The following is a 57,671-nucleotide window of genomic DNA, read 5'->3' on the forward strand; positions in this document are numbered from 1 at the left end:
CGCTCGACGCCGACCCGCTGCCGGTCCGCCCCGATCGGCTGCTCGCCGAGGGCGACACCGTCACCATCGGCGATCTGGTCTTCGAGGTCATTCACCTGCGCGGCCACACGCCGGGGTCGATCACCCTCGCACTCACCGACGGGGCGGGACGCACTCACCTGTTCACCGGGGACTCGCTGTTTCCCGGCGGCGTCGGGCGCACCACCTCCCCGGAGGACTTCGGCTCGCTGTTCACCGACGTCTCGGCCAAGCTCTTCGACCGCTACCCCGACGACACCGTCGTCTACCCCGGCCACGGCGACGACACCACCCTCGGCGCCGAGCGTCCCAGCCTTCCGGCTTGGCGAGACCGCGGCTGGTAACCGCCCCTGACGGTAACCGGTCCGGGGCCTGCGCGGCTTTTGGCAGACTTGGGGAGTGGATTTGCCAACGATGCGCACCCGAGCCGTCCCGGCGCCCGAACCTGCCCGCCCACAGGGCTTCGGCGCCGGGTTGCTGCGCTGGACCCGGCGGCTCGTCGTCGGCTCCGTCGTGATGGGCGCGGTGCTGGTCGGCGGGACCGCCTTCCGCGTGTGGCAGGTCGCGCGCATCGACGACTACACGAAGGCCGACGCGATCGTCGTGCTCGGCGCGGCGCAGTACTCCGGAACGCCGTCCTCGGTGTTCGAGGCGCGACTCGATCAGGCGTACAAGCTGTTCCGGGCGGGTGTCGCTCCGCGCGTCATCACCGTGGGCGGCAAGCAGGAGGGCGATCTGTTCACCGAAGCCGCCTCGGGCAAGAACTATTTGCAGGCGCGCGGCGTGCCCGCCGACAAGATCCTCGCCGTGGAAACCGGATCGGACACCCTGCGCAGCATCGAAGCGGTGGTCACGGCGATGCGGGCGCGGGACATGTCGTCGGCGGTGCTGGTCAGCGATCCCTGGCATTCGCTGCGCACCCGCACCATGGCCCGCGACGAGGGGCTGGCGGCGTGGACCGCCCCCACCAGAACCGGTCCCGCCGTCTACACGCGGGAATCCCAGGCACACGGTATCGCCAGAGAGACCGGCGCCCTGCTGTGGTACCAGCTCACCCACTTCTCGGCGGATTTCACCTACACGGCGGGACAGTGAGGCTCGATGAGCGCCCGGTACACCGATCACGACACCGAACGCCTCGTCGTCGAGGGCGCCAAGACCGCGGGGCTCGGACCGCCGCGCAGTGAGTTCGAGACCGGCCACCGGACCGAATTCGCCCGCGACCGGGCCCGCGTGCTGCACTCCGCGGCGCTGCGCAGACTGGCCGACAAAACGCAGGTCATGGGACCGCGAGAGGCGGACACCCCGCGCACTCGGCTGACCCATTCGCTGGAGGTCGCCCAGATCGGCCGCAGCATCGCCGACGGACTCGGCTGTGATCCGGACCTGGTGGACCTGGCCGGTCTGGCCCATGACATCGGCCATCCGCCCTACGGCCACAACGGCGAGAAAGCCCTCGACACTTTCGCCGACGCCTTCGGCGGGTTCGAAGGCAACGCGCAGAACCTGCGCATCCTCACTCGCCTCGAACCGAAGGTGCTCGAGGCCGACGGCGCCAGCGCGGGCCTCAACCTCACTCGCGCCGCCCTCGACGCCGCCCTCAAATACCCCTGGGGGCGAACCGGTCCCGGCACCAAATTCGGCGCCTACGAGGTCGACACCGAGCGCCTGGAGTGGATCCGCAAGGGTGCGCCGGATCGGCGCCGCAGCCTCGAATGCCAGATCATGGACTGGTCCGACGACGTCGCCTACTCGGTGCACGACGTCGAGGACGGTGTCCTCGCGGGCCGGATCGATCTGCGCGCGCTGGCCGACCCCGCCGAACAGGACGCGCTGGCCGCGCTCGGCCAGTTCCAGCACTCGCTGGCCGCCGACGATCTGATCGCCGCCGCGCAACGGCTCTCGGAACTGCCCGTGGTCGCGGCCGCGTCCGGATACGACGGCACGTTCGCCGCTTCGGTCGCGCTGAAGCGCCTCACCAGCGAGCTCGTCGGCCGCTTCGCCACCGCCGCGATCATGGCGACCCAAGAGGTGTCCGGTCCGCAACCGCTGTCCCGGTACAACGCGGATCTGGAAGTGCCGCGCATCGTCGCCGCCGAGGTGGCGCTGCTGAAGACCGTCGCGCTGCGCTATGTGATGTCCGACCCGGCACACCGGCTGCGGCAGGCCGCCCAACGCGAACGCATCCTCGCCGTGGCCGAACGCTTGCTGGGCACCGCTCCCGGCAGACTCGATCCGCTGCTGCTGCCGTTCTGGAACGCCGCCACCGATGACACCGCCCGCGTGCGCGTCGTGGTGGACCAGATCGCTTCCTACACCGAAAGCCGCCTGGAGCGAGTCGCGAGCGAGTTGAAGATTTAGGCGCCTTCGCTCCGGCCGTGCGCGGGGTCAAGGGCGATTGTCCAGGTGCGCCTTTTGGACCCGTATCGGTGGCGTCACGCCGACAGATCGTCGGAGGACTCGGCTCGGGCCATTTTCACCAGCGCGCCGTGCAATTCCTTGGCCGAGGCGCTCGCTCGTTCGCCCCGCAGAATCACCTCGGTGAAGCCGTCGATCAAGGCCCGGCCCGGATCCAGCAGGCCGAGACCACCGCCGCCGCCGCGCAGCGACTCGTTGATCAGAGTTCGCAAAGCTTCTTGCCGAGCCCGGAACCCACCGGCGACGTCCAGAGCCCCCGCGAATTCGCGCACCACCGCCGTGTACACCGGCCGCTCGGCAGGCCCGCGGCGACGAAAGATCCGGCGTGTTTCCACCGGAGCCGACCGCGGCGGATACAAGGCGGCGCGGTCCAAGAGCATCCAGATCGCGGCATCGGCCGACTGTTCCGCGGTCGGCTCGCGCTCCGGTCTCGGGCGCGATTCCGCGTCGTCGGTGAGCTCGACGCCCCGCAGCGGCATCGGGTATTTCGTGAGCAGCTCATCGATAGTGGACGCGATCTCACGGACCACCTGGACACCGACATTCGCGGTATCGAACCCGACGACTTCCAATCCATGCCGCGCCGACATCTCCCGCGCGATTCGGAGTGCTTCGGCCGGATCGTGGGTATCGGCCTGCTCGGCGACTGCGGGACGGTGTGCGGTGGCGCTGCGTTCGATGGGTGCGCGACCGGATTTCCGGGCGGATGCGGGGTCGGGTCGTCGGACGGGTACGCCTGCGCCGGCGGTCTGCGGCGATGAGGCCGAATCGCTCCGGCGAACCGAGATGTGGTTCTCCGGGCTGGCGGTGCGGGCGACGGCCTGGCGAGGGCGCGCGACGTCTGATCGTGGCGATCGTGTCGAGTTATGAGCAGTGTCGACAAGATCGGACCCGTCAACGGTGTCCGTCTGCCGAGTATGTCCGGGTCGGTGCGCGGCACCGCTGTCCTCGATCGGCGGGGGCTGGTCAGGTGCGTCGGTCTGCCGGTCGAGCGGGGCAGCCTCGGCGCGGTCGGGCGGAGGGACGAGCGCGGAATCGCCCCGGCTCGTGGGGTCTGCGGTGTGACCGGTGTTGCGACTGGGTCCGAAGTTGTCTGTGCTGCCCGGCTGCTGGGTGGAGCTGCCTGCCTTGTGGGTCCGTGGGTGAGATCCGGTGTGGCGGACCGAGATGGGGTCGGTCGTAGCAGCGCTCGGCGGAGGGGATTGCGGGCCGCCGGGCGAGGCGTCGAGCCAGGAAAAGCGCAGGGCATCGATCCACGGAAGGCCGGGCGAGCCAGGAGAGTTATCGGTTTGCCGCCGCGATATGGGTTCGTCGGTGACATCCGCCTGCCGGATGGGCGCGGAGCCTGCCCGCTGCTCGGCCGCGGAATCGGCCGTGACGTCGATCGGGGGTAGTGCGGTAGCTGCCGGGGCGGGTGCCGCCTGGTCGGTGCAGTCTGTCGATCGGTGAGGTACCGATTCGTCGGCGCCGATCGTGGGTTGGGGGAGGTTCGCGTTGCGGATCAACCGGCCGGGCGTTGAACTTGCCTGCTGCTCGGCTGCAAGGTGGTCCGTAGCGTCGTTCTGAGGATTCGGTTCGGGGTGGAGCGTGGTAGCTGCCTGCGGGGCCGGTGCCACCTGGTCGGCGGTGTCCGTCGGTGGGTGGGGCTCCGGGGCGTGGGTGCTGATTGCCGGTTGTCGGCCGGAAAGGCGCGCGCTGTCGATCGGCTGGTCGGGCGTTGAGGTTGTCTGCCGTTTGGCGGCGGGGTGCTCTGTGGCGTCGTTCTGGGTGTTCGGTTCGGGGTGGGGCGTGGTAGCTGCGGGTGCGGGTGCCGTCTCCTCGGCGGTGTCCGTCGGTGGGTGGGGCTCCAGGGCGTCGGTGCTGATTGGCGGTTGTTGGCCGGAGAGGTTTGTGTAGTCGATCGACGGTGTAGGTGCGGCGTCGGGAACCTGGAGGGATGCGGAGTCGGTGGGGCGATCGCTCTGAGGGGAGGACGCGGCGTCGGTCTTCGGAGTGGGCGTGGGTTGGCCGGTTCTTCGGCGACGTGCGAGCTCGCCTGCGCTGCCGGACTGATGGGTGGGCTCGATCCGTGCCGGAAGGGGTGGGGTATCGAACTGGAACGGAAGCGGCGAGTCGTCCGCGATACCGGACGTCGGGGTGGTTGCGGTGTCGAGGGTCGTGTCGTCTCGCGGGGTGACCGCCGGAAGATGCGGGTTGTCGGCTTCTTCGATGGGTGCGACACCGCCGGTGGCGTGGAACGGGGCCAGGTGCCCGGGGTCATCGGTGCGTTCAGGGAGCGCAGGTTCTGTCGTTTTCGGGACGGGCTTTGGACGGGATGCGGGGCCCGTCTCCGGAGCGGACGGGGTGTCGTCAGCCGTACCGATATGTCGCGGTGGTGCGATGGCTTCCGGCGAATCCGTTCGGCGGATCGGTTTCGGATGTTGCGTGCCGTTCGTCGCGCGGACGGGTTCGTGGTTGTCCTCGGCATCGGTCCGGCACGCTGAGGTTCGGTGCTCCTCAGCGGTGGTGCTCGTGGAGTCGGTCGGTGCGGAGGCGTCGGTGGAATCGGTTGGCCGGGCCGGTGCAGACCCGCCCCTGGGGCCCGGTGCGAGGGTCGGCTGTTCGTTATCCGGTCGCGGTATCGAGTCTTCGGCGATCTCGATGTCCAGACGCGGCGGAAGACCGCCGGCTCTGTCGGCCCGCGGAGCGGCTACCTCGTGGCGCGGGTCCCCGATCTGCGGGATGTCCTCGGTGCGGTGCGCTCTTTCGACCGGTGGGCTGGGTGCGGCGACGGTCGGCTGATTCGGTGGGCGGCCGTCAGGGGACCGGCGGCCGGATGCGGTATCGATCCGAGGACGGGGTGTGGCGTGCTCGCCCCGGTCCGTCCGCCGGATCGACGCCGGAGCAACGGTGACTGCGGGTGCAGGGCCCTCGGCGACAACCGAGCGCCGGACGGATGCCGGCTCGTCGAGGGCGTCGGTCCGGTGACTTGCCGGTTCGAATTGCGGGTGATGCCCTGCGGCCGGTCGGCGTACGGGTGCGGACAACTCTGCCGAGACGCCGATCTCGCGGCCCGCGGATACGCGAACCGGTGTGCCCGGCACCGCCGGGTATGGCCGGACCACCCGCTTGGACCAGGGCGTCTCCTGGGTCTTCCGAGACCATGGCGTCGGCATCGCCTTCGGCGCGGGCTCGGCCGATGACTCCGGCGGAAGCACCCGGCTCTCCGGTGCGGGCGCCAGGACAGGCAATGCTTCGGCATGATCGAGCCGGTCGCCGTCGACGAGCCCTTCCGCGGAGGCGATGGCCGCCTTCAGTTCGCCGACCGTCCGGGAAGCGTCGGCAATGAGCCGCTCCAAGGTGGATACCATCGCGCGCAGCTCGCCCGTGTCGATCCGCGACGGCTGACTCACAATGTCTCCCGCCTGTCCTCATCAGGTCTTGCCGCGGTGCGCCCGGCCCGCGCCGACACTCTGGTCCCGGGTGACCGAAAACAGACTGTGGTCGCGGCTATTGTCGCTCAAATCCGCCGGACCTCCCCGGGCTGGGAAGATCGATTGTGCGTCGCTGCGCCGAACAGCTATCGATTCGCAACCTGTTCGTCGCCCTTGTCGCTTCGCTCGTGGAGCCGAGGAATCTCCGGCCCGCCCCGCGCATCGGGCCACTTGGCGGTACCGGCTCGGCAATGCCGATGAAAAGCACTGCGCGACAGGTGAATTCACTGAAGCCACAGGTTGGCTACCATGGAAGGGTGCGGATCGGAGTAGGGCTCTCCACCGCGCCCGAAGCGCGGCGAGCGGGCATGGAGGCCGCAGCGCGCGCCCGCGACCAGATCGCGGGCGAAGCGCCGTCGCTCGCTGTGCTGCTCGCGTCCCGCGTGCATACCGACGACGCCGTCGAGGTGCTCTCCGGTGTCCACCGGACGGTCCGGGTGCCCGCCCTGATCGGATGCGTGGCGCAGGCGGTGGTGGCGGGTCGCCGTGAAATCGAGGACGAACCCGCGGTGGCGGTGTGGCTGGCCTCCGGACTGCCCGCAGCCGAAACCTTCCAATTGGACTTCCTTCGCACGGCCAGCGGCGGGCTCCTCGCCGGCTATCGCTTCGACAAGGCCGCACGTGACTTCCACCTGCTGCTGCCCGACCCTTACTCCTTTCCGGCCGATCTGCTGCTGGAGTACGTGAACACGGATCTGCCCGGCACCGTCGTGATGGGCGGGTTGGTCAGCGGCGGCCACGGCCCGGAAGGCAGCCGCCTGTTCCGCGACCACGCCGTGGTGACCTCGGGCGCGGTCGGCGTGCGTCTTCCCGGACTGCACAACGTGCCGATCGTGTCTCAGGGCTGCCGTCCGATCGGCAACCCCTACACGGTCACCGGCGCGGACGGCACGGTGATCACCGGACTCGGCGGTCTGTCCCCGATCGAGCGGTTGCGTCAGATCGTCGCCGTGCTGCCACCCGACCAGCAGGAAGAGCTCGCGCGCGGCCTGCAGATCGGGTTCGTCGTCGACGAGCACCTGGCCGAGCCCGGGCAGGGCGACTTCCTGATCCGCGGTCTGCTCGGCGCCGATCCGTCCAGCGGCGCGATCGAGGTGGGTGAGGTCGTGGAAGTCGGCACCACCGTCCAATTCCAGGTCCGCGACGCGATCGGAGCCGACCACGACCTGCGGAACGCGCTGGCGCGTGCGCGCACCGACCTTTCCGTCCGTCCGGCCGGTGCGTTGCTGTTCACGTGCAACGGACGCGGCCGCCGGATGTTCGGTGTTGCGGACCACGACGCCACGACCATCGAGGACTTGCTCGACGGCATCCCGCTCGCGGGTTTCTTCGCCGCCGGTGAGATCGGGCCCATCGCGGGCCGCAACGCGCTGCACGGATTCACCGCATCGATGGCGCTGTTCGTCGAATGAGCGTCGATCTCCGGGTCTACGCCGAGCTGAACGATTTCCTGCGGCCCGGCGAGCGATACACCGTGCTGCGTCGGCCGTGCCGCCCGCACCAGACCGTCAAGGACGTCATCGAGGCAGCGGGCATTCCGCACACCGAAGTGGACCTGGTCCTGGTCGACGGAGAACCGGTCGACTTCGATCATCACCCGCGCCTCGGCGGGCGGATCACCGCGTATCCCGTGTTCGAGACACTCGACATCGGCCGGGTGACGCTGGTCCGCCCGCATCCGCTGCGTGAGCCGCGCTTCCTCGCCGACGTGAATCTGGGCGGTCTCGCCAAGCTGATGCGGCTGCTGGGTCTCGACGTGCACTGCCGGTGGGAGGCCGAGGACGCCGAACTCGCCGAGGCGTCCGCGGCCGAGCACCGGATCCTGCTCACCCGTGACCGAGGCCTGTTGAAGCGCCGCAACGTCACACACGGCGTATACATCTGGTCGGAGCAGCCGATCGAGCAGGTCGTGGAGGTGATCCGGCGGCTCGACCTCGTCGCGTGCCTGGATCCGTTCACCCGCTGCCTGCGCTGCGGCGGCGTCGTCGCCGAGGTCGACAAAGCCGAGGTCGAGGATCGCCTCGAACCGCTCACCCGCCGCTACTACGACATTTTCCGGCAGTGCCGCGATTGCGGCCGGATCTACTGGCAGGGTTCCCACCAGTCACGTCTGGCCGAAACGGTCGCGGCGATCCGCGCGGAACTGGATCGCTCGTGATTCCCCGCGAGGGCGCCTTCGCCCGGAACTCGCGGTGCCGAGCCGCCCGGGCGCGTCGGCCCCGGCTTCGCCTAGACTCTCTGCCGTGGCCGGACGACTTCCTGATCGCGATATCGCGGCAATACGCGAGCGCGTCCGGATCGAAGACGTGGTGGGCGAGTACGTCGCGCTCAAGCGCGCCGGAGCGGACTCCATGAAGGGCCTGTGCCCGTTCCACGACGAGAAGTCGCCGTCGTTCCACGTGCGACCCAATCACGGCCTGTTCCATTGCTTCGGCTGCGGCGAGGGCGGCGACGTGTTCGCCTTCCTGCAGAAGATCGAGCACGTCGGGTTCGTCGAGTCGGTCGAGCAGTTGGCCGACCGGATCGGCTACCAGATCAACTACGAGGGCGGCGGCACCTCGGTGCAGCGCGATCGCGGCACCCGGTCCCGGCTCGTCGCGGCGAACGCGGCCGCGCACGAGTTCTACGTCGCCCAGCTGCGCGAGCCGGAAGCCGAGACCGCGCGCAAATATCTCACCGATCGCAACTTCGACGCCGCGGCCGCGCACCATTTCGGCTGCGGCTACGCCCCGGCGGGGTGGGACACGCTCACCAAACACCTGCTTCGCAAGGGGTTCGACTTCAAGGAGCTGGAGGCGGCCGGGCTGTCCCGGCAGGGTCAGCGCGGCCCGATCGACCGTTTCCACCGACGGCTGCTGTGGCCGATCCGCAACCTGTCCGGTGATGTCATCGGCTTCGGCGCCCGCAAGCTCTTCGACGACGACACCATGCCCGGTAAGTACATCAACACCCCGGAAACGTTGCTGTACAAGAAATCCCAGGTGCTCTTCGGCCTGGATCACGCCAAGCGCGAGATCGCCAAGGGGCACCAGGCGGTCGTGGTCGAGGGCTACACCGACGTCATGGCGATGCACCTGGCCGGGATAAAGACCGCCGTGGCCTCGTGCGGCACCGCATTCGGCGACGACCACCTCGCCCTGTTGCGCCGCCTGATGATGGACGACAATTTCTGGCGCGGCGAGATCATCTACACCTTCGACGGCGATGCCGCGGGCCAGGCGGCGGCCCTGAAAGCCTTCTCTGGTGATCAGAAGCTGGCCGGTCAGACCTACATCGCGATCGCGCCGGACGGGCAGGACCCGTGCGAACTGCGGCAGCACTCCGGTGACGCCGCAGTGCGCGATCTGGTCGCCCGCCGAACCCCGCTGTACGAGTTCGTGATTCGCGGTCTACTGGCCGACCACAACCTGGACACCGCGGAGGGCCAGGTGGAGGCGCTGCGCCGGGCGGTGCCGGTGGTCGCGCAGATCAAGGACAACGCCCTGCGCAAGGCCTACGCCACCAAACTGGCCGGGTGGGTCGGCTGGGACGACATCCAGACCGTGGTGCGCCGCGTCGGCGAGGAAGCCAAGCGGAACCGCAACGGCGGCGGGCAGGCGGGCGCGGGGCGTGCGCCCGCGCCGCGCCAGGTGGTCGCGGAACATCCTGCGGCACGGCCGAATCCGAACGATCCCACCCTGCTGCCGCAACGGCAGGTACTCGCCGCCGCACTCCAGTACCCGGCGATGGCCGGAGCGGGTTTCGACGCGCTCGAGGCCGAAGCCTTCACCCACCCCGCCTACTCGGTCCTTCGCGGCCTGATCGCCGAGGCGGGCGGCACGGCCGCCGGGCTCGGCGGCGCCGAATGGGTCAACGCCGTCGCCGACCGCACCGAGGATCTGACCGTGCGCGCCCTGCTGTCGGAGCTCGCCAACGAGCCGCTGCCGGTGAAATCGGAGTCCGACATCCCGCGCTTCGTCGCCGGTGTCCTTGCGCGCACCCAGGAGGCCTGGGTAGGCAGGCAGATCGCCGAACTCAAGTCCAAGCTCCAGCGGGTCTCCTCGACCGAACAGCCGGAGGCCTACTTCGCCCTCTTCGGCGACCTCGTCGCTCTCGAGCAGTACCGCAAGAGCCTGCTCACCCAGGCGATGGGCAACCACGGGGACTTCGCCACCGGGGCCTAGGGTCGATCAGATCCGTGATTCCTCGCACACAGTCCGACTGGTGCGAGGATCGGTCACAGCATGTGCGGGGTCAGCGGCGCAGCTGGTCGTGCGGTACCAGGAGGGTGGTCCGCTCATCGATCGGCTCCATCGGTTCGAGGCGGGGGCGGGTGCTGAGCTTGTCCGCCAGTTTCTGCCTGCCGACGAGCACGAGCTTGCGGGTCACCGGGCTCTCGGTCAGCGCGCGGGTAGCGGCGCTGATCTGTTCGTAGCGAGCCCGCCCGGCCTTACTGCCGAGTACGTAGCCGGCCGCCACGCCGATGATCAACCGCAGCATCTCGATGTGCTCCTCCCAGTTGCCAGTTCGCCGCCCCCATCCTGCCCGACACCCCACACGCCTGTCGATCCGGACACTCGGTAGCGACACCCCCGCTCTCAGTGACAACTCAGCAGGTAGCGCCGCGATTTGGGCCTCCGCCCAGCGATACGCTAGAGTTTCTCCTCGGCCCGCCCGATACCAACCGGACGAGCCAAGGGCAATCCCCTATAGCTCAATTGGCAGAGCAGCCGACTGTTAATCGGCAGGTTTCTGGTTCGAGTCCAGATGGGGGAGCTGTGACCAGGGCGAACGTATTAGTTCGACCCTGGTCTTGTCCGTTTCGGGGGTCGAACGACACGGAAACGACACGTTTTCATCCCGCGAGGCGTCCCAGGGCTGCGGTGAAGTCGGGTGCTTCGGTCGGTTGGTCGATGTAGTGGCGTTTGGTGACGGAGTCGTTGGCGTGGCCGAGTTGCTGGGCGGCGGCTTGGGGGCCGTATTGGTCGGCGATGAGGGATGCGACGGTCTTGCGGAAGGTTTTGGGGGTGACCCATGCGAACTTCTCTCCGCGTGCTTGACGCCACAGCCGGTTGAAATTGTGGGGGTCCCAGATGCCGCCGTCGCGGTTGGGGAAGACGAGGTCCAGTTCGTTCTCGATGGCCTCTGCTTTGACGCGGCGGAGGGTGTCGACAACGAACTGAGGTAGGACGACGGTCCGGTAGCCGGAGTCGGTCTTGGTCCATTCCTGGCGGATCAGGCCCTTGCCTTTGATGCGGACGATCGTGCCGGAGAGAGTGATTCGCGGCGGTTGGGCGTGCAGATCGACATCACACCAGCGCAGGGCGAGTGCTTCGCCGGGGCGCGGGCCGGTGCCGAGTTCGACGTCGGCGACGTCGAGGACCCGAGGGTTGCGTCTGGGGCCGTACGTGTAGCCGGGCGCTCCATCGAGGGGCTTTCCGTCCACCCAATCCTGGAGTTGGGTCCGCAGCTCGGCGAGGGTCTCCAGGTCGGCTGCGCGCGGTTTCTGGCGCTTGCGGGGCAGGTCGGCGACTTCGCGGACGGGATTGCGGTCGATGGCGTCGTGGCGGACGGCCATGCTCATCATCTCCGAGAGGATGACCCGCTGTCGGCGCGCCTTCTCGCGGTGTCCGTTGAGCACGATGCGCTTGAGGTGTGCGTCGATGCGGGAGGTCGTGGCTTCCCATACGCGCAGGCCGCCGAGCGCTGATTTGATCTTGATGGTGCCCTTGGTCGCCCGGCAGTCGGTGGAGACCTCGATCTCCATCCAGTACAGGTCGAGCGTCTGTTGGGCGATGCCTTCTTGCAGCACTTTCTCTGCGAGCCACAGGTCGGCCAGATCGGCGAGCTTCGTGTCCCGGGTGATCAGTCCTCCCCGGCTTCCGGTGCGCTGGGTGAGCGACTCGCGGAGGATTTCTTCGGCGCGGCCCTTGGTGGGGCCGAATTTGTGGACAGTACGGGTGATGCCGTCTTCGTCGCGGTAGCGCGTGGTTGCGCGCCACCTTCCGTTCGGCTGCCGCTTGGTGGTGATCCGGCCGTAGGTGCCGATCGGAAGCGATTGTCTGGGCATCACTGTCCTTTCGAGGAGTCCGTCGGATGGTCATGGGCCGCCGATCCCGCCTGGATGGTAGGGCGGTGCTCGGTCGCGGGCTGCGCGGCGAATATCGGCGGCCGACTGGGAGATTGCTGACTGGCTCGTATGGGGTGTCGACGAGCCAGAAAACTGCCCTATGGCAGTAATATGCGTCAAGATCACAGAGATTGCCAAAAAATAGCCGACTTGGCGGCTGGAGTGATGTTCGGTCAGCGGTCCCGGCTGCGGCGGCGTTGTGGTTGTGTGGGTGGCCGACGTCGAGAATCTTGGGCTGTGGTGTTCGGCTCTTCGGGTCCTGGGTGTCCGCTCTTGTCGAGTTGCTCTTGTTCCCATCGGAGTAGGTCGCTGAGTCGGTACCGTCGATACCGGCCGATCCGCGCGTATCGGGGACCTCGCTTGGTGGAGGCCCAGACTGCGAGCGTCTTCTTCGGAATTTTGAGACGTGCTGCTACTTCTTCCGTGCTGAGCCACACGTCATCGGGGTTCACGCCGGCTCCCGGGAAGAGAAGCTGTTGTTTGTGCAGCCCTGGACGTGAGGCTCTGAGCGGCTCGCTGTGGGTGGCGGTCGTCGCACCGATGCGGTGCGGGTGACTCTCCGTGAGTTGGGGAGTAGTGCACGGCCCGGGATCACGTGCACGAGGTTGCGGTGTTGGTATCGAACAGGATTCCGACTCAACGGAGTCCTCCTTCTCGGGTGGCTTTGAGCGCGTGAAAGCGCTGTGGTGGGACTGATCCGCCTCGAGAAGCTGTTTCGTTATTACCACAAGGGAATGCGTCCGGCAACGACGGTTCATCCCCCGGGTGGGACACGCTGGTGTGTATCTACGGCTGGAGTCCGGAGCGAGTTGATGGCAATGCTCGACTCGGGCGACAGCGCTGCGGTTCCGGAGACGATGCTGCGGTCGATACTTCGTAATCCTGATGCCGCATGGGGATTGGCCGTGCTCTGGCTATGGCCGACACCGGCGCGGTTACCTGATGCTCGGAGCCAGCGGCAATCGGGTTATAGCCGGAGGGATCAGCTTCGTTACGCGTTGAGCCACCGGGGGCCTGTTCTGCCGTTGACCCCCACTTCCCGACCATGCCGTGGACGGGTGTTTTGTGCACCGCCAGGTTGTCTTGCGAGCCTTCCGGGCACATGTGGCGCGTCGCCGTGCCGAACAACGGCGCCGACACCTCAAGCCCGACAAGTTCGGATAGAAGCGCAGCTGAGAAAGTTCATCCTCTAGCAGCACCTGCAGCTGCAGTGGAGACCAGAGCAGATCTTCTGGCTACGTGCTCGGTCTCCCGCTGCAGCTCGGCGGTCTATGCGATGCCTCTGCCCGAAGGCGACGTCCATCTGATGTCGGGCTCTAGCTTCACGCTCTTCAATCCACCGCGGATCAAGTCCGAATTCACCGGGTTGTGGTTGGCCTGTTATTGGCTCCTGATATTCGGCGAGCGCGCGGCAGTACCTGCCCATCCGGATACATATGCTGATAGCCTTGTGGTGCCCAGGATCGCCAGGTAGGTCGGGATTGCTGCCCTGGATGGCTTCGGCGTCAACCTCTCTATGCAACGCTGCAGCGTAGAAGTGGTTGCTCGCCTCAATGTACTGGACGGTAACCAGGTACTGCCACGCATACCGTTCCATGCCGTGATATTCGGTGTTGTTCTTGAACTGGATGCGAGTGTCCAAACTTGATAGTCCCCGACTCGTACCCGCCCACTCTCGATCGGTGTCGGCTGCGGCTGTCCAGACGCCCATGCCTCGGCCTCCCGGAAAGTTTCGGCATAAGGCTTCGTGCGCAAGCCTCCAGTCTGTATCAGTCCACTCCGGACACTTCATGTCCGCATTGTAGTGATTCGCCAGGAGAGGTACCGGGCTCTTTGCTTACGCTGGAATTTCGGCTGCCTACCGTGGCTCGCTATGGAATCGCCACGCATCGCGCACGATGTCGGTGATGGCCGGTTTTTGTGGTGTCCAGCCGAGTTCGCGTTGTGCGAGTTGGGAGGAGGCGTAGAGGGTTGCGGGGTCGCCTGGTCGTCGTGGTGCGGTCTCGATGTCGAACGAGATTCCGGTGACTTCTTGGATGGCTTGGATGACTTGGAGATTGGAGTAGCCGATGCCGTTGCCGAGGTTGTAGATCTTGTGTTCGCCGGGGTGGATGTTGTTGAGGGCGAGGAGGTGGGCGTGGGCGAGGTCGGTGATGTGGATGTAGTCGCGGATGCAGGTGCCGTCGGGGGTGGGGTAGTCGTCGCCGTAGAGGGTGAGTTTGTCGCGGTGGCCGAGGGCGGTGTCGAGGGCGAGGGGGATGAGGTGGGTTTCGGGGTTGTGGCGTTCGCCGATCATGGTGCCGTCGCCGCAGTCGTGGGCGCCTGCGACGTTGAAGTAGCGCAGGGAGATCGCGCCGAGCGTGGAGACGCGGGTGTAGGTGGTGATGGCTTTGTCGATGGCGAGTTTGGTGTCGCCGTAGGTGTTGACCGGGTTGGTGGGTGAGGTTTCGACCAGGGGCAGGTGGGTGGGTTCGCCGTAGACGGCGGCGGTGGAGGAGAAGACGAGTCGGCTGACGTGGGCGGTGTGCATGGCGTCGAGCAGGGCGAGGGAGGCGCGGGTGTTGTTGTCCCAGTGCCATTCGGGGTGGTGCATGGATTCGCCTGCGGCGATGAGGCCGGCGAAGTGCAGGACGGCGTCGTAGCCGGCTGTGGGGGTGAGGATTTGGGCGATGTCGTGGACGCGGAGTTCGATGAATTCGGCGTCGAGGGGGATTTGGCGGTCGTCGTTGCGGGAGAGGTCGTCGATGACGGTGACGTCGTGTCCGGCGTCGAGGAGCAGTCGTGTGACTGTGGCTCCGACGAATCCTGCACCCCCGGTGACCAGGATTTTCATCTGACCTGCACTTTCATGGCGAGTAGGTGGTCGTGGATGGTTTGTTTGTGCGTCCGGAAGTGGTCCTCGGGGCTTTCTCGGCGTGCGCTGCCGGTCCAGCAGGTGATCCGTTCCCAGGCGCGCTGCTTCACCGTAGTCAACGCGACCGGGTCGGGTGTTGTGTGCCATGCGTCGGCCATGGCGCGTGCGAGGGCGTGGACGGTTTGGTGGTGTCGGGCCACGATTCGGCCGCTGCTGGTCACGGCGTAACGGGTGTAGTTGACCGCGTCGGAGCGTGGTTGTCCGAACTCGGCGTCGAACCGGGTGAAGGCGTGGTGGAGGTAGGTCCAGAATCGTCCTGGGTCCATCGGCGGCTGGGTGGGGTCAGCGCGCCAGCGCAGCTCGGCGCGCATCTGTTCGGCGAGGTGCGGTGCCATGTGACCGAAGTCGTGGTGGGCGTAGGCGCCGTCGAGCATGCCGGTGGCTCGCAGGATCTTTACGCACAGTCGGCTGACGAGCAGGTGAGAGTGCGTGGAAGCCGTTCCGGCGGACCATTGGTCGTGGAGGCCGAGCCAGAAGTAGGCCTGGGTGTAGAAGAGCAGGATTTCGTAAGCGTCGCGGACGTCGAGTGTGACGGGGTGGTGGTCGGGTAGGCCGCGATCGGTGACGGGTAGGCCGAGGTTTTTGAAGTCGTGCCCGAGAGAGGTTTGGATGGCGCGGTAGTCGCCGAGCGACAACGTCATCAAATCCACTGTGGTGAAGTGTTTCTCGGCGAGGGCCACGAGTTCGTGGATCTGGGTTGAGGGATGGTCTCCGTAGTGGACGTACAGGAGGTCGACGTCGCTGATCAGCAGCGGCTTGCCGCCATGGCGGATGAAGGCGGGTTCGCCGCGGGCGAGGGAGCCGCCGACGATAAGCCAGTCGTCGGCGGGTACGCAGTGCCCGAGCGTGCGGAGGTCTTTGGCGATATCGAGGGCTTCCCGGGCGACGGCGGTGGCGTGGGGGAGTCGGGAGATGATGCGTTCGGCCAAGGCGGTGGTGTCCACTTCATGCCTCCGGTTCGATGGAAGGCGCGGGCATGGGCAGCAGAACGGGTCCGGGCTGGTAGGCGGGGACGGGTGTTTCCTCGTGCGCTTTTTTCGCGGTGATGTGTGGGCACAGTGATCCGCAGATGGTGCAGGGCGCGCCTTTGCGCAGGCCGTGGGTGATGAACGCGTTGCCCGCCAGGCCGGGGTAGAGGGCGTGACCTTGCTGGATGTCCCAGTCGTTGGCGCGGCGGGCCACGCTGATCGCGCGTTGCCGTGCGATTTCGGGTTCCCAGCCGCGTATGAGGTCGAGCGCTGTGATGGCGACACGGACCATGCGGATGGAGGTGGCGGTGTCGGGCGCGGTGGGCATGGCGTAGTGCTCGTTGTGGGTGATGGAGGCGAACATGTCGCCGCCGCACTGTCCGGCCGTCGCGACACCGAGGGCGTTGACGGTGTCGTCGAGGGTGACGCCGTTGTCGATGACCATCGGTCCGGCCAGCCACAGCGGCGCACCGCCGAGCGCTTCTTTGTAGGCGGGGATCAGGTCGGGAATGCGGTGCAGCGGCATGTGCCCGCCGCTTTCGCACAACACCTGTACTCCGGCGTTCAACGCGTCTTTGCGGAGTTCGGCCAGCAGGTGGATCTCGCGCCATTTCAGGTCGTCGCCCGCATCGGCGGTGGCGCCGGGGCGGAAGATGTCGCCGAGGTCGAGGACGACTTCGTGGCGGCGGCAGATGTCGAGGATTCCGTCGAAGTACTCGATCAGAGGGTTGTCGCAGTGGTGGATGCGCATGTAGCGGGCCAGCAACCCGCCGCCTCGTGAGGTCGTGGGCATGATTCGGTCGGATTTCTCGCTCATCTGCGCGAGGGCGGGGTTGATGCCTGCGTGGATGAGGACGAAGTCGACGCCGGCGGCCAACCCGAGCTCGAATCGGTCCAGGAATTCGTTGCGGCTCAGTTTCTTCCGCGGGTCAGCGAACAGGTCGTATGTCAGGCATGCGCCGAGCGGTACGCCCATGACTTCCTTCAGATCCGCGCGCAGCGCCACACCTTCGGGGTTGGTGGTCAGGTCCATGACAGCGTCGGGTCCAGCGGCGAGGATGACCGCCATGCTTTCCACGATGGTCTGCCTGTCGCGGTCACGCGGCCCCAGTCCGACGAGAGCGGCGACTTTCCGGCGGGTGTCCTCACCAACGAGCAGCGGTTTGAAGGCCGTCATGTGCCGGCTCGCGTGCGACCGCAGGAACACCAGGGTGCCGCTTTCGACCCGGCGGGCGGCGGTGTCAGGGTCGAGGTCTTCGGCCAGACAGGTGGCGATGAACTGGGGATCTGTTGCGAGGGTGACCATTGGCGTGTCCTTTCGATCAGGGACGTATCGGAGTAGTGGGCCCGGCAGGCCGCGGAGCGGGCGGTTGGCCGTCGACGACTTCGGTAATCAGGTCAGCCCAGTCGACGGCCAGGGCACTGACGTGGATCCATGCCTCATGCACGGCGGGTTCGAAGGCGTGCTCGGCGGCCGCCAGCGTCAGTTCGGCATCGACGTACGCGGCGGCCAGGGCATCCACTGCCGGTCCTATGCGTTCGGTGCCGCGTCGTGGCTGAATGTGGGTGCTGACCCAGTTGTCGATCAACGTGACCACATCGTCTCGGCGTCGGTCGACTTCGGCCGCGCGTTCGGGGATGACGCGGCGGGTGCGGTGCAGATGCGCCAGCGCCTGCGCCCACCGCGTGATCAGATGGTCGCCCGGGTTGTGGCCCGTCACGCCGCGGAACGCCGCGCAGAGCTGGTGCCAGTCCGGAATCCGAGGAAGCTGAGAATCCGGCCCGGAAAGCGAGACACCCTGTCGCACAGCCGCTGTCATCTGCGATGAACGCGTCAGTATGGATGTGTGGTGTTCGGTGGGCATGCTCGGGCTACGCCTCGGTTCCGAACGAGTAGGCCATCGCCGTGAGGTAGGGCAGGCATCGGCCGCCGTGGGCAGCGTGAGCGTGGAGAATGAAGCGGGCGCGGTCCAGGTCCAAATCGATAGGTTCGACCGCACAGTCGTGATACTGCACGGCCCACAGATCCCGTGTGTTCTGCGAAATTCTCACGACAGCTCCCTGACAGTCGGTGGGTGGGCACGCCGATGCCGGGCCCAGTCGCACAGCGTCCGAATCCGGCTCCGCCCGTTGCTGATTACTTACGAAGGGCGGAAGGGAGTCGACCGCATGCCCCGGCATCGGGTGCTGGTCCCAGATTCGCGGCCGCGGCTTGCCGTCCCAACGCCCGACGGGACTAGCCCCACTGGGGCTTGCGCATCGTCAATAACTGGCTGCGATCAGGCGAAAGGATCATTTGTGCACGTAGAAGCCATCCACCGCATACTGTGAGACAAACTGCGGTCAACCGACTGAGGTGAGATATGAATACTGGGGGACGTATCTGCCGCACATGCCGCACGGCACTGCCCGCAAATCACGCCGGAAACCTCTGCGCCGACTGCGCCTGCGCTGCCGGGTTCAAGCACGCACTCACCGCCGACTTCTTCGACGATCCCACGATCCGCGCGGCGCTGGCAGACCACGACTTCAGCGTCGTGTTCACCTTGATTCGCGAAGCAACCGGCCTCTCACAACTTCAGCTGGCCGCGTTGCTCGACCTCACACAGTCCAGAATCTCAGCCGTCGAACGCGGAGAACGCCGTCTCACCAGCGCCAAGCTGGTCGCCAGAATCGCCGAGACCTTCGCGATCCCCGCCTCGCTACTCGGGTTCGGCTCCGGAACTGCGAGTAATCTGGCCCGCGAGGAGGTGACGTGGGTGGAACGCAGAGACTTCATCACCCTGGCAACCGCAGCCGCCCTCGGTTCCCATCTTCACCCGCAACTCGACCGGCTGGGCAGCATCCTCCCTGACCGACTCGAGCCAGTCACTCGACCCCACATCGGATCCGCCGACATCGACGCCATCGAAGCCATCACCGAAGGATTCCGGCGATGGGACCTCGCGCACGGCGGCGGACTCTGCCGGACCGCGGCACTCACCCAACTGCACCAAGTCCGCGCCTTGGAAGGCGCCGCATGCGCCGCCGACGTTCGAACACGTCTGTGGATCGCTACTGCTGACCTGGCGAGCATGGCCGGCTGGCTGGCCTACGACATCGAAGAACACGACTCGGCCCGCAAACTTTGGACATACGCCCTGCAAACCGCGCACCGCGGCCAAGACCATCCGCGCAGCACCGACCTGACCGTCAGCATTCTGCTCGACATGGCCCACCAGTCCCTGCACCTGAAACGACCTGACGAAGCCCTGAAATTCGTGCAGCTCGCCTCATCGACCGCCGCCAGCAGGCGCAATCCGGTCAGCACCATCACCGCCGGGTACATCGCCACGGTAATGGGGTGGTGCTGGGGATCCCTGAACGACTCCGCAGCCACCCAGCGCGCCCTAGGACTGTCCGAAGACCGATACGCCGCAGCCCAACCCGATACCACTCCCTCCTGGGCATGGTTCGTGACGCCCGCGGAGATCGCCGCTCAACACGGCCATGCGATGTATTTGCTGTCGCTCTCCGACCCCAGATTCGCGCTATCGGCGGTCGAGCGTCTGTCGACCGCGATACCTGGACACGCCAGCGAACATGCGCGCAGCCGCGCCGTGGCCTTGCCCACCCTTGCCGGCGCTTGTCTGCAAGCGGGTGATTTCGAATCAGCCATCCGACACGGGCGCGAGGCGATCACGGCGATCACGGAGCTGTCGTCACCCCGCTGCTACGTCCGCCTCCGCGACCTGGACACCATCGCCACCCAGCACGACAGCAATCCGATCGTCGCTGAATTGCGCAGCGATCTGCGGGCAGTCCTCGCCTCTGCCGCCTCATGACCACCGACAGCCAGCTTCCCGGCCGCGCAGCCGTGCGCGCCGCCTGTCAGGAGTTCGGCGTCGACGACCGCGACGCGCAACTGCTGCATCATCGGTCGAACGCAGTGTGGTTGCTACCGCACGCTGACCTCGTCGTGCGCCTGGCACCCGATACCGCATACCGGCGCGAGCGCGCTCACACCACCGTCGCCGTCACCCGGTGGCTGGCAGCCGAAGCCCAACGCATCGCCCTCACTCCAGCGTCGGGAACCCAGCCAGTCACCGTCAGCGGCGCGATCGCCACGTTCTGGCCCTACCGCCCCTCACCAGGTCGGCCGGGCCCGGCCGACCTCGGCACACTTGTGCGGCGCCTGCACTCGGTGGCGCGGCCGCCGTTCCCCGTGCCGCGATACCAGCCGCTGCGGCGGCTGTTCGAAGCCCTGGCCCTTGAAGACGAGCGGACGACACCCGCACTCACCGACTCTGACCGCGCGTGGCTGCGCGCCCGCGCCGAGGCACTGGTCGGCCAGTTCACCCAGACCGAATTCCCGCTCGGGGAGGGCCTGGTGCATGTCGACGTCCACAGCGAGAACGCCGTCTGCGATCACGGTGACTGGGTACTGATCGACTGGGACCAATGCAGCATCGGACCACGCGAACTCGACCTGGTGAACGGGTTGCCCGATCACTTCCACCAACCACAACATGAGCGGGCACGCTTCGCAGCGGCTTACGGCTACGACCTTCTCGACTGGCCCGGATGGGCCCTGCTGCGCGACATCACCGAACTGCATTCCCTCGGTGCCTACATCCGTCTCGCGCCGACCAAGCCCGCGGCGGCCGAAGAACTACGACATCGCCTCCTGTCGTTGCGAGCGGACGATAGAGCCGTGGTGTGGCAGGTGGTCTCGTGATCCGGCGACCGTGTGCTCGCGATGTCACAGTCCTAGATCGGCATCGAACGGCGGATCGAAGAAGTCCAAAGATTCGTCGATGTCGAAGCCGTTTTCGCTTGGCATGACGGTGGCTTGGTGAAGTCGGTTTTGTATCGCACGCTGAGCCGGGGTCAGCGTGCTGCGGCGGTGCTGCTCGGCGCGAGATTGGTTAAGTTCATGTTGGATACAAGCGATTCGTTCGCTCGCTTCTTCGTCAGCGGAGTCTTGGATCTCCACCCTGGTGAGGGGTTGGGGTGGGATGGCGGCGGGATGGCTGGTGAGTATGTGGTCCCAGTCTTGTTCGGGTCCGGCGAGTAGCACTGCGTCGCGGTGAGTGTTGCGTGCGGTGGCGCGGGCCGAGTCGTGCTGCCGATCGCGGTTGTTGCGCTCGATGATCAGCGTGTCGATGTGCGCTTGTAGTTGGCGGCGTGGGCCACGCCGGTATCGCGGAGTTGCCGCGAGCTCGGTGAGGGTGTTGTGTAGTTCGGCGGCAGTGACCTGTGTGGCTTCGATCGCTGCTTGGAGTTGTTTGTCGGCGTGGCGGGCGTTGCGGATCGCATCCTGTGCGGCGCGATGCTGGCTGATGATGTCCTCGGGACCAGGTTCATCGTGCTGGTAGGCGCCAGGATTGAAGATGAATGTGTCGGTGTCGACCAGCGCAAGTTGTAGTTGAAGCTCGCCGATGTGCTCGTCGAGTTCCCCGTCGGTCAATAGCATCAAGGCGTTCGTTTCAGACTGCATCGTAGGCCCTGTGGACACGGGAGTTGCGGTGTCGTCGTTAAGTATCGGATGGTCGACGAGAGCTTGGTCGGGTGGGAGTTTGTGGTGTTGTACTCGCGACCACAGTGCGGCGGCGGGCATCTCGTCGGGCAGCGGTCGTTGGTTCGCCGCGTCGGTGAGTATCTGCATGATTCCGATTCCGGCGCGGTCGGCGGCCTCGATCTTGGCGGCGAGGGTGGGCCAGTATGGGTCGGCGGTTATGCGTGGGTCGAGGTGTTGGACTACCGGCGCCCATTTGTTGACCGCCAAGGCGCTGCGGTCTTTGAGCGCGTTGGTTAGTTGGTCGTCGAGTCGCTTCTGGTGCTCGCGTTCGATCGTGGTGTATCGGGGCGGTCCGGTGGGGCGTTGGTCGTGGTCGGGGATGTGGAGGCTGGCGCGCCACACCGCGAGGTCGGCCACCAGTTGCGGGTCGGACTGGAGGAGTGTGTGCGCCCAGTGTGGTGCGGTGGTGGGTGTCCAGGTGAGGGTGTCGTCGCGGATTTGTTGGGCGATATTGGTGACGATGCGGTGGCGGGCGTGCAGTTCTTCGGCGAGGGGATGGTCGTCGAGTGTGTGTGGTAGCCCGCGTGCCCAGGGGAGGGGTCCGGTGGCGGTGGAGTGTGTGTTGGTGGGGTCGAGGCGCCAGTCGAGGACGGCGGCGGGGTCATTGGCGGTGTCGAGTTCGCGTACGGCGGCCGCTGTCTGGAGGGCGGTAACGGGGTCGCGGCCGGTCATCGCGATAACTGCAAGGTGTTGACGGAGGACGGGGTAGGCGGGACTGTCGGTGAGATGCGGGCGCAGGGCTTCGGCGGCGGTATCGATGCGGTGCAGCGTGTCCGGGCCGAGCGCTTCTTCGGCCGCGACACCGATCGCGTCGAGGTAGATGTCGAGTGCGTGCCCGATACGGGCGTAGGGATCGAGCGCGTCTCGCAGTTGCGTGTGTGCGGATTTCTGTGCGCCATCGCGTTCAAGCATGGACACGAGAAACTCGATCGCGGTGCGTGGTAAGACGGCGGGTTCGCTCCAGAAGGAGGCTTCGCTGCCGTCCAGTTCGGTAGGGATATAGAGGTGGTTGCTGTGGACACCGCGCGTCATCGCGACGTACAACTGCTGGCGTGATTCGGTTCCGGTGAGAGCGACGTGGCAGGTGTCGGCGGTGATTCCTTGCACGGAATCGATCGTCGCGGCGTATCCGAGACGCACGTGTGCGCGGACATAGTCGGCTGGAAGCCGCACCGTTCCGCCACGGTTTTCGTTATCGGTGGAGTGGTGTGTGGCGGTGATGCTGCCGTCATCGTGGATGGCGGTGATGGTCCAGGTGTAGCCGTTGCGTACCCAGTCGTGCTCGCCGAGGCGTAGTCGTGGGCTGTTGCGGCGGGTACGGATAGTGTCACCCGCTGACGCGGTGAGGCCGTCGGCGAGTGCACATTCGGCGCCGACATTCGCCCCTGCGTGTGCAATTCGATCGGCGCGTGCGCGGGCGTTGAGTGCGTTCACCACGTCGTGGGTGGCCGCGAGCATGATGGTGTTGCGGCCGGCGGAATGGTCGGTCATCCATGCGGTGTAGGCGTCGTCGTGGGGCCCGGCGCGCACGCGGCCGTTGTCGAGATACCAGCCGAGCGCGGCCGGGTCGCCGTCACGTAACTGCAGACTGGCGGTCGCTTCGCCAGGGGAGGCGAACCGCACGACGTGGGCGAGGGTGAGGGTGTGGTCGGGCGCGGCTGTGTGCATGTCGGCGTCGGCGCCGCCTGCTTCGATCGCTGGCAGCTGCTGGTCGTCGCCGACGCAGCGAATCGTCGCGCCACGCTCTGTCAAGAATTCGAGCAGGTGGAGGCGTTTGAGATTACCGAGCCTGACGTGCTCATCGACAATCACCAACGTATCGCGGCCGATCACGGATACCCATTCCGGTAGTGGAAAAGGTGGCTTCTCGTGCTCGGGCGAGGAGATGTCCGCGCGCTGGGTGTGGTGGGGCAGAGTATGGAGGAGTTTGTCGACGGTTTCCACGCGCGCGCCGATCGACTCCGCGAGTACCGCGGCGGCGGACGCGGTGGGGGCGAGGCCGAGGACTTTGCCGCCGCTGGTGTGCCAGGCGGTGGTGAGCACGCGCATCGCGGTAGTCTTGCCCGATCCGGCCGCTGCGTTCGCAGTCTGCAGGCGCAATCCGGAGGTGGCGAAGCCTTCGATGACACCGACTTGTCCGGCATTCAAGGCCCGATCCGGGTGAGTGGTGTTGTAATTGAGGACCGCGGCGTGGACCGTTTCCGGTGTCAGTTGCCGTCCGCCCGGCTGGACCGACAGCTCGATCAGTCGCCGCTCCACCGACAACACGCGCGCCGAAGTGTAGAGCTGTGTTGTCGGATTCGTGTAGACGTTGGTTCCATCGCGGCGGCGTAATACATGCGGAGCCGTGCTCACTCGGGGTTCATCAATCACGTCGGGATCCCCGCGCGAGATCGACCGCGCAGGCGACAACGCCTCCGCAACGACAGCGTCGGCGACCCATTCCCAATCTGTGGGCGTGACTTTTCCGCGTAGCTGTCGCTCGGTTTCAGCACGCACGTTGGTGGCCCGCCATGTCGAGCGGTGCTCGGCCACCACTTCCAGCACCTGCTCGGCTGTGCGCGCGATCCACTGTGGCGATGGAGTAATCCGCTGTGTCTGTCTGGGATTCAGTGCTGTGGTGACCAGTCGTATCACGGCATCCCGGCCGCCGAGCAGCGCTACCGCCTCGACACGCCAGGCGGCGCGCTGTTCGGCCAGTGACCGGAGTGCGTGCTTGATGGGACGCGTTTCGAGGGTGGCCTGCTGTGCCAGGTCGTACATCTCGCCAGCGACGGGTTCGCGTCCGAAACGCTGCTGAAAGTCCGCCGCGAGCTGGCCCAATCGCAGTCGAATGTCGGCTTCCCGGCGCGACCACGCGTCGATCAACCCAGTTGAGACGCCGACGATTTCGCGCACAGGGCGTTTTGTCGCGTCGGCGGTGGGGTGTTCGGCGAATTCGACGCCCACGAGTTCGGCGAGGTGGTGCTCCAGGCGGGTGTTGTAGATCTCCGAAACGGTGACCACGGACTGATAGATCGCGCCACCGTAGAGGGTGCGCCAACGCCCATCCAGCGTGCGGACCCGGTTGGCGATCAGCACATGGGTATGCAGGTCAGGGTCGCCAGCGCGGGACTCGCGGTGAGTGAACCGGGCAGCGACGATGCCCTCGACGTCCACTTGACGCACCCCGTTGCGCCCCAGGCGGGTGAAGATCGCATGCTGCTCCAACCATGCGAGAGCGTCATCGGTCGCAGCGCGGTGGGCGGCCTCGATCTTCTCCGCGACCGGCTGGGGCGAGACCGCCCACAGCGCCGACACCGACTTCACTGGCGAGAATGTGATGTCGAAACCTGCCACGGCGGCGGTGTTCGGGCGCGAGTTCTTCGCTATCCAGCCGGACAACTCGCGCGCATCCATCGGTGCGCGTCCGTAGTCTTCGGTGAACATCTCCGTCGCCACCGCAGTTCGAGTACGCGCCCGTGCCGTGTCGGCAATAGCGTCGCGGGCGTCGAATCCGTGGGCAATATTGTGCGCCTCGAACGCGTCCGCGCATCGATTTCGGAATTCGGAATCTTCGCGATAGATGCGAAACGGGTTGCCCAGCCGTGAGGCTTTATCCGCCGCGCGTGACGCATCCTTGTGGTTGGCACCCAACCGGATCTGCTCGTCGTAGACAGCGGTTTCGACCAGATCGGCGTTCGGATGACGACCCAGTCCAAACAGGGACTTCATCTGTTCCTCGGTCACTTGATCACTGGTGGCGATGTCGAGCGCGTTCAGGCCGGAGCCGTGCCAGACTCCGGGTGCTTCACCATGCGCGGAGTAGTAGTCGGCCAGGCTGGAACGGCCACGGGAGCTGGTGTCATGGGCAGCCACACTCCGCAGGTAATACTGATAACCGTTGCCTGCCACGACTTTCTGAATCGTCGCAGTCATACCTCCATCAAGCAACGATACCGCCCGCTTCGACAAGTGGGCTCCCTACCTGAATCCGGGCAGAATTCACAGAAACACCTGATCGTTATCATATCGTTACCCTGGATGAAAGAGGTGTGGGGGCTAGAAGAAATGGAGCGAGGAAGGGATAGAGGATGATGAGAAGTGTTGTTGCGCTTCAATACAGGTTGCGGTGCTAGGGGATACTTCGCGGTAATCGTTACGGAGTCGTACGTAGTTTGCAGATTCTTCGGGGGGTCGGGTGTCCGGTGTTGATACCGGCGGGCGTTCGGCCGCCGCCCGTGCGTGGTCGGCGATCTCGCGGGCGGTTGTGGCGGCGCTGTCTTCGGTCCGGGGCCAGCAAAGTGTCGAGAGCGCGGTATGCGCGGCACAGCTCGGCGAGCGGCCTGGGTCGGCGCGCGAGTGTCAGCCTCTTGCGGAGGTACGGGGTGGAACTTGACGGATCGTCGCAAGATTTCTCTTGTGGGTCTACGGTTTGTCGGCGGAGCGCATCGGCATCCTGGTCTTGGCGCGGCGGGGTCGAACTTGTCCATGGGTGTCGGAGACCGGCAAGACCGCGGCGCTTACCCAGCTGGCGGAGACCGCGAACGCGCGGTCGGCAAACGCTGTCCTGACCAAGCGCGCTCGGTCCCGGTCGCCTATGTCACCGTCCTACCTCGCGCCATGCCGTGACCATTGATCATGGGCAGCCATGTACGAACTCACCATGGCCGATCCTTCGGAGTCGTGGTCGACCACGGTGACGAGGTCTACCCCAGGCTCTCTGAACCTCGTCGAACCAACAGCCTCCACGGGTTCGTACCCTTCGTTCATCGACGGGTCCATGGGACCGATATCGTCGGCACCTGCGACCCGCCTCGACAAGCCCAAAGGCACCGGCCTGTCACCCGCGCACCTGACCAACTCAAAACCTCCGTGGCGGGGGAGTTCCGGCCGACATACGGTGACTGTCGGGATGATTCGCTAGTTTCGCATGCGCGTGCCGCGAGTTGCAGCACAGGGTCGCGCCCGAACAAGAAGCGGTAACATCAGGGCGGCCGGGTGTGCATCCCGGAGTTCTGGCGGAGGCTCGAATGAGGATGCTTGGGGGGTACGCCAACTCGGCGAGGCAAGCTGCCATACACGCAAAGTCTTGGAATCAGCCGTTCTCTGGGGCGAGAGTCTCACTGTCACAGCGGAAAATCGTGCATGTCTTGTTCGCCACCAGCGCAGCCACCGCTCTCACTGCTGTTGGCAGGCGAGGATCGTTCAGGACGAGATGTCGACGTCGGTGTCCACCGATATACAGGACGCGATGCTGGAAGGAAGAGCACCACATGACCGCCGACTCCACAGACCTGCGCGCGCGCAGCTGGTTCGATGCCTTCCCGTGGCTGGTAAGTGCCGCAGATTCGGCTACGGCCGTTTGGTGCGCTGACGCGATCGACGACGTGGACGCGGTCATACGCTCGCAGCGACTGGCCAAGGTGTGCGAGTTGGCAATGGCGCACCTGACTATGTGCACGATCGGGGAAATCTTCCCCGGATTGCCAGCCAGCATCAATCTGCGGCGCCTTCGGTTACCAGCTCGTGCCGTCAACGCGCTCAATAATCATCAGTGCTTCCGGTCCGGTGACCTCGTGGGCCTCACGCTCGACGAGATGCTGGACTGGCGGCAGGTGGGTGTCGGCACGATTGACACCATCCTGCAGGCGCTCGCTAACGCCTCAACGGCGGTTGCATCACCTGTGGCCATTGCCGAGCATACATCCGCAGTACCAGCCCAGCTGGAACTGCAACTTGAGCAAGTACGTGTCTCCGAGCGGATGATGTCGGTAGTCGACGACCTGTCCCGAATCGCCACCTGGTACGCCGCTGTCGGATTGCCTTGTGAGCCCATGCTCAGGACAGAGGCGGCGCTCGGAACACCTGAAGAAATTGTCAAGGCCCGCCAACGGATTATGGCTCTCACAGCAGATGACGTCCTTGTCGAAGGCTGGTCGGCGATCGATGCAGCAGGTCATATCGACGAAGCTCTGCGTGCGCTTGACCCGCGTGCCGTTCAGATCTTGTCCGCACGCCTTCTTGCCGAAGATCCGATCACGCTGGACCGGGTGGGCAAGGAGTTCGGCATCAGCCGCGAGCGGGCGCGTCAGATCGAAGGCAGTGCCCGCAGCGCGGTGCTTGGTCTCCTGAGCGATGGGGGGCCGCTTGGACTCCTCGCCGAGACAGTACGAAACTTGGTCAGTAAGGTGCGCCCGCTTGACGACCTGCTCAAGCTTGTCCCAGGCTTCGGCAGGACCGTCGATTCGGCTGGAAAACCTGTTTGGCGCATCCTTGGTCGGCTTGAGGACGCATATGAAATCGAAAACGGCTGGTGTATGGCGCCGACGATGACCGCGGCGCAGACGATGACTCAAACCCTTCTGCAGGAGCACGCCGACCGATATGGTGTCGTCCGCCTAGACAACTTGGAGATCATCGAATCCAGTGAACCGGAACGTTTGCCGGAGTTGACGGCGGCGTGGCTGACCCACTGTGGCTACGTCGTCGATGGCGACTTTGTCCTCACACGTACCCAGTCCGTCGGCGACTACGGCGCGGCCATGCTCTCGATCACGGGCTCGCCGCTGAGTACCCAGGAGATCGTGGACCGCTTCGTCCTATTGCGCACCGCCGGGTCGTTGCGTAACGCCATGAGCCAAGACGATCGCTTCGAGCGCGTCGACCGCGATCGTTGGGCGCTTAGTGAGTGGGGGATGGAGGCCTACGTTGGGATCCGTTCCTTGATCCGCGAGCAGGTAGTGCGTGGCGGAGGAAGGGTGAAAATCAACGATCTTGTCGATTCGATTACCCGTACCTACAGTGTCACCGCTAGCAGCGTCATCGCATATGCCAGCTCGTTGCCGTTCGAGGCGAAGGATGGGTTCGTTCGGATGGCCGGTGCTGATCGAGAGATTCGGAAGTCGCCCGAACGAACCCGGCGCCTCTTCCGCCGTCAAGCGGCCTGGTGCCACCGCATCCGAATCACCAAGGACCATCTCCGTGGCAGTGGCTCGGTAGCCCCGATGGCGATCGCCAAGATTGTCGGTCTGCAATTTGGACAGAGCCGCCAACTCGAATCGCCGCTCGGTCCGCAGACCGTTGCTTGGAACGGGCCACAGCCGTCTTTCGGCACGATCCGTCGCTTTTTGATGGATGGTGATGTGGCGGCTGACACCGAAGCGTTCCTGATCATCGGCGACGACGGCAGCTTCGCATTCGAGCCAGTTCGAGAGCTAACCGGCGATTCAATGGCCGATGCGATGGCACTGATCGGTGCCCCGTTGGGGCTTGACGTACCCGCAGCCCTCCAAGCGCTGGCGGCTGCGATTGGCCTGCCAGATGGTTCCTCGGTGGCCACTATCATCGGCGGCTACCGAGAAAGGGATGACAGCGACATTGCCGATCTACTTACGAGCATTCGTGAGATCCTGCAGACAGGCTCTCACCCGCAACGGCAATCACACACAACCCACGTTGAAGACATCTTGGATCTACTATGATCGCAACTGAATCCGGCCTCCGTTCACTATCTCTTGGCGACCGCTTCCGCAGCGACAAAGAGGATGTTGTCGCAAGCTTCTACATGCCAGCTTTCTCTGCGGCAACAAGTTACAGCCGTGCTGTTGGTTACTTCACCTCGACGAGCATGGCGCTGTTCGCTCGAGGCATCGAGGCGTTCGCTGCCAGGGGCGGCAACATGCGACTGGTAGCGTCGCCGCAACTCAACGAGGAAGATGTCATCGATATTGAGCGCGGTTACGACGTCCGTGAGGTCGTGGAGCGGGCCACGCTGCGGGCGCTCGATCTCGAGCAACGCGAAACTGTGCTGGACGGATTGGGACTGCTCGGACGCCTTATCGCTGAGGGGCGGCTTGACATCAAGCTGGCATTCGTTGCCCAGGAAGGGCGCGTCGGCGTCTACCACGAAAAGATCGGTATCTTTCGAGATGCGTTCGGTGACCTTGTTGCTTTCACCGGCAGCAGCAACGAGACATACGGCGGACTTATGGCCAACTTCGAGTCAGTCGAGGTCTATCGCGGCTGGGTAGCTGGCGATGGCGCTAGAGCCCGGCGCCTCGAGGCTGATTTCCAGGCGCTGTGGTCCAATCAGACGCTGCACCTCAGCGTCGAGCGCTTCCCCGATGTCGCCCGGGAGCGCCTGCTTACGCTGGCAAATGACCGCCCGACCGCCTCGCTACCGGGACGGGATGACGCACTCACCCCTGCACCGGTCGTGGCCTTCGGGCCGGCACGGCTCGCCATCCCCGACTGGCTGACTATCCGTGACTACCAACGTGAAGCAGTCGAGTCTTGGCTCAGGCAGCGCGGCCGAGGCATCCTCAAGATGGCAACCGGTACAGGAAAGACCAAGACGGCCTTGATCGCGGCCGTGCAGCTTGCAGGTGTCCTGCACCACCGCGAAGAGCCACTGATACTTCTGGTCCTCGCCCCTTTACAACATCTCGTCGACCAGTGGATTGGGGAGATCGAATCTTTTGGTGTTCGGGCGGTTGCGGTCTACGAGTCGAGCCGGAAGTGGCTTCCGGTGGTCGATGATCAGCTCAATGAAGCCCGGCTTGGCCAGCGCCCAGTGGTCGCTATGGTCGCGACCAATTCCTCGTTCGCTGGTAAAAAGTTCCAGTCCGTGCTATCCCGAATCACGCAGCCTCTGCTTATCGTCGCCGATGAGGCCCACAATCTCGGCTCGTCGAATTTCCGCTTGTCGCTGCCCCAGAACGCCACTTACCGTTTAGCGCTATCTGCCACACCGGAACGATGGTTCGACGACCACGGTACAGATGCCCTCATCGATTATTTCGGCCCGATCGTGTTTGAGCTTGGCCTCGGCAGCGCTATCAAGATGGGTGCACTTTGTCGCTACACCTATGTTCCCCGCCTAGTCGAGTTGAACGAATACGAGACTAGCCTGTATGTCGACCTTACCGGTCAGATTGCCAAGCGCCTTGCTGCGGGCGACAGCCTTGACGACGACAACCCAGACTCACCTATCGGGTTCCTGTTGCGCCAGCGAGCTGGCATCCTCGGCCACGCTGAGGGCAAGCTTAGACAGCTCCGATCCGACTTAGCAGCTCGCAGCGACTCGTGGTTCCAGCTTGTCTACTGTGCAGAAGGTCGTCGCCCAACTGCCCCCGAGGATCTACGAGGGCCAAACCAGCTCAAAGATGTCTTGAATCTGGTCGGCAATCAGCTTCGCATGCCGACGCACTTATATGTCTCCGAAACGCTACGCGAGGAACGCAGAGTGCTGCTGCGTCGCTTCGGCACTGGCCACGACCTGCAAGTGTTGGTCGCCATGCGCTGCCTCGATGAAGGAGTCGATATACCAGACGCTCGTGTCGGCTACCTACTAGCGAGTAGTAGCAACCCCCGGCAGTTCATCCAACGTAGAGGGCGCTTGTTGCGCCGAGCCGAGGGCAAGGAGCAGGCAGAGATCCTCGATTACTTGGCAGTGCCTCCGTCAGGCACACCGATCAACTTCGATGTCGAACGAAGCCTCCTTGCTAGAGAGCTGGAACGCGCCAACGAGTTCAGTCGGCTCTCAGAGAATTACGAGACAACGCTGAAGATATTACGACCACTCAAAGAGCGCTATCAATTGATGGATATGTAGGAACGGAATAGGTGTGAGCGATATCGAGGATGGGCGCCAATTGGCAAGTGTGGGTCGGACGGAGACGCAGGTGATTGCAGATCTGAGTGATGAGCAGAGAGCGTTCCTAAAACGTGTGCTTGAGATCGAACGGGCGAAACTCCATCTGCGCGCCCACAGGGCGACAGACGACCTTCTTGCTGCAGTGAAGGAGATTATTCCGTGATACTTCATTCGATCACCTTGACGAACTTCCGCCAGTTTCGTGGCGTCCAATCGTTCGACCTCCGGCCCGATTCTTTCCGCACCGTTTCCATGCTTTTCGGAGCTAACGGTGCTGGCAAAACAACCTTCCTGAATGCCTTCACTTGGGCACTCTACGGCGTTATGTCTGACGATGTAGAACAGCAGGAACGCATGGTGACCGACAGTGTCTGGCAACTTCTTCCGATCGGCGATTCGGTCGAGGTCGCAGTCGAGGTGTGGTTCGATCATGAGGCGCAAAACTACCGGCTGCTTCGATCGGCGACACTGCGAAAAGAATCATACGAGCAGTCAATGCCTTCCCATGAGGTGAAGCTATGGACAACCAGAACCGACGGCTCTTCGGAAATTGTTGGCGCGCCGCAAGAGAAAATTCATACGATACTTCCGCGAGGTGTCAGCCGCTTTTTCTTTTTCAACGGTGAGCGCATAGAAAACTTAGTCAAAAAGGGTGCTTACGCGGAGGTTCAGAAGGACATTAAGGTGCTCCTGGATTGGGAGCATGTAGAACGGGCGATTGCCGACCTGCCCGCAGTCGATAGACGCTTGACACAGGACCTTAAAAACCGTGGAGGCGACAGAGCCAGCGAAATCCAGACCGCAATCGATGAGCTGCAAGAGCAAGACACGGTCGTCCGCGAGCAGCTGAGGGTGCTCGAAGGCGAGCTCGCGATTCTCAGTGAGGAGCGCGAGAGCGCCACCAATCTGCTCCGCCAGCATGCTGCCGCGGCGCCAATCCAGGAACGACGCGACGCGGTCACGAAGGAACTTGAGGAGGCTCACGCTGCTTACGAAGAGGCAGTCGCCGAGCGTGCAACGCTAGTTGCCACACAAGGTTTCTTGGCTTTCACCGGGAGCCTCGGGGAAAAGACGCAAGCCATGGCAGACAACCTGTATGAGAAGGGCGCACTGCCGGCACCGCTAAAGCGCGAGTTCGTTGACCAGCTACTTGAACAGGGCGCCTGTATCTGTGGTACACCGCTCGCTGAGCACACCGGACCGTGGGAGGAGGTCAAGGACTGGCGTCAGCGGGCAGGCCTGCAAGCTGTCGAGACCGCATGGCAAAAGCTAAGTGGGCAGCTGGCGCCGCTCACGGCCGCACGCACGAAACTGCACAACGATCTCATGACCCTCATGAAGCGTATCGGAGACCAGCGCGAGCGGGTGGCCCGTTTGGTGGAGGACAAGTCCGAACTTGATGGCAAGCTGCGTGATAGCGCCTTGGAGGATGTTCAGGCGCTTGAAACCAAACGGATGGACCTCAACAATCGCATCGACACTAAGCAGCGGCAGATTGGTTCAGTTCAAGCAGAATTGGAGCGCATCGCCAAGGATATCGAGCGGCAGACCAAGGAGCGCAGTCGTGCCGAGGTAACTGATGAGCTCGCTGCAAAAGCGCGGGCCCGCTCTGACCTTGTGCAGTCGGTCCTGCGGGCGCTTAAGGAGATTTTAGCCTTCCGAGAAGAAGACATGCGGAAGCGTCTCGATGCTGAGCTTAAGACGGTGTTTCGCAGCATCACACATCAGAACCACGTTCCGACGCTTGACAAGGGCTTCGAACTTACGCTTCATAAGGACGTGAACGGCGTGAAACTACCTGTGCCCAAGTCAACTGGAGAGAATCAGATACTGAGCCTCAGCTTTGTGGCTGCGGTATCAAAGTTGGCACGCGAGACCCGAAAGAAGCGTCGTGCCGAGGGGCGCTCCGCCGAGGACGCCGGAACCTATCCCATTGTGATGGATGCTGCATTCGGATCACTCGATCAGGACTACCAGCAGACCGTCGCCCGTGCTCTAGCGAAGATGGCGCCGCAGCTGGTGGTCTTGGTGAGTAAGAGCCAAGGGCTTGGCGATGTCGTCACTGAGCTGATGCCCTATGTCAGCCACCTCGGCGTCATCGAGACACACACCTCTGCGCCGGGTAGCGCAACCGACGACATAGAACTTGAGGGCATGTCCTACCCATATATTCGGCCAGCAGAGTCCGACCACTCAGAACTAAAGGTGATCAAGTGACAGTCACACCTGGCGACGTCCGCATTCGCCGTCCGCGGCAACACGAACCCCTCATGCTAGAACTGCAAAATGAAGCGCATTTTGCCACATTTCGAGACATTCTGCTGTTCGCGGCGGCTATCGGCTTCCATAAGCGTCGTCGGGTATCGTTCACGGCTGCTTCGGGTGACCCGATCCGCTATGAGACGCTGACATCGCCTGGTTTCAGCGAAACCCTCGTCAACATGATCGCAGCCAACGTCGTGACTGATGATCCGGAAATTATGGATGCATTGCGTATTGAGGAACGGATCACAATTTTCGAGGAGCATGCGAATGGCGGACTGGAGTTCCTCCAGGAGCAAGTCAATGTCCGTCACCAACCCGCTGCGCATGTCATCATTGACCTGGTGACGGAGGCATTCACTGAAAGCGGAGGGGCTAAGGCAGCTTCTGTCGACGAGCTACTGAGCGGTGTCACCTGGAGGTGACCCGCCTGACGCGCTAGCCCGAACCAAGCGATGGCCTCGTAGGGAGACAGCGCCAGCCGTGAGGATCGCGTGCCAGCCTTTCAATGTCCCAATCTTCTCCGGATGCTTGTATAGACCGGCACGTACTTCGGAGCGCGTCAGCCGTTCATAGAGTGGGCGCCTTGGGTGATCTGGACCGAGAAATTCCTCTTTTCGATGAAGGATCGGAGGATTGTCCGCCCGGCTGTAGTCGCGCCACTCAACGGTCAGATTGTGCAGGTTTACCGTCAATGCTGAGCGGAGCGTCGGGTGCGGATCTCGATCAAAGTGGGGGTATTCGAGATAAGATACCTGGGGCTGCGTTATAGATAGTTTGATCATGTTGGCATGCTCAACAGTGCCCGCAAGGACTCGGGCACACCCCTCATATACCTGTAGCAGTGGAGAAATGTCGGCTATCGCACTGCGATGGATATAGAGTGCGCTCGGCGTCTGCTTTCCGATACGTGAGCCTCGCGCGTTGACATAGAGCATTGCGCGGTCACCACAGGCAAGCAGCAGACGGTCGGCTTGGACACAAACTTCGCGGTATGTGCCAAATAGTGCCCGTATGTCCGCGGCAAGTAGTGCGTCGAGTTGAGAGAAGCGGGGACGCCGGCCACACCGTGACAACGCGACGTAGATCAACAGCTCAGCTCGGCGTTGGACGGTCACCTGCTCCCAGAAGCTTTCGTGTGTTACTTGGCGTATCAGGCGATGAGCCTTATCAAGGCTGCCGAGCGCCTCCTGAATAGCGGCACGAGACTCGTCTGGGAGCTCCCCTGCTCGTGGCGGACGGGCATGGTCACGCATGAAATCGAACAGTGGTGCTAGCGTCTCATGGTTCGCTTCGTACTGACTTTGAGGATCGATTGCCACTCTGGGCCGGTAGGTGTAGACCCGCGATGCTAAGAAGCGCTGAGCAGCAGCTTGTTCGCGGAAGACGTAGAAGATACCCGGTGCCGCTGCCTGGGGGTGAACACCGAGGATTTGCTCGATCCACTTGGCGAGTTCTGCCTGCTCATAGAACTTTTGAAATGTGCCTGCGCGCGTGATCAGGCCGTCTCCCAAAGGACGCCCCACTAGGCCTCGGGCATCCCAGGTCAAACGCGCCGAGACGATGAGGAGCTTGTCTGTGAGAGACCAGGCGGACCGCAGGGTGTCCGCCCGCTCTGACGGTCGCTCAATGACATTTACCACATAGCCGAGGTTTACCACGTCGGCCACGTGCTTTTCAGCTCCTGGGCGGTGAGCCGGATCCCAGCCATCGATTGCATACCCGAGCGCTCGGAGATGACGGATATCGTCGCCACGCCCGCATCCGTAGTCGAAGATTGAACTGGTCGGGGCGAGTAATCCGTCCCCTACCGCCGTTGCGATGGGACGAGACAACCCGGAGCGTGTCATCGCCGTTTTGTGGCGGGCGACGGGGTGATGACTCATGCAGCGGGAAATCCAGATAGCCCAACGCTAGCCAGGCCGGCCGCATCTGTTACTCGAGGATCGCCGACTAGGTAACCTATGCCTCGGTGCAGATGCAGGCGGAACTGCTGTGCCACTGTCTCCTCGGCCAAATCCAGACCGTCCCGATGACAGCGCAGCCGCACCAGCGACCAAAGGACATCGCCGATGTCGCCGCCGAAGGTTCGCCAGTTCATCTCGACGTTGCTGTCGAGAGTCAGCTTGACGATTGGCGGCGGACCGGGTTCTGCGAGAGAGCGGCACAAAGCCCATCGGCACAGGATGTTCCAATGTGCGATACCGGTGCGACGCTTGAGGGTGATCAGTTGGTCGCGGGCCGTCTGTGATAGACGGATGTGTTCGATAGCCATACTCACTCCCGGAAATAGCCGTCTTCAACAGCGGTAGCGTTCCTGGAAGGGTCAAACTCCAGGCGGTAAGCGCGACCGATGTATGGCGCAATGCGTTCGAAGGCATCTCGATCGATCTCGGTGTCGGTGGAGAGCAGGATGACCTGGTGACTGGCTTGCGGAAAATATCGTTCCAGCAGATGCCCGCGGTGAGAGCGATCGAGACGCCCAAGTGGGGTGTCGATTACTACTGGTAGAGGTTGACCTGATGCCCGAGCTAGCCCCCACAGCAACGCGATGGCGAGAAGCTGCCGCTCACCGGCCGACAGAGCAGTAGCTGGCAGAGGACGGCCGTCGACACCAGTTAGAGATACGGCATAGCTTTCAGGGTCGATCTGGACGTCGGTGACCAGGTGCTCTTTGCGGAAAAGCTTGCCAAGTGCTTCCAAGATCAGTTGCGAGATCCGGTTCACATGGCGGTGAGTTGCATTGACACGCAGACCTTCCAAAGTGGCACGAACCCTGTCGATGTGCTCGATGAGACGTCGGTCGTCGTCAGCGGCTAGGTTGGCATGCGCTGCTCTATCGAGGGCAGCCTCGTAGGCGGCCTGGGCCTTCGCCCGGTCGGCACGTGCCGTCCGCAACAGTTCGGTAGCAACAGCCAGCGCGGCACTCGATCGCAGGCTGGCGGCGCGGGCGTCCTCGCGCTGCTGCCGCAAATGCTCCAGCGCCTCTGGATCCGGCATGGCAGCTAAGACTCGCTCAGCTTGGTCTAACTCCGCCCGTAGACTCGCCCGCTGATCTACGAGTGCCTGAAGGCGGTTCTTGGCGTTGGGAAGCGTTGTTGCCAGCAAAGCGTCCATATTCGCCGTGTTGGCAAGCCCAGCGATTTCCTCGGTTGTTATTACTGTCTGCCGACGAGCCCGGTCTTGAGTAAGCAGTTCATTGACTACTTTGATGGTGGTTGCATCGACTTCAGCGGTTCGGAGCTGCTGGAGCAATTCACCGTCGCGAACCATAAAAGCCTCGACCAGCAGCGCTTCACGCTTGGCTACGGCTTCGAGGCGCGTCTGTTGTGAGAGCTGCGTGAGTAGGGCGCCGAGTTGCAGAAGTGGTGCACTACCGCCGAGCTCATGGCGAAGTTCCTCTTCGCAGCGGCCTAGAGTTGCCCGTACCGTGGCCGCCGTCGCTTCGGCAGCCTCGCGTTGCTCAAGTAGATCACCACCCGCAGCGCGGTATCGCTCAGTGGCTTCAAAAAGCACCTTTTGGCAAAGCTCGTCCTCGTTACGCCTTGAGGCTTCAGCCTCAATCGCCGCCTCCTCGGCCTGGCGGTAGGCAGTGACGAGCTGTCGTTGTTCCTCGACTGTGTGGCGCAGCGTGTCGGGTACCTGGAGTCCCTTCTGGCGGCGACGGAGGACCGCGAGGTCAGTTCCCAACTGCTCGACTAGATCAAGGCCAAGCAGCGCTGCCAACGCCGAGCCGAGCACCTGGCGCGAACGGTCCATGTCGGCTAGGGCTTCGATCTGCTCACCGTCGAAGAAGAAGAGTCCTGCAATGCCACGTGGAAGGAAGGTTTCGACGTGCTCACTCCACGTCGATGTTAGAGCCTCACTATGCCAATCGTCCTCTGAGACGTGCAGGCTTTCACGGATGGACGCGCCGGTGCTACGCCAGCTGCGATGCACCGAATAAGTGTGCTCGACCCCCTCTCGGTGCGACTTGAACGTCAGCTCGATGGCGGCACCTTCATTATGTGGAACGCCCCGATGAATGAGGCCGCGCAGGTAGGCCTCATAGCTTCCCTGCCTGCGGCTTGACGTGTGTGTCAGGGAGCCATAGAAAGCCAGCTGGATTGATTCAAGGATGGTCGACTTTCCTGCGCCGTTCAACCCACCCACAAGCACGATCGGTTTACTTGGCGAGGGAGGCGCCAAATTTATTGCGTGGCGGCCGGCGAAAGTTCCGACGTTGTGGAGGACGAGTTCTTTGAGGATCACTGAGCAGGTTCCGATTCCGTGGTGATCTGCACATAGCCGTCGGCGACGTCAAGTGGATCTGGCGGTGCGGTGTCTGGTTCCGGACGTTTCCGCTCCATGGCTGCCTTACGGGTCTGTGCCCGGGCGGTGGCGTCTTCCTCATCGTCGTAGAAGCCGCGCCGCAGCGCCTTCTCAAGCTGCTCGAACAGTCCGGCACGGCGAACCTGGGCTCGGTGACGCTGCTCGATATCGAGCAAATCGCGCACCAGCTCAAAATGCAACCGGTCTGCACCAGCAACCTCTTTGAGAGAGTCGATCATGTCCGATCCAAGTGGTAGATGCTCGTCGAGTGGCCGACCGGGGTACGACTGTCCGGTGGCCGCCTCATAGATAGCAGGCAGTTCGTCCTCGAACTCATGCTTGTCCACGACCCATATACGCCGAATCTCCTCCAGCTCAGCGATCGTGACAAGTTCTAGTGATCGCACATAGTCTGGGCCGTTCTGACGGACCCATGCTTGAGCATCAAGCAGCCGTTTCAGCCAGTCCTTGCGAGCTGTTTGAGTGTAAGGGCCTGGAATTGGCTTGTCGTGGAAGAGCTGAACAGAGCCGTTCATTCGCCGGAAGTCGCGTAAGTGCCGGTCGTCTGCCACATCCAGTGCATTGCGCAGCTCCAGCAGAGGCAGCATCCATTCCTTCTGCTCGTCATTTTGGATCATGGCCGCCATAGACTTGTCCTTCTCGACCAAAGTGCAAGTCCAACAACCGAAACGACTGTCCCCGCAGCTCGGCGTGCTGGCATCCACGACGAGTGGGCACTCACCATCGGCCGACGCGCCCTGATACATGGTTAATAGCTCTTTGTTGGAATAACCCCACGGGTTTGACGTCTGCATCAGAAAGGTCCAGACATCGTCGTTCGACCAGTTCTCCACAGGCGAGTAAACAAGGCAGTTCGGCAATGTCGCGTTAGGACTCAACAGGTCGCGGACACGACGAGTCTCTAGATCTGTCATTCGGCGTGATCGCCCCGAACTTTCGGCTTTGCGGGTGCCCAGTACAAGAATGGCTTCGCCGTGGGAGCGTACCACCTCGCGGATAAATGAGTTCGACGGCTTTATCTTCAATCGCTCTGTGCACCACCGGAACTTGGGCCGTGGTGCTGGGTAGCCGCGACCGATGAGATTGACCCAGAAGGTGTCGGTCACTGCGGGTGTTAGGCGATGAGGCGTGATTGGCAATCCTTGACGGTTGGCCGCTTCCTCTAGGACCTCAAGCGAATGCGTCACCCAAGCGGCCACGACAGGGTTCTCGACCAGCGTGTCGGTGCTGATGACGTGGACCGGCTTTGTTCGCTGATCGGGCTCAAGCCCTGTGAGCGCCAACCATACTAGCTGGAGGACCGCCGTCGAGTCCTTGCCGCCTGAATAGCCGACAACCCAGGGCACACTGTCCGCCAAGTACAGCTGCTGCGTCTGAGTAACGAGCGCAGCGATTGTTGCGGCGAAGCCCGTATCATCGAATGCTGAGCGTGGGCGGATCGGCAGGCTCGCTGTCATTTGTCTCCTCGCTTGAAGGCATCCTCGGCACGCTGCTCCTCTGGAGTCAGGGGGAGGCTCAAAACACTTCGGATCAGGGCAGTTGTCAGAAGGACATTGGCAGCTCCTTTGGTCACCTTGCCGCCAACGATGGCCCGTCCTTCCCAAGCGGCTGAGTTGGAACGGTGCCAGTCGATGTGTCGGAGCTTCTGCAGCTGCAACTTCCAGGCAGAAGGGTCGGTTGACTTACGTAAGAGCGTGTTGCCAACTTTACCGAGTGCATGTAACACAATTCCGTGGCTGTGGATGAAGTCTCGTCGGATCTCTCCCGCGCTCACCTCGCCCCGATATACCTGCTGCCATGAGGAAAATTGATCGGCAACGGTGTGCCAGTACGTGGTAGCGAGATCCACCCGGCGTTCCATGGACCCCGGCTCGATCTCGTCAAGCAATGCCCGGTTGGCTGTGTACAGCGCCGACAGAGTGAACAACTTGCGCGAACGAGCGGCGAGATTGCTCGTTTCCATCTCGGTTAAATCTCTGAACAACGATGACTGCATCACCACCAGCTTCGAAATCGCCGACATCGGGTCGCGGTGGTCATAGAGAACCCCGATCGATTTCGCGGGACGGATAGCGTAGCGGTTCAGATCGGCGAACATCTGCTGACAGCGGCTGAGACCAACATCAATGAACATAACGATCGCAATGCTCTCGTCGCCCAGTTCAGGATTCTCAGTAAGAGCTTGCTGGATCGCAGCCCGGCGGTGCTGCCCATCGTTGATAACGAACTTCGCAGACATTGGAATGGTCAGTGTACCGACACGTTCCGATGAGCTACTGGTGGTGACGAAGGACGTAAACCGTACCTCGGCGTTGACTGAAGCTGTCAGGGCGGAAAATATGTAGCTATCCGGATTTCCGACGATATAGCGAGCCATCTCCGGCACCCGCGCCTTGTTCAAAGTTCGCTGCGCGCGCATCTCAGGCGGCAGCTCCTCCTCGTCGAACAGGAAGAGGCGCGGAATGAGCCGGAGCGGGCACATCGTCACGTAGTACTCGCGCCCGGCTTGGACGCCGCGTATCGCGGGAAAGACATACTCGAACTCATGGGACCGCGGCGGGGCGCTTGTGCCACTCCGAGGTTCGTAGATCGTTGACTGCGCCACGCCAAGATTTCTACCACAGTTCGGATGTGTCGGTCCGAACAACACGACGCCTCGATCCGAACGATGGTCCGTATGGGCGGGTACGCTTCCGGCATGACAGTAGTGACCTCTACCGCCGGTTACCCTGGCGGGGCGCCCGACGGTCGGCGGCGACCGGTCTACCTCGACTACAACGCGACTGCTCCGGTTGATCCCCGAGTCGCCGATGAAGTGCTGACCTACATGGCCCACGAGTTCGGCAACGCCGGGAGCCGGACACATAGCTATGGACAAGTCGCCAAAGAGCGGGTCCTCCGTGCTCGTGGGGAAGTAGCGACGGTGGTTGGCGCGCAACCCGACGATGTGATCTTTACCAGCGGGGCTACTGAGAGCAACAATTTAGCGATCCTCGGTCTGGAGGCCCATGGGGTAGATGCTGGCAAGCGGCACATCATCTCGACGCAGATCGAGCACAAGGCTGTGCTGGAACCACTTGAGGCACTGGCCCAGCGAGGTTTCGAGGTCACCTTCCTTGCACCTACTGCTGGCGGCTGGGTCGAGCCTGAGGCTGTGGCTGAAGCGCTGCGTCCCGACACGCTTCTGGTGTCCGTCATGGCGGTCAACAACGAGACCGGCGTCATTCAACCTATCGAGGGCATTGCGGACACGCTCGCTCAGCACGACGCATACTTTCACGTTGACGCCGCGCAGGCTTTCGGCAAACTAATCGAACCGCTCCGTCTGCCGCGTATTGATTTGTTGTCGGTATCTGGTCACAAAATCGCGGGACCCAAAGGGGTGGGCGCGCTGATCGCGCGCCGCCGTCGCTACAAGAGGCCGCCCCTTCAGCCGCTGATGCATGGAGGTGGTCAGGAGCGCGGCCTTCGTCCTGGTACGTTGCCGGTTGCCTTGATCGCTGGCCTCGGCCTCGCTTCGGCGCTGGCTCTAGATGAGGCCGATGAGAGGAAGAAGGTCTGCGAAGCTATTAAGAACGAGTTACTGGATGCGCTTATGCCTCTGGGCATCACCATGAACGGTGATCCAGATCGAACAGTACCCAGCGTCCTGAACTTCTCCGTCCCGGGCGTCGACTCGGAGGCCGCGGTCGTTGCGCTGAAGGATTTGGTTGCAGTATCCAACGGATCAGCTTGTACTTCACAGAATTACGGACCGAGCCACGTCCTCCATGCAGCAGGAATCTCGGAGAGCCAAGTCGCCGGAGCGATACGACTGTCATGGGATGCATCGACGGGCATTGGCACCGTGCCGGCTAGCGAGATCGCAGCCAGGCTGTGCGCCTTGATGCCGCTCGAAATGTAGACGAGCGGCGTGGTTTGACGGATGATGTCGCGTAAGCATGCCATCACCGCGCTTCGAAGCTTGTGGACTTCGCGAGTCACGCGATGGTGTCGTCATGGGCGGCTGTCCGGGATCACCGTGCGACGGTGCATTGGCGATACCGCATAGATTGGGTCCGTCTGCGGCGGCTGCATCGCGCGGCGCATGACGCAGGCTGATTTGGGGTCGCCTGCGGCGTCCATACGACCCCCAAGGTTGATCGGACCAGGCCAGGCGACCGCGGCATGTGCTGGCTCGAAGGCCCACGTACTGGTCCGGCCGCGTCGGAAACCGTGGGAGCAGCGGCCCCACCAGCGAGGCCAAGGCATGGAAACCGCTCATGCAAGCAGTTCCGGCGATCGGATCGCGACGTGGTCGCGTCGATGCAAATCCGACAAGCGGCGGCACGCCGAAAAGGCCGGGTATCAATAGTCGTCGAGCTGGGGCAATAGGTGCGCGACCGCGGTGTTGCCGTCCATATCGGCCGCGAAGATGTCGAATCGTCCGAGCACCTCAGCGCGACCGTTTGACCATCGAGCACCCACAGTCGTGTGGCTGACCGGCTATCACCGGCTCAACCAAGGCGAAGGAGTGGGTTGCTTTGCGGTCGTAGCGGGATGCGCCCGCGCTACCACCCTCACCAGCGGTAAGGAACTAGTGAGCTCGACGCCGTGTGACACGGTCTCAGCCGTCGCATGTCTAACAGTCGGCGAGACTTGCTGGCACGCAGTGCCATTCAGTCACTTGGCCAGAAGTACGATGATCGCAAGTGATATGTTCACGCGAAGCGGACGATCGCGATGGTCGTCCCCGGTGAAGGAGTGGCATGGGGACCCACAGTTTTCAGTATCCGGCTTACATAACGCGTCAGACACCTGAAGGGGCACCACTAGTATTCTTCTCGTCGCCAGCAACGCAGATTGAGCGATGGTCTGGTATACCCCAACGACGACGGCTGGATGAGCGAGAGTCGATCGGGTTTCAAAGAGGAGAAGACCGCAGCAGAATACGTGAACTGACAGCATTCTACAAGGATCATAGGAACATTGTTCAGAATCCACTGCTGGCTGCTGTGCAAGACGAGGCATCAGTGAGATTTGAATCATCGCCGGAGTCTCCCGAGTTCGGTATAGTATATATCGACGCGGAGGATTATTCCGAGTTCAGTCTGGCTGACTTGATGCGTGAAGTTGCGCACAGGTTCGAGAGTAGAGTGCCAGAGTTGAAATCTGTCCTTCCTGATATTGAGCGGATAGCCGAGCTCAATAGTAGAGTAGCGGAACTCGATGGATTAGTTAGTGAAGATAGTGAGTCGAACGACAATGGCGATGCCGCCGAATTGTTGGACGATGAGGAGTCTGCGCCGGATGACGAGCCGGGGGAAGTCGCGGGTGTGGTTCTGTCCGAGGAAACGCAACTTGTGGATTTCTACAAGGAATTACAAGCACGCATAGATGTACTCGATCGTCTTGGGCCCGCCTATGATACAGAAGACTTCCTTGGATTCACCCGAGAAGTGATGATCAGCTACCTGAATCCGATAGTCCTGGTTGATGGCCAACACCGTCTCAGGGGTGCTGTGCAAGCCGCATTAGATTCGCTCGACCGCCCCGAGGGGCGACAGCGGATTATGGATCTCACTGACGCTCTAGGCGATGCGGATATGGCCACAGATCGCCTTCTGGAGGAATCGAGTCGGAAGTTGCCGGTCTCCCTACTTATGAATTCGAGTCCTAGCGAACACGTATTTCAGTTCGTCGTTGTCAATCAAAAGGCTACACCACTCAACAAGGCTCTCCTCGGTACTATTGTCGCAACCAGCTTGAGTCGCGACGAGTTGGAGCCGGTCGCCGACCGTCTTCGTCATGCCGGAATAAAGCTGGATGACTCCCGGGCGGTCGCGTATCTTACTAGGTCTGAGAAGAGCCCATTCTGTGGACTAGTTCAGCGGGGGATATCTGGCGATAAGTCCGTGCACCTCCAGTGGCCAGTGTTCAAAGGTCTCGTGACTATATTTCGTGAACTTAGAGGTGGACGTCTCTACGGTGAGAAGACTGACTGGGCTCGAGTTTGGCGAGAGCATCATCTTCTGTCGAGCGATCTTGTTGCGGGGGCGGATGAAGGCAGAGAATATGAGCTGTGGAGTCGCCCTGATGGCCCTTGGAGAGATGTCTTTATCAGCTTTTATTGGAATGTGCGTAACTATTTCGGAAATGCGACCGATATGGGCGAGTATAACGCTTGGGGAAGTACTGATAGTAGTAATCTCTTCAATAAGGTCAGTTTGACGATACTTGCTGCTGACTACTTCTCATATCTACGCTCGCAGCGTACAACGATAAATTCCACACAAGACGTTGACACAACTTTCAATGCTTGGCTTGAAGGTGTGAGTAGTAACTATTTCAACAAAAATTGGCATCTCGATGGCGTGAAGAAAGATGCCATCGCGACCAGAAAGCAATGGGCCAAGGTCTGGCGAGAATATAGGATGAATCCCGAATCGCTTCCCAAGTGGACCGAGTACAGGCCGAAGTAACATGGATGTCGACAAGTTCAGCTCTTTTCTGCGTGTCGCAGCGAGCACATGGGGCTCTGCATGGTCTGAAAGCGCATTACGTAGACTTGCTTCACATGCGCCATCGGATCACGTGCTAGGGGAAAATGGATGGTTGTTGGCCGCCGATTTCTCCGGCACGCTCGCAAGGTGGTACGTGGATGGATTAGTAGACCTGAGTCGATATTCGGAAGACTCAAACATGCGGTTCGCGCACCTCTACCGTGAAATTTCTCGAAGACTTCGCGAGGATGCGCCGCGAGCTCCTGAGGACGAATTGCGATCGGTCTCTCGAGAATTGACGAATCTTGCTTGGGGTGAGGTTAAGGGGCGAAGGGGGGTTCCGCGACCCACATTTGGGCTCCAATGGCATGAATATATATGGGCGATGAATGAGCCAGAGCCTCGTTGCTACCTTTGTGGATACTGCTTTAAAGATTCGGCCCGCGATCGATTCCTTGGTCGCCCAATCGATCGACCGGAACCGTTGGCACTGGTGGATTTCGTGAGGCCGCGTGGCCGTACATCCCGCGATCTGTGCATTGAGATCGATCATGTGACACCGCTGGCCGCAGGCGGCAACAATGAGGTGGAAAACTTGAGACTCGCATGCGGTTGGTGTAACCGAGTCAAAAGTAGTCACACTAACTTATTCGATACGACCTCATGGGCCCTTGGAAAAATCAACCATCCGACTCTTGGGGTAGTCGCTATTCCTCAGCCCTTGTGGGTGTTGAGATTTGTAGCAACGCGTGGGAGATGCGAGAGTCCCACCGGATGCTCAGCCCGACTTGCAAATTCAGAAATATTTGTGGCACCCCGTCGTCGCGGTGGTGCACTTACCCCTACAAATCTTGCCGCTTTTTGCCAAAGGCATGACCCATGGGCTACGGAGCGGTATATTGGTGTAGACCTCACCATTGGCCGGCAACAAAGGCGTACTTCTTTGGCTCGGCCACGTCGATTGCCAGTTCCAATGTAATTCATCCAGCAACAGCTATTCTTACGTTGTATCAGCAGATTTCCTTTGTGACGTATTAGCGAGCGCCTCTGGATACAGGGTTGCCGGACGTATTTTTGGGGTTCTCCAAGATATTGTGAACTTGCCGCGAGTTCCAACGTCGAGGATGGCGCCAGTCCAGATCCCGATGGGGTGCCGTGTACACGCCACGGTCGGTGCAGTTGCTGATGCGCTAGCACGTGAGGCAGGGGCCAGCACCAGTTGGTATACAACGGTGCGCTAAGGTTCCCCCCTTCCTTGAAGGGCTCTGATGTTCCGCTGGTTTCGTGCGTCCGAATACTCGATTCAGGACACGAGTCGGATGCTCGGTTGCCCACCTATCTGAGCGGGGGGCGTGTTGTGGCGCTGGCGGTTGTGGAAAATTGCGAGGTCTGGCAGGCTAGGCTGAGCCGGGATGCATGGTTGCGGGTTACCGCCAGGGTCGCCAATTACCAGGTGAGAGGTCAGTCCGTTTCAGCATGACACGTACGCCATTAGGCTGCTCACCGTCTTTAGTGGCGTGAATTTGACGCGTCAGCCGCCGGAATATCGGTCCAATACCGCGATGATTCTCTCGAGATCACGTACCGACCGGTGGCAGAAATCTGGGTCTGTCCGCACCAGTAGGTCGACAGCTTGTGCTTCGGTGGCCAGTCCGTGGCGTTCTTTCTCTGCCATCACTCGTGAAGGTACGAGTACCCAGTTTCGTCGGGTGGTGTCGAACAGCCAGTCGATCTCTCGATTCGCGGCGGAGGCGGCCTCGTGCAAGAGTTCAGCGAGGCGAGCCGGCTGAGGTTCGGGAAAGCGCCAGACAACAAGTGGTGGAGTGGGAGTACCGTCGTCGCCGGTGCCGCCCGCATGGCGGTACCACTCCAGGTCTCCGTACCGCTTCAATCGAGTGATGAAGTCGCCAGAATTCATTACCCTACCTTCTTGACTGTGGCGCCGGGGTTATCTCCCATAATAGTCTTCCGCCATTGCTCGATAGGGATGGGGTTTGGACTGTGTCTGGGATCGTACACATATTTTCCGTCGGTATAGACCTCGTGGTATAGGAATTGTTCACGTTGTCCATATTCTTCGACGGTTACCTCTTGCCCGGGAGCGGGATCCACTCTGAGTATCTCTCCTGCTCCAGCGGCAACCTTCTTCAAGTGTTCTGCGATCTCGGAACAGTCTTCGCCTGGATGGATGCCCTCTCGCAGCATTCTTGCCATCTCGTCGGTGACCGCGCTCGAAGGAGCGCCGGAGGTGTCACCTTCGCTGACGGGGTTTCCGTCGTCATCGATGTACACCTTCATGGCGATGATGGCGCCGAGTTTGACGGCGATATCGGTGAGGCTGGGGACTTTGTCGAACGCTGTGACGACGAAGGCAGCAGTGCCTGTTGCCGCGGCTGCGGCGCCAATGATCCTGATGAGTTTGCTGATGTCGTAGGTGCTTTTGAGCACTCGGGCGGTGTTGCCGGCGATCGCCAGAACGCCGACGCCCGCGGCGACGTTGCTGAGAGCGGCGGTGATCCAGGAGGCCGCGACCCCGATGACGACTGTGGCTCCGGCCGCTACCAGGGCGTTGGTGACCGCTTCTTTGAATTTGTCGCGGACATCGGCGGTGGCTTCGCTGTATTCGCCGACGGGCGCGGCGAGGTTGACGGATGCGGCGGCGAGTTGTGTGGCACCGCTGTTCAGTGTGGTGAGGTGTCCGAGGAGGGCTTCGAGGCCCTTCTTGTCCTGGATGTTGTCGAAGAGGCTGCTGATTGCGGTGATTCGGGCGGGGGCGCCGGTGATGGTGGGGTGTTCGGCGAAGGTCTTCCAGGTGGATGCGGCTTTGGCGAGCTTGTCCTTGTTGCCGTTGGGTAGCTTGCTGCCGAACTCGTCCTGGATCTTGCGGACCAGGGCGTCGTAGAAGCCTGGGATGCTGCCGTTGCCCTCGGTGACGCCGTCGCCGTTGCTTCCCACTGATGTCGGGATCGACACCTTGTATTCCGACATCGCCGTGGCGGTGGGGCGGTCGGGCATCGGGTTGGACTTGTTGGCCAGTGCCCAGTTGTATCCGGCGGCGTAGAGCATGTTGCCGAAGTTTGTGAGTGCGTCGGCCAGGTTCGTGCAGGTCTGCATCGTTTCCTGGGCGGCGCGATCGTAGGCTTTACCCCATTGCTCACAGCCCGGTGCGTCACCGGCCATGCCAGCGCACTCACCTTTGACGGCATCGTGGACCGGCTTGTCGGCGGTACGGAGGTCGGTCGCGAGACTGTGGCACTTCTTGGCGGCGTCGTAGTAGGTCTGCCAATCGATGACCAGTACGCCCATGGTGGGTTACCCCCCGTTGAACATCTTGTAATTGGTATCGACGGCACGGGTATAGCGCGTGTGTGCAGCCTTCGCTGCGTCGCTCATATCCCTGACGCCTTCAACGAATTCGCGTGCGCCGGTGACCCATTGAGTGTGGGCCTCGGCATACGCCCGAGCGGCGACGCTCTCCCAGCCAGTGCCGGTCAACGTGGCGACCCGGCCATCGATTTCATCGAGATGTTCGCCGATGAAGCCGGCGAGCCCTGACAGGCGAGCGACGACCTCCTCGAGGTGGTCGAGATCGACCGAAAATCGTGAGTTCATGGCAGATCCAAGCTCGATGTGTTCAAGGACGCGGCGTTGCTCTCATCACGTGCCCGATAGGTATCGGCGGTGACTCCGAGCTTTTCCGCCATACCTGTCAGGGCGTTCATGATCTGGGAGCCACCATCACGGACATCGGTCCAGCCCGCAGAGAACTCGTTGGCCGCATCCCCCGTCCAGCTGCCGTCGGTAAGCGAGGCGACGTCCTTCGCGGCGGAATCCAGCGCAGCGCGCAGCGCATCTGCCAACTCGTAGACGTACTTGCCGAGTTCCCACACCTCGTCGGGTACCACAGAGAGATTCGGGCCAGAGGCTGGCGTCCCCCCATCACTCATGACGCGAATCCTAGCCGGTTCCTGTCGGGGCGCGGGCATGGACAGCTCACAAGTGCTGTCGCGTCCGAGGTGAATCGACGCCGAGACGCGGATTCCCCGTCCGGATCAAACCTATTGTCTCGCAGTGGTTCAGACTGTCACGACAGCCGAGCGTGCCTGGTCGATCTCTTTGATGAACCAGTCGAGCACCACATGGACGTCGGTCCGTAGCTGGTTTGGTGGACGCGGTGGAAAGGTGGGTGGCGTCGCTGGTTTCCCGCGCGGTCAGCACTGCACTGTCTACGCCAGTGCGCTGAGCGCATGCGAGCTCGGCCCGGATCCTGCAACCGGTATTGATTGCCAATGAGTAGCTGACCGGGAAGATTGTCGGCGCGCCGCCTTGCGACACGCCGACTTGCTCGTTGCTGCCTGACCTCTTTCTCGCCTGAGTGGGGCATCTGTGTCGACCGCTGCGCTCATTCGACGAACGACACGGAAACGACACGGATTCACTACGAACTGTCGGGATTCAGTGAGAAGTGTCGGGGGATCGAACTCGAGTATCTGCGCAGCTCATGGGGAGTTTTGAGAAGTGTCGGGAAGTATCATCGAACGCTCGTTCGGTCACGGCAGGTTTCTGGTTCGAGTCCAGATGGGGGAGCAAGAATAGGCCTCTGACCAGGAAATATGGTCAGGGGCTTCATTCGTTTGGTCCACTGATCGGACCTCACCAAGAAAACGCCAAGATTCGCCACCGAACGTTTCGTCGACCGGTCGTGTCGAAACCTGACCGAGTCGTCCAACGGCGTCACCATGATGATTCCGAACAGTGAGCCTCGGTGTGAGATCGATGCTGTCTACGCCGAGTGTGATGGGCCGAGGTTCCGGTACGAAAATCAACGCTCATGCCGAATCCGTGCGAATGCGCCGCGCCGCCAGGCCGCCAATAGCGCACCGACAGTGACGCCAGGCTCGGCGTATCGAATTGTCGAACATATGTTCGACACTGAGGTAGGCTGGTTCGGGTGAACAAACATTCGATCGCGGCGGCGCCGGATGCTCCAGCACCGGGATGGCCGGAACTGGCCGATGTCGATTTGCTGCGCACCCTCGTCGAAACCGAACGCCGTCGGAGGCGACTGGATGCTGCCATGCGCGCAGCCGTCGCCGAAGCCGAACGTCGTGGCCTCGCCGCAGACACCGGCTATCGGGACACCGTGGAGCTATTGACTGATCTGCTGCGGATCAGTGCCCACGAAGCGCGCCAGCGAATCGAATACGCGGCTCCGCAGGCCCGCTCGCGTTCCAGAAAGGTATGGAGGGTGCTGGCGGCGGCAAGCTGAGGCCGAGCCCGCTGCCTCGACCTCTGTTCGGAGGGCCGCGAGGACCGACTGCCCGTTCACCGTGTATGCGCGAGCACGGGCCGCGTCCACTGTGGCTCGTTTCGAAACGGCGCAACGTTGGCCAGCAGTTGATCTCGCGAACGCGCGCACATGCCGATGATCGTGTGCGTCGAACTCTGTGGTGCTGATCAGGCCACACCTTGGGAGGGGCTCGGCCATCTCCACGCGTTGAGCAGGTTTCCCCGTCACGGGTGGGGAAGCAAAACGCCCTGCTGTGTAGCAAATTCGGACATTCGACCGATAGGGGACTCGGGTGCGGCGAGCGCGCTTATGTCGAGTTGGAGGTCAACGATGTCTCAGTGGAGGAGAAGTCCGCGCACGGTTCGACAGTCGGTCCTGCTGGCCGCAGTCGCCGGGACGGTGGTGCTTGCTCCGGCCGCGCTGGTCTTACCGGCATTCGCAACCCCTGATCAACCCCCGGCTACTACCGCACCTGTCACCATCGCGCCCGTGACGACGGTGCCGCCGGTGACGACCGCGCCGCCGGTGACGACCGTGCCGCCGGTCACTACCGTGCCGCCGGTGACGACCGTGCCGCCGGTCACCACCGTGCCGCCGGTCACGACCGAACCGCCCGTGACGACTCCGTCATTTCCGAAAACTGTTGAGCCGGAAGATCCCTACGGCCCGGACGGCTTCGATGTCTGGGGGTACGACCGGTGGGGTTACGATCGCTGGGGTTACGACAGGTGGGGCTACGACCGGCAAGGCTACAACGAACGGGGCTACACCTCGCAGGGCTGCGCCCGTTTCGGCGAGGACCGGCCGGACGCCGACCGGCTGGCCTGCGAACTGCGCAGGGCGCGACCTTCCACCGGCAGCGCGGGCAGCTGAAACCCATACCGTTGCGGTTCAACACCTCGCCCATCGACTCGTAGCGCAGACGACCGCGCCGCGGGTCGATGCTGATCCGAGTCGGTTCTGGGGGGGCCGTGTGCGAACCTGCTGGGTACATCGTGATGGACTCGACCGTCGGCAGCACCGCCTTGCTCTGTAAATAGGCCCGTACCGTGCTCGCGCGTCCCTTCAGCGTCAAGAGGCCTGCGGCGATCCGCCGACTCTCGACCCGGAGCAGTCGTTCAGTCCGCTGCCCAGAGGCTGAGTTTCTCCGGATTCCGGATCGCCCAGATGCGGGTGATCCGGTTGTCGGCGATGTCGAAGGCGTAGACCGACACGATGGTGTCGGCGAGCTGCGCCACCAGGCCCGGTTGGCCGTTCACCGTGCGCTCGAGCAACCTCACCTCGGGAGATCGGGCGGCGATTTCGATCCAAGCGCGGGCGATCCGCTCGCCGCCGTTGATCGGGTGCAGGAAGGCCGGGGCCAGGCCGCCGCTGTCGGCGGTCGCGGTCGCGTTCGGATCGAGCAGCCCGATCAGAGCTTCGATGTCCTGTGTCTCCCAGGCACGTTTGAAGTCCCTGATCACCTCGGCGTGCCGGGTTCCCGACGGCCCCTGCGCGGTGCGGATGCGGCGGCGGGCGGAAGAGGCGAGCTGGCGGCAAGCCGCAGGGGTGCGTCCGACGATCTCGGCGACCTCGGCGAAGGAGTAGCGGAAGACATCGTGCAGGACGAACGCGACCCGTTCGGCCGGTGTCATGGAATCGAGGACGACGAGGAACGCCATACTGATCGACTCGTCGAGGGTGACCCGGTCGGCGGGATCAGCAGGGGAGGGACCACCGAGCCATTCGGAACGGTCGGGCAACGGCTCGGGAATCCATTCGCCTACATAACGTTCCCGTCTGGCACGCGCCGAGCCGAGGAGGTCGAGGCAGATGCGGCTGGCGACCGTCGTCAACCAGGCGCCGGGCGCCGCCACCTCCTGCCGCTGCCGCTCGGGCAACGCGTACCAGCGCAGGTAGGTCTCCTGCACCACATCCTCGGCTTCGGCCAACGAGCCGAGCAGCCGGTAGGCGAGATTGATCAGTTGACGGCGTTCACTGATCACCGAGCGCAGGTGCGGGTCGGTCATGGGTATCGGCTCCTTCGGTCGACGCGGGCCCTTACCGAATCGACGAGACAGCGACCCGATTTGTGAGACAGCCTGACATTCCGGACGGCTGTGTCGTCGGAAGGTCGTGACACTTTCAGCGAAGCAGGAGTTCCGGAAATGACCAGAATCGGCATCATTCTCGGCAGTACCCGACCCAACCGTAACGGCTCGCAGGTCGCCCAGTGGGTCCTGGACGTAGCATCGCAGCGCGGCGACGCCGAGTTCGAACTGATCGATCTGCGTGACCACCCGCTGCCGCATCTGGACGAAGCGGTGCCGCCGATGTTCGGCCCGTCCGTCAACACGCATACCCGCGCTTGGGCGGAGCGCATCGCACCGTTCGACGGTTTCGTGGTGGTGACCCCGGAGTACAACGGCGGCGTCCCGGGAGTGCTGAAGAACGCCTTGGACCACCTGTTCGCGGAGTGGACCGACAAGGCGGTCGGATTCGTCTCCTACGGCGTGAACGGCGGCGCCCGCGCGGTGGTGCAGTTGCGGACGGTCTGCAGCACGCTGGGCATGGCCGACGTGGGCTATCAGGTCGCGATCTCGGTGCTCACCGATTTCGAGAACCACACCACCTTCGTACCGGGCGAGCACCATGCCGCCGCCCTCGGCAAAACGCTGGATCAGGTCGTCGCGTGGAGCGTCGCCCTCGCACCTTTGCGCGCCGCTGCCGCGGCCGCCGTCGGGTGATCCCGCAGAAGAGACCGCCTGGCGGCCGGAAATTCATCGAATGGAGGATGCAATGACTGCCAACGATCACGGAGTTGGTCCGGTGGTATCGGCGCCCGCGCAACGCGCAGTGGACGAAGCCGAGATCAGGCGGCGGATCGACAAGTTGGCCGAAGGAATCGGGGCCAAGGATCTCGAGGGCGTGAAGAAGCTCTACGCAACGGACGTCGTCTCCTTCGACGTCGAGCCTCCGCTGCAGCATGTCGGTATCGACGCGAAAGCGAAGAACTGGGCGAACGCGTTCACGTTCTTCCAGGACGTGAACTATGAGGTTCGCGACCTGGCCCTCACCGTGAGCGACGATGTGGCATTCGGCCACGCCTTCGGTCGGCTCAGTGGCACGCTGCAGAACGGGGTGCCGACGAACGGTATGTGGGTCCGGGTCACTCTCTGCTTCCGGAAGATCGACGGCGATTGGCTGATCACGCACGACCAGGCTTCTGTGCCGTTCGATATTTCGACCGGCAAGGGAGTGGCCGACCTCGAGCCCTAGCTGCTGCCTGCCGCGGTAGCCGGGCAATGCCGCCGACACGCCGAGGCCCCGGCGCGAGCGTCGCGTTCGGGGTTGCGGCGGGCAGGTTTTCACTCGGACTCCGTGTCGGGACAGTCCGCGAGCGCGGATCGCCTAGAGTGACCAGGCTCACGATTGGGATTCGCGTAGGGCTGTAGAGGGTCCTGACCAGCGGTTTCCAGTAGGGGTGCTGGGTGTATCGGCAAGAAAACCGGGTGATTTGTGTCGGTGCCGGGCGGAATACTGACCCGCGCCCGATGAGTTCGAGCAGTCGACACCGTCTCTACAGCTGTGGCGCCGGGACGCGATCCGGTGACTCGGCGAAGGGCCACATGTTCTGTCAACGACCCATGCCTCCGGAGGTATCCGATGTCCGCCGCACCATCCGTTCCAGCCTCGGGAGGGCGGACACCGACCGTCATTCGGGTGCTGGTACTCGCTACCTTCGTGGTGATCCTGAACGAGACCATCATGATCAACGCGATTCCGCGCCTGATGGCGGATCTGGCGATCACCGACCGGGCGGCGCAGTGGGTGTCGACGGCGTTCATGCTGACGATGGCGGCGGTCATCCCGACCACCGGCTGGTTCCTGCAGCGCGTGTCGACCCGGCAGGCGTATGCCGCGGCGATGGGCGTCTTCCTGGCCGGTACCGCGTTGTCGGCGGTCGCGCCGTCGTTCGCGGTGCTGCTACTCGGCCGGATCGTGCAGGCCTTCGGCACCGCTGTGATGATGCCGCTGCTGATGACCACTCTGATGACGGTGGTGGCCGAGCACGACCGCGGCAGGGTGATGGGCAATGTCACCCTGGCGATTTCGGTTGCGCCCGCGATGGGGCCGGTGATCTCCGGTGGTGTTCTGCAAATCGCCTCGTGGCGTTGGCTTTTCGTGCTGGTGCTGCCGATCGCGGGTGTCATCACTTGGCTGGGGCTGCGGCAGCTGGAGAACGTCGGTGAACCGCAAGCCGGGCAGATCGATGTGGCCAGCGTGGCGCTGGCGGCGCTCGGGTTCGGCGGACTGGTGTTCGGGCTCAGCCGGTTCGAAAGCGACGACTTCGCGGGCCCGCTCGGCATCGTCGCCGTGGGCTCGGCGCTGATCGCCCTGTTCGTGTGGCGGCAGTTGCGCTTGCAGCGCACCGGTACCCCGCTGCTCGATCTGCGCGTGCTGCTGTCGGCCACCTACACCAAGGCGCTGATCCTGATGTCGGTGGCGTTCATGGCCATGCTCGGGTCGATGATTCTGCTGCCGCTGTACCTGCAGAACCTGCGTGGCCTCAGCCCGTTGGCCACCGGCTTGCTGGTCATGCCGGGCGGATTGGCGATGGGTCTGCTCGGGCCGACCGTCGGCCGCCTGTTCGACCGGTTCGGCGGTCGCTTGCTGGTGATCCCGGGGTCGATCGGAATCGCCATAGCGCTGGCCGGGTTCACTCAGATCTCGATGACCATGCCGTACTGGCAGCTGCTGGCCCTGCACATCCTGCTGATGGTGTCGCTGGCGGCGGCGTTCACCCCGGTGTTCACCCTGGGTCTCGGTGCGCTGCCGCAGCATCTGTACTCGCACGGCAGCTCCATGCTCGGCACCTTGCAGCAGGTCGCCGCGGCGTTCGGCACCGCTCTCGTGGTGACGGTGATGTCGGCGCGCGCCACGTCGCTCGCCGCCGAGGGAAGCGACCTCGTCGCCGCGCATCTCGACGGCATGCGCCTGGCCTTCCTCGTCTCGGCGGCGTTGGCGCTGATCGTGATCGTCATGGCGGTGCTGCTGCCGAACCGGGCCGCCGCGCACGAAGAGGCAGCCCCGGTGGAGTCCGTCGAGGGATCGGAGACCACGGCTCCCGAACTGACCAAGCGCTGAACCGCTTCGATACGGAAGCCCCTGGACGCATCCAGCGCCAGGGGCTTCGCCGTACGCTCCTACATCGGCACTGGTGGCGGGAATGTCCGGACGGCGCCGCTCACCCGCCGACGACCGCGACTACCCGGTAGCCGATGATCAGCGCGGTCAAGACCACGGGAATCGCGGCCACGCTCGGAGTGACGATCGCGCGCGCGAAATCGCGTGCGGGCCGGTCGGAATCGGGAATCATGTCGAACGGGAGCGGCCCGGATGCCAGCGGCTCACGTAGTTGCCGCGCGGCGGATGCGAACAGTTCCCGGTAACGGCGTTCCAGGCTCAGGTAGTAACCGTCGAGACCCCAGAAGATCCAGGCCGGTGCCAGTGCCAGCAATATCAGGCCCGATCCTTGCCGGGCCTGTGTGGTGAGAAGCGCGAATATCACGGAGACGAGGGTCACCGACCATCCGCGCACCGTGAACGACTGCTGGCTCAATCGCGCGATGATCGACTGCAACATCTCGAGGTGCTTGATGCGATGATCCGTATCCATCCTGTCCCCAATTCCCGGCTGGCATAGGCTGATTCGGCGTGTCTCGGCGCCGAATCGCCAGAGTACGGCACGGCGGTGGCGCAGCCGCCCGCCCAGCGGTTGGATTCGCTGACGGCGCGGAGTCGCGGGGGTACACTCGCAGCGACAAGGGGTGTGGTGTTCGGTCGGCCCTGGATCATAGGGGCGGTTGCAGGTTCGCCGAAAATTCGTCGCGCGCGAGAATTTCCGGCTGGCAACGGATTCCGAGGTAATACTTATGGCAAGTGCTGAATTCGGTCGAGAACTGCGCAAGCGTCGACTCGAACAGGGGCTGGCCCTGGGCAAACTCGCCGAACTCGTGCACTACAGCAGGAGTCATCTGAGCAGGGTCGAGAATGGGCAGAAGTCGCCGTCCTCGGCGCTGGCGCGCGCCTGCGACGCGGTCCTGTCCGCGGGAGGCGACCTGCTGGTGCTGGCGCCCTCGGCGGCACAGCCGGACCTGGATCTCGATATCGACGTCGGCGGCTACTCGGATGCCGAGTGGAACGTTCGATTGCACGCGGACGGGTCCGGTGTGTTCCGGATCGGGGACTTCGGCGTGCCGCCGGTGACCGCGTTCCCCGCGACAGCCACCAGCTCCGCCGCCTCGCTACCCGGCTTGAGCGCGCTGTTCGAGGAGATCAAACGCCTCGGCCGGACCAGCAGTCCCAGCCTCGTTTTCCCCATGGCGGTGATACACGAACATGCCGCGGCCGCGTCCGCTCTGCGCAGTGCCGGTGAGCTGCGCAGGCAACTTCTGCTGCACGCCGCCCGTACCGCGGAATTCGCCGGCTGGATGGCCCAGGAATGCGGCGACGAGCGCGGCGCGCTGTGGTGGACGACGCGGGCGGTCGACCACGCTTCCGCCGTCAGCGACGAGCACATGGTCAGCTACGCGCTGGTCCGCAGGGCGGTGCTGAGTCTGTATCGCGGCGATTCCGCCGAGACGACCGATCTCACCGAGCAAGTGCTCGCCGACCACGCCGTCCATCCCCGGATCCGCTGGCTGGCCGCGCTGGGGGCGGCACAGGGCTATGCCATCGGCTTGGACCACTCGAATTCCATGCGAGCGCTGGACGAAGCCGCAAACCTTTACGACGTCGCACATCGCACTGGGGAGAACGAGCTGGGGCCCTCGGCCCTGCACGAGCGCTCTGTCCTCATCGAGGCCTGGTGTCACTACGATTTGGGCAACCTCGAGGACGCCGCCGTACTGTTCGACCGAGCGATGTCGCGGAATCCGCAGCAGTCCGACCGTGACCGGGCGCGGTTCGGCACCCGGCGGGCGTTGGTGTACGCCGCGCTCGGCGACCTGGATCGAGCGTGCGCGTTGATCGCGCCGTTGCTCGACGTCATCAGCGCGGTGGACTCGGTGACAATCCGCGCGGATCTCCTCGATTTCGCCCGTACGGTGGGCCGTTACCGCCGACATGCCGCGCTGCTCGACATCCAACCGGCGCTGATGTCGGTCCTCGCCAAGCGTTGAGTGATCGGTTGTCCGTTGCCGCTGCGAACGGCAACGGACAACCACTGTCGCCGGCCGTCTGCTCGCTGAATGCTGAAGAGCGAGCCGCAGTTCGCGGCCCGGAGGTAGGAAAACGCCGCGGGGGCAAATGATGAGGACGAGAACGCCGCTTCGATGCGTTGCGGCCACGGTGGTAGGACTGTGCCGACCTACGGTGAATCGGCACGGCGCTCGACTTATGCGAAAACCGAGCACATTCGGCGCCGGCCGGGAGGGCGAGTCGACCATAATGGGGAAATAAACCAACCAGAACCTTTCGATCCGGCGGTCAGGGGATACACGCGGTCGGATATATGACCGAACGTTTGCTGTTCGAGTCGCTCAGAGTTCGGTCCGGGTGCAGACTGTTCTCTGAAAACCGTGGTGTTTCGCTCGAGGACGAGATTCGCGACCGTGAGGCATCCGAAGGATGTTACTCGGGGGTGCAACGAACTGGTCGGTTCATCCAAATCGCTCCGTCATCCGCGGCATCTATTCGCAATCGCGCAGCACTGCGCTCGATAAATCGTCCTCGAGAATCGGGTCAACTGATGGAAATATTCCTGAACTACCGCATCGTTGACAGCGTCTACGCGGTCAACGAGATATCGAAGCAGATGGCACGACACCTCGGCAGGGCGCGTGTCTTCCGGGACGTGGATTCGTTGGCCCTGGGTAGGTTGTACGCGCGCAGGATCCGCCGTGCGCTCGAGGAATGCGACACGATGGTGTCGGTGATCGGCTCGTATTGGCTCGACGCACGTGACGAACGCGGACTCCGTCGCATCGATGACGATCGGGACTGGGTGCGTATGGAACTCGTTACCGCGTTCGCGCGCGGGATACCGGTCGTCCCCGTTCTGCTGGACGACACGTCGTTGCCGAGCCCGGACCAGCTTCCGGCGGATATTCGCGCGCTATCGCAATCGCAATACTGGCATATTCGGTACCGAACGGTCGAGGAAGACGTCCGCGGTCTGCTCCGGCACCTTGCTCCGGGGGCCGACATCCGGCCGGACGGGCCGGA

46 protein-coding genes and 1 tRNA gene (2 of these 47 running past the window's edge) are annotated in these 57,671 nt (G+C 63.2%); 25 read left to right on the forward strand and 22 right to left on the reverse strand.

The window, feature by feature from the left end; genetic code table 11:
- The 3 genes from ACIHAX_RS12800 to ACIHAX_RS12810 all read left to right on the forward strand — a co-directional run.
- Positions 1–362 carry the 3' portion of an MBL fold metallo-hydrolase gene (locus ACIHAX_RS12800; RefSeq protein WP_364427421.1) on the forward strand. It extends 316 nt beyond the left edge of the window, so 362 of the gene's 678 nt are visible here — the last part of the coding sequence; its start codon lies beyond the left edge, outside the window; its stop codon occupies positions 360–362.
- Between the two features lie 70 nt (positions 363–432).
- Positions 433–1,113, forward strand: a complete 681-nt coding sequence (locus ACIHAX_RS12805; protein ID WP_355072969.1) for a YdcF family protein — start codon at positions 433–435, stop codon at positions 1,111–1,113.
- Between the two features lie 6 nt (positions 1,114–1,119).
- On the forward strand, positions 1,120–2,379 hold the full coding sequence (locus ACIHAX_RS12810; protein ID WP_397277382.1) for a deoxyguanosinetriphosphate triphosphohydrolase: 1,260 nt from the start codon (positions 1,120–1,122) through the stop codon (positions 2,377–2,379).
- A 74-nt stretch (positions 2,380–2,453) separates the two neighbouring features.
- Here ACIHAX_RS12810 and ACIHAX_RS12815 read toward each other — a convergent pair whose 3' ends face one another.
- Complete coding sequence (locus ACIHAX_RS12815) at positions 2,454–3,026, reverse strand: hypothetical protein (RefSeq protein WP_355072509.1); 573 nt, start codon at positions 3,024–3,026, stop codon at positions 2,454–2,456.
- 2,482 nt (positions 3,027–5,508) lie between these two features.
- Here ACIHAX_RS12815 and ACIHAX_RS12820 point away from each other — a divergent pair.
- From ACIHAX_RS12820 to dnaG, 4 genes are all read left to right on the forward strand, one after another.
- Positions 5,509–5,679, forward strand: coding sequence for a hypothetical protein (locus ACIHAX_RS12820; RefSeq protein ID WP_355072511.1), 171 nt, complete (start codon positions 5,509–5,511; stop codon positions 5,677–5,679).
- A gap of 487 nt (positions 5,680–6,166) precedes the next feature.
- Positions 6,167–7,321 carry an FIST N-terminal domain-containing protein gene (locus tag ACIHAX_RS12825; protein ID WP_355072512.1) on the forward strand — a complete coding sequence of 385 codons (1,155 nt, stop codon included), beginning with the start codon at positions 6,167–6,169 and terminating at the stop codon, positions 7,319–7,321.
- Positions 7,318–8,067 (forward strand): Mut7-C RNAse domain-containing protein, encoded by a 750-nt coding sequence (locus ACIHAX_RS12830; protein ID WP_364427429.1) that lies wholly within the window; start codon positions 7,318–7,320, stop codon positions 8,065–8,067. Before ACIHAX_RS12825 ends, ACIHAX_RS12830 begins: the two co-directional genes overlap by 4 nt.
- A gap of 85 nt (positions 8,068–8,152) precedes the next feature.
- Positions 8,153–10,072, forward strand: a complete 1,920-nt coding sequence (gene dnaG, locus ACIHAX_RS12835; RefSeq protein ID WP_356964918.1) for a DNA primase — start codon at positions 8,153–8,155, stop codon at positions 10,070–10,072.
- Between the two features lie 70 nt (positions 10,073–10,142).
- On the opposite strand, the gene ACIHAX_RS12840 is transcribed toward dnaG, so the two are convergent.
- A complete protein-coding gene (locus ACIHAX_RS12840; RefSeq protein WP_397277386.1) occupies positions 10,143–10,388 on the reverse strand; it encodes a hypothetical protein in 246 nt (81 codons plus the stop codon).
- 203 nt (positions 10,389–10,591) lie between these two features.
- On the opposite strand from ACIHAX_RS12840, the gene ACIHAX_RS12845 reads away from it, so the two are divergent.
- Positions 10,592–10,664 (forward strand) — tRNA-Asn (locus ACIHAX_RS12845).
- Positions 10,665–10,743: 79 nt separating this feature from the next.
- Here the strand turns inward: ACIHAX_RS12845 and ACIHAX_RS12850 are convergent.
- From ACIHAX_RS12850 to ACIHAX_RS12880, 7 genes are all read right to left on the reverse strand, one after another.
- Complete coding sequence (locus tag ACIHAX_RS12850; protein WP_397277388.1) at positions 10,744–11,958, reverse strand: tyrosine-type recombinase/integrase; 1,215 nt, start codon at positions 11,956–11,958, stop codon at positions 10,744–10,746.
- Between the two features lie 233 nt (positions 11,959–12,191).
- Positions 12,192–12,776 (reverse strand): helix-turn-helix domain-containing protein, encoded by a 585-nt coding sequence (locus ACIHAX_RS12855; RefSeq protein WP_397277390.1) that lies wholly within the window; start codon positions 12,774–12,776, stop codon positions 12,192–12,194.
- A 1,100-nt stretch (positions 12,777–13,876) separates the two neighbouring features.
- On the reverse strand, positions 13,877–14,851 hold the full coding sequence (gene galE, locus ACIHAX_RS12860) for a UDP-glucose 4-epimerase GalE (RefSeq protein WP_397277392.1): 975 nt from the start codon (positions 14,849–14,851) through the stop codon (positions 13,877–13,879).
- Positions 14,848–15,876 carry a hypothetical protein gene (locus tag ACIHAX_RS12865; RefSeq protein ID WP_397277394.1) on the reverse strand — a complete coding sequence of 343 codons (1,029 nt, stop codon included), beginning with the start codon at positions 15,874–15,876 and terminating at the stop codon, positions 14,848–14,850. Before ACIHAX_RS12865 ends, galE begins: the two co-directional genes overlap by 4 nt.
- A gap of 1 nt (position 15,877) precedes the next feature.
- Positions 15,878–17,206, reverse strand: a complete 1,329-nt coding sequence (locus tag ACIHAX_RS12870; protein WP_397277396.1) for a phosphomethylpyrimidine synthase ThiC — start codon at positions 17,204–17,206, stop codon at positions 15,878–15,880.
- A 16-nt stretch (positions 17,207–17,222) separates the two neighbouring features.
- Positions 17,223–17,621, reverse strand: coding sequence for a hypothetical protein (locus ACIHAX_RS12875; RefSeq protein WP_397277398.1), 399 nt, complete (start codon positions 17,619–17,621; stop codon positions 17,223–17,225).
- 151 nt (positions 17,622–17,772) lie between these two features.
- Positions 17,773–17,952, reverse strand: a complete 180-nt coding sequence (locus ACIHAX_RS12880) for a hypothetical protein (protein WP_397277400.1) — start codon at positions 17,950–17,952, stop codon at positions 17,773–17,775.
- Positions 17,953–18,263: 311 nt separating this feature from the next.
- Between ACIHAX_RS12880 and ACIHAX_RS12885 the strand changes: the two genes are divergently transcribed.
- Entirely contained in the window at positions 18,264–19,724 is a 1,461-nt protein-coding gene (locus ACIHAX_RS12885; RefSeq protein WP_397277402.1) for a helix-turn-helix domain-containing protein, read from the forward strand.
- On the forward strand, positions 19,721–20,617 hold the full coding sequence (locus ACIHAX_RS12890) for an aminoglycoside phosphotransferase family protein (protein WP_397277404.1): 897 nt from the start codon (positions 19,721–19,723) through the stop codon (positions 20,615–20,617). The genes ACIHAX_RS12885 and ACIHAX_RS12890 overlap by 4 nt, the downstream gene beginning before the upstream one ends.
- A gap of 24 nt (positions 20,618–20,641) precedes the next feature.
- Here ACIHAX_RS12890 and mobF read toward each other — a convergent pair whose 3' ends face one another.
- Positions 20,642–25,378 carry a MobF family relaxase gene (gene mobF / locus ACIHAX_RS12895; RefSeq protein ID WP_397277406.1) on the reverse strand — a complete coding sequence of 1,579 codons (4,737 nt, stop codon included), beginning with the start codon at positions 25,376–25,378 and terminating at the stop codon, positions 20,642–20,644.
- A gap of 1,337 nt (positions 25,379–26,715) precedes the next feature.
- Between mobF and ACIHAX_RS12900 the strand changes: the two genes are divergently transcribed.
- Genes ACIHAX_RS12900 through ACIHAX_RS12920 form a run of 5 tightly spaced genes read left to right on the forward strand, consistent with a single transcriptional unit; the run spans position 26,716 to position 33,784 of the window.
- On the forward strand, positions 26,716–28,923 hold the full coding sequence (locus ACIHAX_RS12900; RefSeq protein ID WP_397277408.1) for a sigma factor-like helix-turn-helix DNA-binding protein: 2,208 nt from the start codon (positions 26,716–26,718) through the stop codon (positions 28,921–28,923).
- Complete coding sequence (locus ACIHAX_RS12905; RefSeq protein ID WP_397277410.1) at positions 28,920–31,055, forward strand: DEAD/DEAH box helicase family protein; 2,136 nt, start codon at positions 28,920–28,922, stop codon at positions 31,053–31,055. The genes ACIHAX_RS12900 and ACIHAX_RS12905 overlap by 4 nt, the downstream gene beginning before the upstream one ends.
- A 13-nt stretch (positions 31,056–31,068) precedes the next feature.
- A complete protein-coding gene (locus ACIHAX_RS12910) occupies positions 31,069–31,260 on the forward strand; it encodes a hypothetical protein (RefSeq protein ID WP_397277412.1) in 192 nt (63 codons plus the stop codon).
- A complete protein-coding gene (locus tag ACIHAX_RS12915; protein WP_397277414.1) occupies positions 31,257–33,314 on the forward strand; it encodes an AAA family ATPase in 2,058 nt (685 codons plus the stop codon). Before ACIHAX_RS12910 ends, ACIHAX_RS12915 begins: the two co-directional genes overlap by 4 nt.
- Complete coding sequence (locus ACIHAX_RS12920; protein ID WP_397277416.1) at positions 33,311–33,784, forward strand: hypothetical protein; 474 nt, start codon at positions 33,311–33,313, stop codon at positions 33,782–33,784. The genes ACIHAX_RS12915 and ACIHAX_RS12920 overlap by 4 nt, the downstream gene beginning before the upstream one ends.
- On the opposite strand, the gene ACIHAX_RS12925 is transcribed toward ACIHAX_RS12920, so the two are convergent.
- From ACIHAX_RS12925 to dndB, 5 genes are read right to left on the reverse strand one after another with little or no spacing between them, the layout of a single operon-like run.
- A complete protein-coding gene (locus ACIHAX_RS12925) occupies positions 33,758–35,245 on the reverse strand; it encodes a DNA phosphorothioation-associated putative methyltransferase (RefSeq protein ID WP_397277418.1) in 1,488 nt (495 codons plus the stop codon). The genes ACIHAX_RS12920 and ACIHAX_RS12925 overlap by 27 nt on opposite strands.
- A complete protein-coding gene (dndE, locus tag ACIHAX_RS12930) occupies positions 35,242–35,634 on the reverse strand; it encodes a DNA sulfur modification protein DndE (RefSeq protein WP_397277420.1) in 393 nt (130 codons plus the stop codon). The genes ACIHAX_RS12925 and dndE overlap by 4 nt, the downstream gene beginning before the upstream one ends.
- Before the next feature lie 2 nt (positions 35,635–35,636).
- Entirely contained in the window at positions 35,637–37,610 is a 1,974-nt protein-coding gene (gene dndD / locus ACIHAX_RS12935) for a DNA sulfur modification protein DndD (RefSeq protein WP_397277422.1), read from the reverse strand.
- A complete protein-coding gene (gene dndC / locus ACIHAX_RS12940; protein ID WP_397277424.1) occupies positions 37,607–39,148 on the reverse strand; it encodes a DNA phosphorothioation system sulfurtransferase DndC in 1,542 nt (513 codons plus the stop codon). Before dndC ends, dndD begins: the two co-directional genes overlap by 4 nt.
- Positions 39,145–40,296, reverse strand: coding sequence for a DNA sulfur modification protein DndB (gene dndB, locus ACIHAX_RS12945; RefSeq protein ID WP_397277426.1), 1,152 nt, complete (start codon positions 40,294–40,296; stop codon positions 39,145–39,147). The genes dndC and dndB overlap by 4 nt, the downstream gene beginning before the upstream one ends.
- A 93-nt stretch (positions 40,297–40,389) precedes the next feature.
- Between dndB and dndA the strand changes: the two genes are divergently transcribed.
- From dndA to ACIHAX_RS12960, 3 genes are all read left to right on the forward strand, one after another.
- Positions 40,390–41,595 carry a cysteine desulfurase DndA gene (gene dndA, locus ACIHAX_RS12950; RefSeq protein ID WP_397277428.1) on the forward strand — a complete coding sequence of 402 codons (1,206 nt, stop codon included), beginning with the start codon at positions 40,390–40,392 and terminating at the stop codon, positions 41,593–41,595.
- 844 nt (positions 41,596–42,439) lie between these two features.
- Positions 42,440–44,152, forward strand: a complete 1,713-nt coding sequence (locus tag ACIHAX_RS12955; RefSeq protein WP_397277430.1) for a hypothetical protein — start codon at positions 42,440–42,442, stop codon at positions 44,150–44,152.
- A gap of 406 nt (positions 44,153–44,558) precedes the next feature.
- Entirely contained in the window at positions 44,559–45,152 is a 594-nt protein-coding gene (locus tag ACIHAX_RS12960; RefSeq protein WP_397277432.1) for an HNH endonuclease, read from the forward strand.
- Positions 45,153–45,704: 552 nt separating this feature from the next.
- Here the strand turns inward: ACIHAX_RS12960 and ACIHAX_RS12965 are convergent.
- The 4 genes from ACIHAX_RS12965 to ACIHAX_RS12980 are packed head-to-tail and all read right to left on the reverse strand — an operon-like array spanning position 45,705 to position 48,120.
- Positions 45,705–46,091, reverse strand: a complete 387-nt coding sequence (locus ACIHAX_RS12965) for a hypothetical protein (RefSeq protein WP_397277434.1) — start codon at positions 46,089–46,091, stop codon at positions 45,705–45,707.
- Positions 46,091–47,479, reverse strand: coding sequence for a hypothetical protein (locus ACIHAX_RS12970; protein WP_397277436.1), 1,389 nt, complete (start codon positions 47,477–47,479; stop codon positions 46,091–46,093). Before ACIHAX_RS12970 ends, ACIHAX_RS12965 begins: the two co-directional genes overlap by 1 nt.
- Positions 47,480–47,485: 6 nt before the next feature.
- On the reverse strand, positions 47,486–47,785 hold the full coding sequence (locus tag ACIHAX_RS12975) for a WXG100 family type VII secretion target (protein WP_397277438.1): 300 nt from the start codon (positions 47,783–47,785) through the stop codon (positions 47,486–47,488).
- Complete coding sequence (locus ACIHAX_RS12980; protein WP_397277440.1) at positions 47,782–48,120, reverse strand: WXG100 family type VII secretion target; 339 nt, start codon at positions 48,118–48,120, stop codon at positions 47,782–47,784. The genes ACIHAX_RS12975 and ACIHAX_RS12980 overlap by 4 nt, the downstream gene beginning before the upstream one ends.
- 1,004 nt (positions 48,121–49,124) lie before the next feature.
- Here ACIHAX_RS12980 and ACIHAX_RS12985 point away from each other — a divergent pair.
- Positions 49,125–49,442: a DUF222 domain-containing protein gene (locus ACIHAX_RS12985; RefSeq protein WP_364427436.1), complete on the forward strand. Its 318-nt coding sequence runs from the start codon at positions 49,125–49,127 to the stop codon at positions 49,440–49,442.
- Between the two features lie 470 nt (positions 49,443–49,912).
- Here the strand turns inward: ACIHAX_RS12985 and ACIHAX_RS12990 are convergent, their stop codons facing one another.
- Positions 49,913–50,065 (reverse strand): hypothetical protein, encoded by a 153-nt coding sequence (locus ACIHAX_RS12990; RefSeq protein WP_364427439.1) that lies wholly within the window; start codon positions 50,063–50,065, stop codon positions 49,913–49,915.
- A 13-nt stretch (positions 50,066–50,078) separates the two neighbouring features.
- Here ACIHAX_RS12990 and ACIHAX_RS12995 point away from each other — a divergent pair, with 13 nt between their 5' ends.
- Positions 50,079–50,336, forward strand: a complete 258-nt coding sequence (locus ACIHAX_RS12995) for a hypothetical protein (protein WP_355072520.1) — start codon at positions 50,079–50,081, stop codon at positions 50,334–50,336.
- Between the two features lie 245 nt (positions 50,337–50,581).
- Here the strand turns inward: ACIHAX_RS12995 and sigJ are convergent, their stop codons facing one another.
- Positions 50,582–51,472: an RNA polymerase sigma factor SigJ gene (gene sigJ / locus ACIHAX_RS13000; protein ID WP_364427445.1), complete on the reverse strand. Its 891-nt coding sequence runs from the start codon at positions 51,470–51,472 to the stop codon at positions 50,582–50,584.
- Positions 51,473–51,610: 138 nt separating this feature from the next.
- Here sigJ and ACIHAX_RS13005 point away from each other — a divergent pair, with 138 nt between their 5' ends.
- The 3 genes from ACIHAX_RS13005 (at position 51,611) to ACIHAX_RS13015 (ending at position 54,590) form a co-directional block, all read left to right on the forward strand.
- Positions 51,611–52,189 carry an NAD(P)H-dependent oxidoreductase gene (locus tag ACIHAX_RS13005; protein WP_364427448.1) on the forward strand — a complete coding sequence of 193 codons (579 nt, stop codon included), beginning with the start codon at positions 51,611–51,613 and terminating at the stop codon, positions 52,187–52,189.
- Between the two features lie 109 nt (positions 52,190–52,298).
- Positions 52,299–52,721, forward strand: a complete 423-nt coding sequence (locus ACIHAX_RS13010; RefSeq protein WP_397277445.1) for a YybH family protein — start codon at positions 52,299–52,301, stop codon at positions 52,719–52,721.
- Positions 52,722–53,108: 387 nt separating this feature from the next.
- Positions 53,109–54,590: an MDR family MFS transporter gene (locus ACIHAX_RS13015; protein WP_397277447.1), complete on the forward strand. Its 1,482-nt coding sequence runs from the start codon at positions 53,109–53,111 to the stop codon at positions 54,588–54,590.
- A gap of 100 nt (positions 54,591–54,690) precedes the next feature.
- Here ACIHAX_RS13015 and ACIHAX_RS13020 read toward each other — a convergent pair whose 3' ends face one another.
- Positions 54,691–55,122, reverse strand: a complete 432-nt coding sequence (locus tag ACIHAX_RS13020; RefSeq protein WP_355072531.1) for a hypothetical protein — start codon at positions 55,120–55,122, stop codon at positions 54,691–54,693.
- 256 nt (positions 55,123–55,378) lie between these two features.
- Here ACIHAX_RS13020 and ACIHAX_RS13025 point away from each other — a divergent pair, with 256 nt between their 5' ends.
- Complete coding sequence (locus ACIHAX_RS13025) at positions 55,379–56,626, forward strand: helix-turn-helix transcriptional regulator (protein ID WP_355072533.1); 1,248 nt, start codon at positions 55,379–55,381, stop codon at positions 56,624–56,626.
- Positions 56,627–56,958: 332 nt separating this feature from the next.
- On the forward strand, positions 56,959–57,671 hold the 5' portion of the coding sequence (locus tag ACIHAX_RS13030; RefSeq protein WP_397277449.1) for a toll/interleukin-1 receptor domain-containing protein. Its footprint extends 121 nt past the window's final position; the window shows 713 of its 834 coding nt (coding positions 1–713); it begins with the start codon at positions 56,959–56,961; its stop codon lies beyond the right edge, outside the window.

It is taken from the genome of Nocardia sp. NPDC051929, from assembly GCF_044548645.1.
Lineage (GTDB): Bacteria > Actinomycetota > Actinomycetes > Mycobacteriales > Mycobacteriaceae > Nocardia > Nocardia sichangensis.

Coding starts and splice junctions, on each gene's coding strand:
- ACIHAX_RS12805 (WP_355072969.1), top strand. CDS start 433: ATGCGCACCCGAGCCGTCCCGGCGCCCGAACCTGCCCGCCCACAGGGC.
- ACIHAX_RS12810 (WP_397277382.1), top strand. CDS start 1,120: ATGAGCGCCCGGTACACCGATCACGACACCGAACGCCTCGTCGTCGAG.
- ACIHAX_RS12815 (WP_355072509.1), bottom strand. CDS start 3,026: ATGTCGGCGCGGCATGGATTGGAAGTCGTCGGGTTCGATACCGCGAAT.
- ACIHAX_RS12830 (WP_364427429.1), top strand. CDS start 7,318: ATGAGCGTCGATCTCCGGGTCTACGCCGAGCTGAACGATTTCCTGCGG.
- ACIHAX_RS12840 (WP_397277386.1), bottom strand. CDS start 10,388: ATGCTGCGGTTGATCATCGGCGTGGCGGCCGGCTACGTACTCGGCAGT.
- ACIHAX_RS12850 (WP_397277388.1), bottom strand. CDS start 11,958: ATGCCCAGACAATCGCTTCCGATCGGCACCTACGGCCGGATCACCACC.
- ACIHAX_RS12855 (WP_397277390.1), bottom strand. CDS start 12,776: ATGAACCGTCGTTGCCGGACGCATTCCCTTGTGGTAATAACGAAACAG.
- galE (WP_397277392.1), bottom strand. CDS start 14,851: ATGAAAATCCTGGTCACCGGGGGTGCAGGATTCGTCGGAGCCACAGTC.
- ACIHAX_RS12870 (WP_397277396.1), bottom strand. CDS start 17,206: ATGGTCACCCTCGCAACAGATCCCCAGTTCATCGCCACCTGTCTGGCC.
- ACIHAX_RS12885 (WP_397277402.1), top strand. CDS start 18,264: ATGAATACTGGGGGACGTATCTGCCGCACATGCCGCACGGCACTGCCC.
- ACIHAX_RS12890 (WP_397277404.1), top strand. CDS start 19,721: ATGACCACCGACAGCCAGCTTCCCGGCCGCGCAGCCGTGCGCGCCGCC.
- mobF (WP_397277406.1), bottom strand. CDS start 25,378: ATGACTGCGACGATTCAGAAAGTCGTGGCAGGCAACGGTTATCAGTAT.
- ACIHAX_RS12900 (WP_397277408.1), top strand. CDS start 26,716: ATGACCGCCGACTCCACAGACCTGCGCGCGCGCAGCTGGTTCGATGCC.
- ACIHAX_RS12905 (WP_397277410.1), top strand. CDS start 28,920: ATGATCGCAACTGAATCCGGCCTCCGTTCACTATCTCTTGGCGACCGC.
- ACIHAX_RS12925 (WP_397277418.1), bottom strand. CDS start 35,245: ATGAGTCATCACCCCGTCGCCCGCCACAAAACGGCGATGACACGCTCC.
- dndE (WP_397277420.1), bottom strand. CDS start 35,634: ATGGCTATCGAACACATCCGTCTATCACAGACGGCCCGCGACCAACTG.
- dndC (WP_397277424.1), bottom strand. CDS start 39,148: ATGACAGCGAGCCTGCCGATCCGCCCACGCTCAGCATTCGATGATACG.
- dndA (WP_397277428.1), top strand. CDS start 40,390: ATGACAGTAGTGACCTCTACCGCCGGTTACCCTGGCGGGGCGCCCGAC.
- ACIHAX_RS12955 (WP_397277430.1), top strand. CDS start 42,440: ATGGGGACCCACAGTTTTCAGTATCCGGCTTACATAACGCGTCAGACA.
- ACIHAX_RS12960 (WP_397277432.1), top strand. CDS start 44,559: ATGAATGAGCCAGAGCCTCGTTGCTACCTTTGTGGATACTGCTTTAAA.
- ACIHAX_RS12965 (WP_397277434.1), bottom strand. CDS start 46,091: ATGAATTCTGGCGACTTCATCACTCGATTGAAGCGGTACGGAGACCTG.
- ACIHAX_RS12970 (WP_397277436.1), bottom strand. CDS start 47,479: ATGGGCGTACTGGTCATCGATTGGCAGACCTACTACGACGCCGCCAAG.
- ACIHAX_RS12975 (WP_397277438.1), bottom strand. CDS start 47,785: ATGAACTCACGATTTTCGGTCGATCTCGACCACCTCGAGGAGGTCGTC.
- ACIHAX_RS12980 (WP_397277440.1), bottom strand. CDS start 48,120: ATGAGTGATGGGGGGACGCCAGCCTCTGGCCCGAATCTCTCTGTGGTA.
- sigJ (WP_364427445.1), bottom strand. CDS start 51,472: ATGACCGACCCGCACCTGCGCTCGGTGATCAGTGAACGCCGTCAACTG.
- ACIHAX_RS13005 (WP_364427448.1), top strand. CDS start 51,611: ATGACCAGAATCGGCATCATTCTCGGCAGTACCCGACCCAACCGTAAC.
- ACIHAX_RS13015 (WP_397277447.1), top strand. CDS start 53,109: ATGTCCGCCGCACCATCCGTTCCAGCCTCGGGAGGGCGGACACCGACC.
- ACIHAX_RS13020 (WP_355072531.1), bottom strand. CDS start 55,122: ATGGATACGGATCATCGCATCAAGCACCTCGAGATGTTGCAGTCGATC.
- ACIHAX_RS13025 (WP_355072533.1), top strand. CDS start 55,379: ATGGCAAGTGCTGAATTCGGTCGAGAACTGCGCAAGCGTCGACTCGAA.